This window comes from Microvirga lupini, from assembly GCF_014191055.1.
Classification (GTDB): Bacteria; Pseudomonadota; Alphaproteobacteria; order Rhizobiales; family Beijerinckiaceae; genus Microvirga; species Microvirga lupini_A.
On sequence record NZ_JACHWB010000011.1, the window covers coordinates 1 to 57166 of the forward strand.

The window sequence follows — 57166 nt, forward strand, 5'->3', positions numbered from 1 at the left end:
ATCGAGCTCGCCGACGGCGTGACGGTCGAGGAGATCAAGGCCAAGACGGCGGCGGACTTCAAGGTCGCCTTGAATGGCGGCCAGTCGAACGCGGCTTGATCTGAACTGAGTCTGCCCTTGTTCGACAGTACCAGCATATCCGGGGTCGACAGTGAGCCGCGGCAGACGTCCATACAAGTTGGAAGCGTATGAGGCTCGCTTTTCGACGGAAGTATAGAGTCCAATTTTCATGGCTTTAACGATGAAGAGCATCATAACTAAAATCGGGCTTGGGATACGGTCCTTCGTCCTTGATTTCAGAGCGATCCGCATTGGTGCAGTTGGACTGGCTGAGTTCTGGGTTGATCCGCCTCTCGACAGCCCCGAATCCACTGACGCGCCTATCAAGTACGATCAGTGAAGTTTTTGGGTCTGAAGCAGTCGCCGTTGGTCACACCCAGCACCTATGCGCTGCCCAACTGACGTTTTCCGCGAATAGTGCCCGCCACGACAGATAAAGCGCGGCATGCGAATGGCCGCTTCTGGCACGGGGCTGAAGTAAACCGAATGTCTGCAAGAGCGGAGAGCAGTAGACATTCCCAAGGTACATGCAATTTCCCTGGGTAACCCGTTACGGACCTTCCGCAGCACTTATGGGGTTATCAAGAAGCACGCCAATCACATCCATCGATAGAAGTTCTAACGTCCATCCCCGGCCACGGGAAATCCGGAAGACAGGTGCGTGTCGGGGTACTCGATGATAGCCTGTTCCGAGGACCCGCGGGTGCGATGGCACCCTGATGGCCTCAGGGCATCCGTCGACCTACGGTCCGTCAGCTCGGGAGGAGCGGTGTGGATCGGCCCCGATTTCCCTTCGGCAGCAGCGTGCATGCAGGATCGGCCGCCGGTGTGGCACGCTGGGCTTGGGTCGCGGTCGCGACGGTGATCATCCTGGGGGCTGTCTCCATCGCCAAGGCGGTCGTCGCGCCCGTGGCCTTCGCGCTGTTCCTGATCGCCCAGGTCTGGCCCTTGCAGTCGCGGCTCCAGGTAAGGATTTCGGCCCTGCCTGCCTTGGCGGTCAGCTTTCTGGTTCTCATGGTGGCATTCGGCAGTCTGGCCTCGCTCGTCCTTTGGGCGTCGAGCCGCGTCGGTCGGTGGATCATCGCCAATCTGGGGCGGTTCGAGGCGCTCTATGACCAGGCCGCGGCTTGGCTCGATGGGCACGGGGTCGCGGTCGCGGGGCTGTGGGCCGAGCATCTCAATGCCGGATGGATCGTGGGCGTGGTACGGGGTCTCACAGGACAGGCGAACACGATCCTGAGCTTCTGGCTGCTCGTTCTCGTCTACGTGATCCTCGGCCTCCTCGAGGTCGAGTCAACAGCCCGCAAGGTCCAGGCTCTGCCGAACCGCAATGCCGCACATGTCCTCTACGCTGGCACGGCCCAGGCGGCCGACAAGATCCGGCGCTACATGGTGGTGCGCACTCTCATGAGCGTCCTGACCGGGTTGCTTGTCTGGGCTGTTGCGGTACTCTTTGGCCTGCCGCTGGCGGCGGAGTGGGGCGTCATCGGCTTTACGCTGAACTACATCCCCTTCATCGGGCCCTTCATCGCCACTCTGCTGCCGACCTTGCTCGCCGTCGTGCAGTATGAGACCTGGCAGGCAGTGATCGCCATCTTCGTCTGCCTGAATGTCATCCAGTTCGTGGTCGGGAACTATGTCGAGCCGCGCCTGTCCGGCCGGGCGCTGTCGCTGTCGCCCTTTGCCGTTCTGCTGTCGGTATTCCTCTGGACTTACCTATGGGGCCTGTCGGGAACCTTCATCGGCGTTCCGATCACGGTGACCGCACTCGCCTTCTGCGCCCAGAGCCCGTCCACCCACTGGCTGGCGGTCCTGCTCGGATCGCCCGATGGGACGGTCTCAGGGACTCATGCGGGAGATGCTCCGAAACGGGAGGATTCCGGGCCTAAGCCCTGAGGCGCTTGCCTTGCCCAGCCATTGGGACATCATCGACCCGATGGGGATTCACCGCTTGGCTGTTGGGTGACGGAACGTATCAGCGGGAAGTTGTCGGCAGGGCTGTGCGGATGCGCTCTGAGAAATCGGGGGTGCCATCCGCGGCTTGGGCGGCCTCGTTGATGAGGGAGCGCTGCCGCAACTCCTCGAACGGCAACGTCGTGTCTACGCGGCCCGAGTGATAGAGGTAGCTGTCAATCAGTCCATTGAGGAGATGGCGGATGTCGAACCGTCCCTCCCGACCGGCGGCATTGGCATAACGGACGATGTTGATCGTACAACTGTTGCTCAGCAGGTGGTACCACTCTGGCCGGTCGGCCAGTTCGTTGATTCGGTTGAGATAGATCAGAAGGAGCCGACGAACGTCCTCGGCAGAGGTGTTGAGGCGGTAAAGGTACACCGCCTCACGGCGGTGATTGGTGCGCACGCCAACGATATCACGCTCATCTCCCACCACGTAGATCAACTCGAATTGCTTGAAGAGGGAGGCCAGAGGGGCAAAGCCCTCACCAACCTCCGGACGGGTTTCGATCGATATGCTCAGTGGCGGCACATTGTCGAAAAGGAAACTCAGGAAAGTGTGCCCGACTGGTCCTTCGGCCCAGTACGAAACGTAGAAGTCGAGGCCGCTCAGATGGGACAGAAAAACCTCGCGCTCCTCGTATAGTACCGTGAAATCGTCGCGGCTGCGATAGTCGAAGTTACGCACCCCGGTGAGCCGCACGTGATCGCCGTTGATGAAGGCTCGCGGCATCACCGCAACCTCCGGCCGCCATGGGCGATCATGCGAGGGCTGGATGGTCGCCCACCACGCAACCACCCCGAGAAACAGCCCGACTACGACGGCGGACTTACGTGGCTGACGCGACAACCAGAGCGCCCAGACCGAGAAAGCTGCAAAGGCTGCTGCCAGCCCTAGGCGCAGCCCAGCCCATGGCAGGTTCGAGTAGTAGATGGCCAGAGCACCCCACGCAATCAGCACCATCCAGAACAGGAACATAAATCCCGCCATCAGGAAGCGGAAGGATCTGGACAGAAACGGACCGTGCGATCTCGGCTGGAGCTTCACCCTGGCACCTGCTTGTCAGCTCCCGCTCAGGCCGAAGGTCCCCTTCGGAACGGGACCTCACTTGGGGAGCGCATTCTTGTAGATCCTGCCATCCTTCATGATGATGAGGAAGTTTCGGTCCGGATCGGCAACGAGGTCGATGTCCTCCAACGGATTTCCGTCGACCAGCAGAAGGTCCGCCAACGCTCCCTCTTCAACGATGCCGAGCTTGCCCGGATAGGGATTGCGCAGGCCGGACAGTTGAAGCAATTCGGCATTTGTCGACGTCGCCATGACCAACGCCCCGGCGGGCGTGTACCAGCGGGCGAGGGCGGCGAGCATGGCTCCTTGCCGCTTCGACAGGGCCTCGGAGAACAGGATGTCCGTTCCGAATGCCGTTTTGATCCTGTATTTTTTCGCCAGGGCATAGATGGTGTCGGTGCCGGTGACCACCTGGGCCAACTTGGCCTGCTCCGCCGGCCCTAGTCCGTTGGCGGCGCTCAGGTCGAGGAAGGGTTGCGTGCTCAGCCAGATACCCTTCTCGGCCATCAGTTGCGCCGTGGTCTCATCCATCAGGTGCCCGTGCTCGATGCACTTCACGCCTGCCGCGATCGAGCGCTGAATCGCAGCACTGGTGTAGGCATGGGTGCAGACATAGGTGCCCCAGTTCTCGGCCGCCTCGACGGCGGCGCGCAACTCGGCCTCGGTGAAGGTCGAGACATCGAGCGGAGAGAACGGAGAGGCCACGCCGCCGCCGCCCGTGAGCTTGATCTGCGATGCACCCTGCATGAGCTGCTCGCGCACCCGCAGCCGCACCTCGTCCGGACTGTCAGCGATCATGCTTCCGCCAAGCTGCTCGACACGGGCGAGCATGCCTCCGATGGTTCTTGGCAGGTCGGAGAACTGGCGAAAGTCGCCGTGACCGCTGGTAATCGTGATCACGGCGCCGGACGGATAGATTCGTGGTCCCGGCACCAGGCTCGTGTCGATGGCTCGCTTGAGATCGAAGGAGGGACCTCCCAGGTCACGGACGGTGGTGAAACCCCGCATGAGTGTGGCCATGGCTTCGACCCCGGCCAGCAGGTTGGAATAGCCAATCCCACTGGTCAGGAGCATCATGGGTGTCGGTCTCACCATCATCGTATGCCAGTGCATGTCGATCAGGCCGGGCATCAGCACGCGTTCCTCCGCGGCGATGACCTGGACATCGGGGTCGTTGCGGACATCGATAGGGGCGGTGGAGATGCGCTCGACGACATTGCCCCTGACCAGCACGTGGGAGGAGGGCGACAGCGTCGCGCCCCTGCCGTCGAAGATGCGGACATTCTCGAAGAGCGTTGACGTGTTGCGGATCGGGGCAGGCGATTGGGCCTGCGCCGCCGGGCAGGCGACAATGAAGAACGTGCCGGCTGCTATCGGCAATAGCGACGCCCGGCTCTTGCTACCCTCGGCCGATCCCCTGGCAGGGCTTTTGGGCGACCTGCTTTCGTGTGCCGCACCTGCCGTCCGCTTCTTCGAGTTCCGGAACAGCTCCGAAATCATCCTCGTGAGCATCATGTGAAACCCCGTGTCGGGTTGTCCGCTCAGGTCCGCCCGCCTCGGAGCTTCGCTCCCATCAGTCGGCATGGCTATTGGGGGAAACCCTGGCCGGAGACAGGGAAATACCGGAGCTGGCTGGGAGTGAACGTCGGGACCGGGCCGATGCCCATTCGTAGACGGCCGGTCAAAACCGCCAGATCAGCGGCACCAGGAAGACCGAAACGACGAAGAACCAGAGGAGCAGGGGCAGACCCAGTTTCCAGTAATCGCTGAAGGCATAGCCTCCCGGCCCCATGACCATCAGGTTGGTTGGCGTTGCGATGGGGGTCAGGAAAGCACCCGCCGCGGCGACGGCGGTGCTCATGAGAACCGGGCGGGGCGAGATGCCCATGCTCGCCGCGGCTGCCACGCCGATGGGAATGACGATCAGCGCGGTTGCCGTATTGCTGATCAACTGGCCGAGAAGTGCAGTGAGCGCGAACAGGCCGCCGAGCAGCGCATAGGGGCCTGCATCGCCGACAAGGTCGACCAGGCCCTCGGCCATGAGCTGTGCTGTTCCCGTCTCCACCATCGCGAGTGACAGAGGCATCAGCGCGCCGACGAGGATCACCGTCGTCCACTCGATGGCGTGATAGGATTGCTCGACGGTCAGGATCCGCGACAGGACGATGGCCCCGGCCGCGAAGAGGCCTGCGACGGCGGGTGGCACCAGGCCGGTCGCGAGCAGGATGACCATTCCGACCAGCACCGCAATCGCTTGGTAGGCTCCCGGTCCGAGGGGCACCGCCTGACGCCGCACCAGTTCGGGCGAGTTCACCACCAGCACGTCCGGATCGCTGAGGTGAACATCGAGGGCTTTCCAAGTGCCCTGGAGCAGCAGTGTGTCGCCGGCGCGCAGCGCGACGCCGCGGCCGGATTTCGGCGCGTCCGTGTTGATCTCCGCTCCGGCCCGTTGCACCGCAAGGACGATGAGGTCGCCGCTGTCGGTGACCATGCCCGGGAACATGGTCTGCCCGATGAGCCCGGAGCGCGGCGGGATCACCACCTCGGCCAGGCCGGACTGGCGATTGAAGAGGGTTTCCTCGCTCTGGTCCAAAGTCATGTCCTCGCGGAACGAGAGATGCATCCGCGCGGCGAGGGACGCGGCCGCTTCGGCATTCCCGCGCACGAGGAGATGGTCGCTCTCCGCCACGGGACGGCGAAGCGGAGTGGCGCTCTCGCCTTCTTGGGCGACGACGAGGTGCAAGCCGGGAAACGACGAGAAATCGATGTCAGACGGGGAAAGGCCGACGTAGGGCGAGTCCGCCCGCACGCGCATCTGGAAGATGCCGTCGGCCAGGCCGTACTGCTCCACCAGCGTCCTGGCATGGCGGCTGAGGTCCGCCGGCATCTTGGCGCCGTTGCGCTGGGGCAGAAGCCCTTCGCCGAAGAGGATGATGATGGCCATCGTGCCGGCGAGCAGGGGGATGCCCACGAGGGCAAATTCGAAGAAGCCGAACCCACCGACCCCGGCGTCGAGCCCCGCCTCCGAGACGAGGACGTTCACCGGCGTGCCCGTGAGCGCGAGCATCGATCCGGCATGGGCGGAGAAGACGAGCGGTATCAGGAGCTGCGAGGACTTGCGCCTAAGACGGACCGTCATGACGACCACGACCGGCAGCAGGGCGGCGACCGCGCCGTTGACGCTGATCAGCGCGGTCAAAAGCGACACGAGGCCCATGGTGAGAAGGAGGAGGCGCGTGCGGCTCTTCTCCCCCGCCCATCGGATCAGGAGCTGGCCGGCCCAGGCGGTGACGCCGGTCGCCTCGAGGCCTGTACTCACGACGAAAAGGCAGGCGATGAAGATCACGGCGGAATCGCCAAATCCGCTCAGCGCCTGTTCCAGGGTGAGGATCTGCGTCGCCCACAGCGCCAGTGCGACGCCCATGGCGACGACGACGACAGGCAGCCTGTTCCAGATGAACAGCACGACGGCAGCGGCGATGATGACGGCGATGGAAGTGATCGGACTCAAGCGCTCATCTCCTCGTGCGGCCGTTTGAAAGCGTCTGGACGAATCCAGGTCCGCTCCTTGTCGACACGAACCTTCGGTCCCGCGCGATGTGCTAGTCCTCGATCGTGGACAGCAGCAGCGCGAGGCGGCACCCCATCGCGAATTCGGGCAGGTTCACGTACTCCTTGACCGTGTGGATCTCCGCTTGGCCGGCGCCGATGGTCACGGTGGGGACGCCGTGCTTGTCGAGCCAGTTGGCATCAAGGCCGCCATTCGAGAACACGTAATTGGGTTCGAGGCCGAGCATGGTCATGGCCTTGGTCGCGCGCCGCACGACGGGCGTGGTCTCATCCAAGTTGAACGGTGGGTAGGACGGCTTATGCGTGAAGGTCACGGCGGCAATTTCGCCTTCATGATCCTTCACTTCGTTCCTGGCCTTCTGGAAGGCTTGTTCAAAGCCTTTTGCAATCGCCGTCGCGAAGGCCAATGTCGGGCTTCGCGCCTCGCCTTTGATGTAGACATAGTCCGTCACGACATTGGTGGCGTCTCCGGCAGCCTTGCCGTCCTTGCCGCCGAAGATCCCGACATTGCTCGTGCCGCGGTCACCGGCCTTCACCACCTTGCCGAACCATCCTTCGCGCTGCGCCTCCGCAAGGGCGACCGCACCGACCAGCGTCGCCGAGATACCTTTCTCGGGCGCGACGCCCGAATGCGAAGCCTTGCCGACGATCTCGACCTCCCAGTTCTCTTGGCCGACGGCGCCGACAATCAGGTCGTTCGGATCCTGGCCATCGACATTGATGCACATGAGGGCGCCTCCGAGATCGGCCGGGTCGAGCTCGCGCGCGCCATGAAGGCCGCTTTCCTCGCGGACGGTGAACAGCAATGTGATGGGCGGATGCGGCAGGTCGTGCTTCAGGAGCGTCTCCGCAAGGATAACGAGAACGGCGCATCCGGTCCGATCGTCGCCGCCGAGGGCCGTCGTGCCGTCCCCCACGATCCGGTCGCCATCGCGCCGCGGTTTGGCACCGGCGCAGAGCGGCACCGTGTCGAGATGGGTCGAGAACAGCAAGCGCGGGCCGGGCCGCGTTCCGGGCAGATCGACGATCAGGTTGCCCGTTTCCGTCGGGACGGGAATGCGCTTGTGCGCGTCGTCGAAGCGGATCGCGGACGCCGGCACGCCCGCCTTCCTGAGTGCGTCCGAGACAGCGGCCGCGATTGCCGCCTCCTGTCCGGTGACGCCCTCAACCGACAGGAACCGCATCAGGTGATCTTCCGCGGCGGCGACATCGAGGGAAATTGCAGGGTTGCCCATCAGCTCACTCCTGTACTTGCGTCGTTGCATCGATCTCGGATCACACTCCCCAGGGCAAGCCGAGCATCTTCCAAAGGGCGAAGAGGGCAGTCCAGAGAATGAACATCCACACCACATAGGGAAGCATCAGCGACACGATCGTGCCGACGCCCGCCGTCCGGTCGTATCTCTGCGCAAACCCGACGACGAGGGCGAAGTATGCGTTCAGGGGCGTGATCGCATTCATCGGCGAGTCACCGACGCGATATGCCGCGAGCACCGCCTCCGGCTCGACCCCGAGCTTCATGAGCAGCGGCACGAAGACCGGGGCGAAGATCGCCCATTTCGCGATCGCACCGGTCAGCAGCAGGTCGATGATCGCCACGACGACGATGAAGCCGAGCAGCAGCGGCAGCGCGCCGATGTTGGCCGCTTGCAGAGCACTGGACAGGCTGAGGGCCATCACCGTGCCCATGTTGGTGAAGGTGAAGTAGGCTACGAACTGGCTCAGGACGAAGAACAGGAAGATCGTGCCGCCGAGACTCTTGATCGACTTCTCGATCGCCGCGATGACCTCAGGTAGTGTCCTGAGAGTGCCAGCGCCAATGCCGTAGGCCCAGCCAGTCAGGAGGAACATCAGCATGATCAGCGCGATCAAGCCATTCATGAAGGGCGAGTTGCCGATGAGTTCCCGGGTGTCGGGATTGCGCAACGGTGCAAACGAGGGAAGGGTTAGCAGGCAGAAGACCGCGATCAGTCCAAGCAGCCCAAGACCGGCGTAGCGCAGGCCGCGCGACTCCTGCTCCGACAGTGCGGTGTTCTGCTCCGTCGTGGTTCCTTCCGCGGCCAGCTTCGAGTCGTACGTTCCCAGGCGGGGCGCGATCATACGGTCGGTGATAAAGGCGACGACCATGGTGAGGAACAGCACCGAGACGAACGAGAACCAGACGTTAGAGGCAAGGCCGATGGAACGGTTGGGATCGACGAGATGCGCCGCGTCATTGGTAAATTCGACGAGCACGGCGTCGAGTGGCTTGATCAGCATGTTGACGGTAAAGGCGCTGGCCACGGCGGCGAAACCGAGCGCAAGTCCCGCCAGCGGATGGCGTCCGACTGCCAGATAGGCGATCCCTGCGAGCGGGATCAGGACCAGATAGCCCGCGTCGGCCGCGATGCTGGCGAGGATGCCGACGAAGGACAGGATATAGGTCAGCGCCCAGGCCGGCGAGACGATGACGAGCTTCCGGATCAGCGCGGTGACCAAGCCGGATTCCTCGGCCACACCCGCGCCGATCATCGCGACGATCATGAGACCGACTGCAGTGAAACCCATGAAATTCGGGATCAGCGACTCGTACATGAAGCGGATGCCGTCCATGGTCAGCAGGCTGCGGATCTCCGTGGTCGCCGTCTCGATCTGGTGCGTGTCCGGGTTGATGCGCTCGAAGGAGACGGCCGCCCCGAACAAGCTGAGCACGGCCGAGAGCACGATGACAATGCCGATGAGGATCAGGAAAATGACCACGGGATGGGGAACCATGTTCCCCACGCGCTCGACGCCGTCAAGAAACCGCTGCATCGCGGTTTTCGGCGCGACTTCCGCGCTGCGTTTCATATCTCGCGTGGTGCTTGTCATAGCCTGCCTCGCGCCCGCGCCCATCATACGGGGTTGCGGTCTTCCGTTGCCCTGGAGGCACATCCTTGCGTCGTATGCCGACGAAACGTCTCCCGATGCTGATCTCCGTCGGGCGATCTGCCTATTAGGGCAAACCCTTGGGCGAGGCGGTGAAACACCGGAGGATCCCCGAACGGCAAGGGCTCGCCCATGACCGATCGATCCGCCGGCCGGAGGATCGGAGCCGCCCGTAAGTGCCTCGAACCGATCTACGGATCGACCATCTTGTTCCGGATCGCGTAGCGGACCAAATCAGCAGACGTATGCGCGTTTATCTTGCGCATCGCCGCGGCGCGATGGGTCTCTATGGTCTTCAGATTAATGCCCAGGAGCTGGGCAGCCTCCTTGTTCGTACGTCCCTCCGCGATGAGCTGCACGACGCCGCGCTCCCGGGAAGTCAGGACATCTCCCGTTACATGGCCATTGGCGAGATAGGCACTCAACAGGGTCTCCGAAACGCGTCCGGTGAAGTACGGCTGGTGCCGGGCCAGCGTCTCGACCGCGCTGATCAGGAAGCGCCGGGCGTCAGACTTGAGCAGGTAGCCCCGTGCGCCCGCCTCGAGCAGTTCCCGGATCAGCGGCTCGCTGCCGTGCATCGTGAAGATCAACACCTCGGTCTGAGGTTGGAAGGCCCGGATCTGTCGGGTTGCATCGACGCCGTTGAGGAGCGGGAGCTGGTAGTCGAGGATAGCGACGTTCGGCTGCGTCTCCGCCGCGAGTTCGACCGCCTGCCGGCCGTTCTCGGCCTCGGCGACCACCTCCCAGCCCGGCTGGTCCCCCAGGATCGCGCGGAGCCCGGAACGGACGACGTCATGATCATCGGCGATCAGGATGCGGGTCATAGTCGAGGATCGTGCCATTCGCGGCGATTTCCCTTCATACCCCCGATAGTTTGCCATGACACTCGGGTGAAACCCCGAAATCCGGCGGGATGAGGCCGTAGGCGTGTGGAGCGAAGTGTCGGGCCGGTCCCTGCCTATTGACCATGGCCAGCGCCAGCCAAGTTCTCTGGTTTGCGGGGAACGCGGGCGCGGATCACGGTCCCGGTGCGCCCGGTCCGGATCCGGAGGGTGCCGCCGAACTGGTGCAAGCGGATGCGCATACCCGGGATGCCCACGCCCAGGGTCGGCTTGCCGATCTTAGAGGCGACTGGGTTTGCCTGCATCCCATGGCCGTCGTCCGCAACGCACAGGATGACCTCGTCCGGCGTGTTGCGCAGGTTGACGGTCACACGTGATGCAGCGGCATGGCGGTGAACGTTCGACAAGGCCTCCTGGACGATCCGGAACAGGGCCCGGCGGACCTCGACCCGAAGGCGATCCGCTCCTCCGTCGAACCGGCATGCGACCTCCAGTCCTGTGCGATCGGAGAAGCCGTCGGCGAAGGCCCGGACTGCCTCGCGGAAGCCATTCTCCTCGAGGCTGGCCGGATGCAGCAGGTAGGTGAACAGGCGCAGCTCCTTTAGAGCCTCCTCCAGCAGATGGTCGATCTCGTCGAGCAGCCGTTGCCCGTCCCGCTGCGGCAGCAGCCGCTCGATCTTCATCAGGTTGAGCCCGACGGCGACCAAGTACTGCGTCGTGGAGTCGTGGAGCTCCGCTGCGATGCGCTGGCGCTCCTCGTCCTGGAGCGTCAGCAGTCGCTCCGACAGCTCGTTGACAGAGGCTCTGGCAATCATCAGTTCAGTGACCTCCTCGTGGGACACGATGATGCGGGCCTTGCCCCCGATCCGGAAGCGGCGGGCTCGGATCATGAACCAGCGGTCGCCGTCGGGGGAGGTGGTCTGGTAGAGGCCCTGGAAGCCGGGGCGAATGTCCGCGATCACGTCCTCCATCGCGCTGAAACGCTGTTCGCCGGGCACAGCGACATCGAGGTACCTGGATCCGGTGCCGTGCGCAGGGACGTTCGGTTGCGTAGCATCGATGAAACGGCACCAGGCCTGGTTTACGGCGATGATGCGGCCATGCCCGTCGAGGATGGCGATCTGCTTGGTGAGGGCATCGAGCGAGGCCTGGAGAAGCTCCCGCTCCTCGACTGTGGCGCGGTGGGCGAGGACCCGATCGGTGACATCGCAGAAATAGACGCTGGCGCCCTCGGGTGATGGAAATGCGCGCAGTTCGATGAAGCGGTCGGGGCGCAGGGCGGACGGAACCTCGCCCCGATATTCCCTGCGGTGTTCGACCGCCTGCACCACTGCCTCCGCGCAGGCTGAGTGACGATCGACCAAGTCGAGATAGCGCCGCCCGATGAGCTCGCTGCGAGACTTGCCGCACCACCGCAAGGTCGCTGAATTGGTATTCGTGATGCGGTAGGAGTAGTCGAGAGTGAAATAGCAGTCCGTGATGCTCTCGAGGATGTTGCCCATCCGCGCGTTGGCAGCCACGAGTTCGCTTCTCGTGGCCAATGCGGTGAGCCTGAGGGAGTCGATAGGTCCCACGTTGCGCAGCAGGGCCCGGACGGCGATGCCACCGATCAGGAAGAGGGCGAGGGTGGCGAGCAACGACTGGTAGAGCGCACGGCGGATAGGTGCGTTAGACAGGGTCGTGGGGAGGACAGAAACGGCCGTATACCCGGTCCCGGATGACCGTTCGAAGGTGGTGAGGTAGCCTTCGATGGTTTCAAACTCGCCGCTGCGGCCGGAAAGCAGCGAGGCCGGTCCGGGCAACGGGGCCGCGCCCCATTCGACCGCACCGGTGACGAGCCGCTGGAGCTTGCGGTCTAGGAGGACTGTTCCCCACTCGGTCGGGCGGACGGCATTCCGGACGGCATTGTTGAAGTGCATCTCCGGTACGTGAAGCGACAGCACCCCGTTCATCTTCCCGCCTGCGTCGTCCAGGCGAAGGCTGATCGAAACGATCCAGAGCCCGACGGACGGGGAGTGCATGCGGTCCGACATGATGAGGCTCTTAGTGCGGATCGCCTCGAACTGCTCTCGGATGCCGGAAAGCTCATCAATGCGGGGCAGGGTGGCTCCGAAGGGGTCCCTGGTCCTGAGAAGCACCCTGTCGCGGTCCCAAAGCGTGAACCAGGCCCCATCCGGTCGGGGCGTTGCCCGGAGTTGGCGATGAAACCCTTCGAGATCGCCGGTCTTAAGTAACGGCGACTGGGACAGCCCCTTGAGAAGGTATCCCATGGCCTGCGCCTCACGCTCGATCGTGTGAGTCGCCGAGATGGCTGTCACCAAACCGTGATGGGCGATCTCATGCCGGGCCCCATAGGCGTGCCAGAACACGGCCGTCCACGTGGTCAGGAGGGAGAGGCCGATCGTGGAAGCCGCGATGAGAATGATCGATCGGTGGGTGTCGCCGCGGTCGGCGACACCAAGCGTCGGGAGTCTGAGATCCACAGAGGAGAACATGGAGCCTCCCGCTCAGATCGTATTTCGGGGCACGTTACCGGACTTAACAAGACACATAGGACCGGAGAGCTCCACGGGAGCGGACGCCGCTCTCAGCGAGAAGTCCTCCCTAATGAAAGGATAATGCTCTCAAAACCTGATGGCTATAGGATCGCGCAGGAATTGGATCTTCCCGTCGGAATTGCGAGGCTGGCCAGTCGTCTTGGAGGATAAACCCATGTTAGTATAGGCACAAGCAAGGGCGCATGCATACGCGGGCAACCCTCGACGATCTGCATCCTACCCTGGGACGGGTGAGATCATGCCCATGCAGGAGAGTGCGGCATCGGTAAGGTCCGCCAACTCAATTTGGCTGGAACGGGGGCATTGTCCCGTCCGTTCCAGCCCACGCCTCCCTCAACGGCAGTAGATGTTGCCGAAGCGGTCGCGATAGGTGCCATAGGGGCACGGATTCCTGGGCGCGGTCGCGCTGCCGACAATCGCGCCGCCTGCCGCGCCTATCGCCCCTCCGGCCAAGGCACCGCCGACCCGACCCGTGGCCGCTCCGCCGATCGCGGCTCCCGCAAGGCCGCCAATGGCAGCGCCACTGACGGCCCGATCGCCTGGGTTTCGCACGCCGCGACGGAGAGCGTGAGCGCAGCAGCGGCGATGACTGTCGTGGTCTTCCTCATCGGACTTCCCCTTCGAAGTTGCGGATCGCTGACCCGCGACGTGTCGCAGGTGACGACAGGTTCTTCCCTTGCGGTTGGTTCGGATAGTGGGGAAACCCTGGGATCGTCGGGTGCGGGATCCCAGGCGGGTAGGTTCCAACCAACTCTGGTGGGCAGGTGCGGAAGCCGATGGAGGCCAAGCCGTTCGGCGCAGGCTGCTTTTTTCTACGCGTCTTCAGGGCAATTCCCACTCCCGCTGAGGGTTACACCCGATGGTGTCGCGGCCTGACAGCGGTACTCTCGTGTGGGAGCCATGTCATCGGCGAGAGACCGCATCTCCCTGCTGCGCCGCCAGGCGGGGAAACCGCCGCAAGGGGCAGGTCGATCGCGATGGGAGCGAAGCATGCGCATCCGCATTGGGTTCAACATCTCGGCACTCCTGCTGTATGGCCTGAGTTGGATCCTGCTCGCCGCCGCCGTGCTGATGGTGACCCTCGCGATTGCGACAGCCCTGGGTCTGGCAAACCTCCCGATGAAGGTCTCCCCGGACCTGATCGGCAGTGTGATTTGTGCCCTGCTCGCGCTCCTGTTCCGCATCCTGGCCGCCCGGCTTGGCTAGGCTGCCTGATCGGTGGCCCGGCGCTGGCGCCGCTGCCCGGTCGGTCGCCATCGGTTCTCCGGGGCGGTCCAACGCCCGGATCGAGGAACGGAGCATGGAGAAAGCCATGATGATTCCTGATACCGTTTCCACCCCTTCGAATGATACCCCGATAAGACCTCCCGGTTGGATTCGCCTGATGTTAGGTGCCGTCATGATCCTGACAGGACTGGCCGTCCTGGCCGACGTTGCATTTGCCGTGCTCGTCAGTTCAGCCTTCATCGGGGCCGCTGCCATTGCGGTCGGCGCCTTCGAGATCATCCATGCCGTATGGACGAGAGGCTGGGGCGGTCTCGCCTGGCAGGCGCTCCTTGGCTTCCTGTACGTGGCCGCCGGCATCGTTCTCCTCGACGGGGCCGGCTCGGGTGAGACGGTCGTAGCCTCTGGTGTCGCCCGGTCCACCCGTTCCGGCGAACTGCTGCTCACCTACGGACTCGGCCTGCTGCTCCTGCTGTCAGGCACCGTCAGGATCCTGCTCGGATGGAGGCGGTGGTGGGAGAGCGGCTGGGTGATGCTGCTGTCCGGTGCGTTCGGCGTCATGGCGGGCGTCATTGTCTTGACCGAGTTCCCGAAGATCGGTCTCTGGGTCTTCGGGCTGCTGCTCGGGGTTGATCTGATGGTACACGGTGCCGCATGGCTCGGGTACGCCTTTTCTCGGAGAGCCAGGACGGTGTAGCTCCGGTCGTGGTGGGACATCACCTGAGGGCAATCATGGGGCGACCGTGATGGCTGCGATAGCTTTCCTTATCGTGCTCTCCTGGCCCGAGGCCGTGCTCAGGCTCCTGCGATTCCTGTCCGTGGGAGACCGCTCCCGGCTCTCAAATCGTCGCACCGACAGCGAGCGCACCCATCACGACCGCGACACCGAGTAGGATCCACCGCAAGCTGAACAGCCGCGATAGCAAGGCGTTCCGAAGCAAACGCATGGCGGGCCCCTTCACCGTTCAAGCCTCCGGGGTTCAGGAACGGGCTCAGAGGATCCACGCTCATTGCCCTGCGCACTCCCCGCGGCGAGCGCTCCAGACCCAACGGCCCGGCACCCAGACGAACCCGCGACGGGGCCGTGGCCGACGCTCCCGTCCCCGCGGCGAGGGAGAGCCTCCTGGACGACGGGGGCGTGGCGACGATGTTCGGGACGGGGCTGGGCGTCTGCGTCGGTCGACGCGGACGAGCCGAGCGGGATGGCCACCGCCGCGCCGACCAGCCAGTTCAGGAGGAGCCGTCGTGTGATCACGTCGACCTCCTTTGCCGAACTGCACCGGTCATCCCGTGCCGGGCAATGACGCCACTGCGGCGCCCGCGGCCTCGACGCCGTCACTTGGGCTCGGCGGATGGGCGCGCGCGAGGGCCGCCTGGAGCTTGGCTTCCTGCTCGGGCGACAGCGAGGAGCGGATCACGTGTCCCTTAAACCCCGACAGCTCGGCCAGGATCTTCTCGGGTTGAGATTTGCGGATCAGCAGGAACAGGGCCGAGGTCTCGGGTTTGAGCGTGTCGCCGATCGACCTGATGAAGTCATCGTTGATGCCGTAATCGAGCATGCTTCCGGAGAGGGCGCCAGAGCCGGCGCCGACGGCGCCGCCGATGGCGAACCCGGCGAGCGGGTTGAGGAACAGCAGGCCGATGAGGCTGCCCCACATTGCTCCGCGCAGGCCACCTCCGGCAGCGCCGAGGCTCACGAGATTGACACTCTGCTTGATGCGCACGGACCCATCCTGGCCGCGGATGGCGACGACGGCATCCTCAAGATCGATGAGATATTCTTTTTGCAGCCGCGTCAGTTCGGTCAGGACGCCATCCGCATCGGTCAGGCAGTCGAACCCGACGACCACTAGTTCAGCCATAGCTGTCCTCCTCACGCAACGACCCGGGCGGGCCGCGACAAGCCGCAAGAGTACCGGATCCGAGCGGCGGGAGTATCGGGGCGAACCCCGAGTCGAGGCCGGGAAACGCCTGAACTGACGGGCGGAAATCAGTCCCTCAGGCGACCCAGGGTCCTTCCGCGAACGGCGTGCTCAGGGTGGATTTAGGTGTCTCGGTTGCCGGCTTGACCCATTCGGTGCTTCTGCCGCGTTCCGGATGGCTAGGCGGAGCCACGTCGTTGGGCCGTAATCGGTGATCGGATCATGCAGACCATCTGTTTCGCCGAAGATGAGGTAAAAGCCGCGGCGGCCATTCCATGAAGAACAGGCAGGTCGCGCCCTGTATGCCGCCAAGAGACAGGGGGTGAGATGCCGATGTTGTTCAAGCGGAGCATGGCAGGAAGGTCTGTTCATGGCACCGGAGCGGAAGTACACCGAATGTCCGGATTGGCGCAGTGAGCAGACGTCTGTCTACAAACTAACGCCAAGCATAACCAATTCTAGGACGCAGACAGTGATCCATCAGGTCGCCCTCAGGCCATTACCGACTTAACCGCTAGATGAGGTGAGCCCAGGGACTTTCGGGCATTTAGCAGAGACATGATGGTATAGATGAACATGAGGCAGGAGGCTAATATGGGCGGGATCTAACGCGCTTGAGGTTAGGTTCTTGAGCCCCAACCTTAACATTTGTTAGCATCCTGCAGGACGAGCAGGCCTTGCCTTTCGGCTTCTACAGAACAGGTGCAACGGGTACTGGGGACAGCCCATACACCAGAAATGTGCTTCACACGGTGCTGCTAAGCTCGTCTCTGCAGAGCCACCAAACCACGCATCCACCATTACAACGCTGGGCATGATGGCGGATTGGCTTCGGCCGCTTTCTGGCTTGCGATGTAGATGATTCAGAGACGTTCATAGCAAACCCAAGGGTAGGTGGGGCAGGAAGACGTCGATCTGCGACCTCTTTCTCATTCGCTGCTCCCGTACTTGCGGACCGTCCGAACGAAGTGAGGACGGAACATTGTGCTCCCCCGAGAGATAAGGGTACGTTGATCTCTCGTTGATCCTACCTTGATGTTGCATGTTCGGATAAGACTGCAGAGGGCTCAATCTGGGCGATCACCGCCTCAAAGCGTTCGACAGCGGCCTCGCACTGTTCCTGTAAGTTGGCTAGCCAAGCCTTGGTTGCCTTAGTGTGAGGGCAATGCAGCAGCCGGTAAATGCCGATCGCTTGAACGTCGGCTATATGCCTCTTCACGGGACAGAAGGCTTTAAGCCCCTGTCCAAGGGCCCATTGCACCTGAGCCTCAGTTAACATGAGAGACGTCAGTTCCGTTGCGGCGAGACCGATAGCCTTTTCACACTCCTCCCCATGATACAAGTGAATAGGCCACATCTCCTCGCCATGCTCGCTGTCACTATCGACAAGGTAGACCATTGGGGCGACAAGATGGAGGTCAATAAGGATCTTGAAAGCGTCAAAGAAATTGTTGAAGGGCCTCTTCGACGATTGGTTGAGATGCAGCTCACAGAATGAGGCCGCTGGGTAGACATAGGGGGCAACAGGCTTGAAGCCCCACACGACATACTCGCCACGTTGTCCGATCAGCACTCGCTCATACTTGAACCACAAGCCGTGCGGTGTACGCCAATTGATCTCAAGGCCGTTGATAAGATCATGGGCATGGTACAGGTCGATAAATAGCCGTAGGGCGCGAATATTGTTTGACTGGCGGATCTGCTCGATAGGGGTAAGCGGGACATCCTCTACAACCTCAACCACGCTGCACAGCAACCAGATTAGGTCAGGCTCATTGGATTCAGCCTTCAGGTCAACAATAGTAAAAGTACGATCCCACTCATCCATCAAGTAACCTTTCTGAACAAGGGCGATTGCTGTCTCGTAAAGCCTTCCGGATTGCCATACACTGTTACGCCGTCCGGTCTTGGGCATGGTGTGCTTGCCTATGCGGATGATGTTGTAGATCTGCTGCTCTTCGCTTGTCAGAGCGGCAGGCCTCGCCCTCTCATGAGCGTGCATCATGGAATACTGTGGTCGCGTTCCTTCCTTCTCAACCTTGATCAATCCTGCGTATACCAACGATGCGATGGCTTGTTTGACACGGGGTCGGCCAATCCTCATGTGCCGGGTAATGGCATCCACTGACCACCGCGTTGCGGTCTGATCGCCGCCAGACCCGCAGGCCAGCACGAGATAGGATACAGCGGCAGGCATTCCAAGCTCACACACTCTTGGCCAAGATCGTGCGTCGATGGCAAAGAATCTCTCCTTCGCCGTTTTCTTAGGCTTCTTAGGACTCGCGGACGCCAAATCGTGGTGGTTATCGTTGATCAATCCTGGTTCTCCTGGATGAGAAACTCTCCAAAGGCATAAGGCACGGTGCGCGTTCGGAGAGGCAGAGGGCGCAAGACGCCCTCCGGGTTGCTGAGATCGGTTCTCGACCTCTAGCCTAGGCGAAGCTCGTGCCCTCGATCGGGGCCTGCTTGATGCCGTCGACGACTTCCGGCGCGTTGATCCCGGCAGCTTTGAGGATCGTCGGCACGATGTCGCTCACGTGCACGAACTGCTCGCGAAGGCCCCCTTGTCCTTGATGCGCGCCGGCCAGGAGACGGCCATGTTCTGGTTGACGCCGCCGAGCTGGGAGGCATTCTGCTTAAGCCAGGAGAACGGCGTGTCGAAGGTCCATGACCAGCCGGCGGACATGTGGTTCTAGGTCTGCTCGGTGCCCCAGACGTCGTAGAACCTCATCTGGACGTCGACGGGCAGCTTGTTCCAGCCGTCGTTGAACAGCTTTATCTGGCTGATCTTATCGACCCATTCCTTGGTCGGATGATGAGGCTCGTGCGTGGCGCCGGGCGCGCACTTGACGAGGATCGGCTTGCCCGGCTGGATCTGGTGCATCTGGTTCACGTAGTCGATGGCGTCGTCGGCCATGGCAGTGACCAGGTTCCATCTCCCGGGGGGCTTGCCCTCGAACGGATAAATCTGCGTGGTGTTGCGGAAGAGGTTCGGCTGCCATTGGTTCGCGTCGCCGCCGATGAAGCCGTAGAAATACTCGAAGCCCATGCCTACCGGCCACTGGTCGAACGGCCCGGCTAGCCGCGAAGGCAGGCACGTTGTGGTCCTTGCCGAACCAGGAAGTGGCATAGCCATTATCCTTCAGGATCCGGCCGATAGTGGCCTTGTCCTTGGCGATGATGCTGTTGTAGCCGGGAAAGCCCGTGGACTACTCGGAGATGACGCCGAAGCCAGCCGAGTGGTGGTTGCGTCCGGTGATGAGCGCGGCGCGCGTGGGGGAGCACAGGGCCGTGGAGAACATCCGGTTATAGCGCAGCCCCTGATTGGCGATACGGTCCAGCGCTGGCGTTGGGATGACCCCGCCGAAGGTGCTGGGTACGCCGAAGCCAGCGTCGTCAGTGATGATCAGCAGCATGTTCGGTGCGCCCTTGGGCGGCACGACACGCGGCGCTCATCACGGCGTGGACTGCAAGGCTTCTTCCTTGATCACGCCACCGAACGCCGGGCCGGGGCGGGGAGTTGCCGGCTGTCGATGGTGGTGGCATCCGGCGCGTCGGGTGTGCCGGTTACCTGCTGGGCTTGCACCACGGAGATCGCCAGGAGGCTGGCGGTGGCGAGGGACAGGGCGACTGACGAGGCTTTCTTCATATCGGCGATCCTCCGTGAGCGACGGCAGGCCAGGCTCCCCGGCGGCCAGGGCGAGGGTGATCGTCCCCAATCCAAGGGCGTGCATCTTCCCAAATATGCAATGGATCGCAGTTCGCGGGAGCGTGCTTGACCGAATCGGCCATCGGGTTGGCAGAAACGGACGGATCCCAGCCCTCTAATCCGAAAGAGTTGCCGATCCTGCGGACGTGCCGGGATCGGTCAGGCCTCTGCCCAGTTCGGTCAAGCGGACGTGGCGTAATCGCGCGACACTGGCCGCTCCACTCCGGCCCGGAAGGGACAACGCCTGCCATGACCACTGCCGACATCACGCCCGTTGCCGAGGCTCCCGAAAGGAACCCACCGCAACCCGGCTTGGTCTGGATTCTGGGCGGCACGTTCTGGATGGGTTCGGATCGGCACTATCCGGAGGAGGCCCCAGTCCATCGTGCCACCCGGAAAGCCGAGGAGAGCGGTGGGACAGTAGTCGCTTCGAGGGATGCGTCCCGCTTAGAGAGTCCCGACCATGCAACGTTACTTGCGGCTCGCCGTACTTAGTTCATTGATCACCGCCATCCCGGCCTCGGCTCAGGACCGGGAGGGATCCCGTTTGCCTTCCGGCGAGATCCGGATCCCGTCGGGCGCTGCAATTGACAGGATGCTCGACCGGAATGCGGTGCCGGATCCGGCCAAGGATTTCTCGGGCAACGACGCGACCGCGATCCAGCAGATGGATGAGCAGGACAGGAAGATCAATCGCGAGGTCGAGAAGGGCATCTGCCCGGGATGCTGAGGGCTGGATGCGCTATGCCCGGTCACCACCGGATGCTTAGGCCAATGATCGGTCCGTGCTGGAGCATATCGAATTCGTAGCGCTGCCGACCCTCGCCTTGGGCATAGTCGACATAGAGCGCCCGGTAGCCGATCACGCCCGAGAACGTGATGCCTTGGTAGGTGCCAAGCTCGAACCCATAGGCGCCGATGGCCTGCCAGGAGAAGTCGCTGCCCACCCCGAACCCGCCGATGTCCCCGCGCAGCAGCAATTCGTGGCCCGGCGCCACTGTATAGCGCAGGCGCGCCCCGACGACCGGATCGAGCCAGTCGACGGAACCAGAGCGGGCGAAGGCCCGGGAACCGGCCACCTCAAGGTCGCCGAACTGGACCGCAGCCGTGACATCGAGGGACAGGTCCGCCTCCTGGTACCAGTACCGGGCCCCGCCGACGACATCAAAGGCCAATGCGCCGAAGCGGGCCACCTCATAGGCGGCGCCGACCTCGGCGATAGCCATCTCGATGTCGAGGCCGAGCGATGTGCCGAGGGTTCCAGTGACGCCTGGCGCCAGCGTCCGGCTGCGGACGTTGTCGCGCTTGAGGCCGATTTTGCTCCAGACGACGTTGGTCATCAGGGTAAATGGACCATTGCGGGCCTCAAAGTCGCCCATCAGGGCCACGAGCGTGTCGCTCTCCTTGACGATGTCGACGAAGCTGGCATCGACCTTCACCGAGCGCCCGCGCACGGTCGTCGTGCCATCCAGCGCCGTGAGCCAGCCATACGGCACGAAGCGGAAGCTCCATGACGGCGGCGCAGGCGGTGCCTCGAGGACGGACGGTGCGGCGGCCGGCACGTCGGCCGCACCTACCGCACCTCCCGTTCCGGCGAGGATGCACAGCGACAGGACGATGTGGCGGGACAAGCGCCGCGGGGCCATGCCCGACAGCAGGGTGTGACCGGTTCGTATCACATGGACCTCCTCGCAATCCCTTTTCCAGGCATCTGAGCACACTCATCCTCGGGCTGCCAGAGATCTCTCGCGCTTCACCGTCATGGTCATCAACGGCCTCGATCCTCCTGTCCGGCTGGAAAGACGGTCTTCCAATCCCGCTTCATGTCGATCACGGTCCACCGATCCAGTGCCGCGGCATCGAGCGCTTTATCGAGGCGGCCAACCTTCGACTGGCGATCATAGGCGTATTCCCTTTCCGCATCCGTGTGATGCACGATGACGCCGAGCCGGCGTTTGCCCGCATCGGTCGTCCATTGCAGCATCTCGAGATCCCCGTCAGAGTTGCCGAAGGCGGCGACGGGCCTCAGTCCGATATGCTGGTTGATGCCAACCGGTTTGCCGGGGCCATCGTCCACGAAGTTGACCTTGGGCAGCCGGAAGAGTGTCGGCCTGCCGTCGCGCCGCTCGAATGTCGTAACGATGCTGGAGCCTACAATCTGCGATGGTGGGATGCCGTACCGCTCCGGCGCGAAGGCGCGCATGAACTCGATGCCGCCACCCGAGACGATGAAGGTCTTGAAGCCGCTGGCCCGCATGTAGGCGATCACTTCGAGCATGGGCTGGTACACGAGTTCGTCGTAGCGGCGGCCGAAGCGTGGGTGCTTGGCGGTCGTGAGCCATTCCTTCACTGTCTGTTGAAACTCCGCAGGTGTCATACCCGCATGGGTCATGGCCACGATCTCGACATCTCCTTTCTCGCCTGCGGCAGCGAGCGTCGCCATGTCGCCTTCGAGCACGGCCTTGAAGGGCTGCGTGTTCTTCCATTCGGGATGCTGCGGCGCCAGCGCCTTGACCCGATCGAGCGCGAATGCGAACTGGACATAAATGGGTTGCTCGATCCAAAGCGTGCCATCATTGTCGAAAGTGGCAATCCGCTCAGGTTCCGGTATGAAGTCCGCCGAGCCCTCGCGGGTCACGTCGGTGACGAAGGCGATGATCGCCTGCTTTGCCGAACCGTCGTTCCAGGAGGGCAGCGGATCGGTCTGGGCGGCCGCTGCGGAAATCCACCCGGCCACTAGGGCCATGATGCCAAGCCTGATGTATCGGATATCCATGTAGGCCTCCTTTGCGGCCCTGGATCGTGCGCGCGGTGCGCCTACCCGGGCGATCCGTGATCAGCAATCTGTGCAGATGCCCTTCTCGACCTCACGGTCAATCCGTCGATCCTGCTTCTCCATCTGCTCAGTGGCGATGGTGTCGTTGGTCGAGAATTCATTCCGCGGCGGCGTTACCGCATCGCGTTCGAGCGTCCGCTCCGACGGGATCGCGATCTCGCCATCGGGCAGTACGGGGCCGCCATTCCGATCCTGGGCCCAGCCCGGGGCAGCCGCCGTCAGAATGCCGAGAGCGGCAAGAAGAAACATGCGTGGCATGGCCAGTCCTCCTGTTTGCCAATCCTTGTTGAAGCCAGCCAAGCTGGCTGTCCGATCCTGGGGAGCCGCCGTTGTCGAAACGGCTTCCCCGCTCGCGGGAGAGGCACGGGGAGCACCTCAGACACCGGAACAATCCGCGCGACACCTCGTTGGGAGACCACTCCTGGATCTGTCGCGTCAGCGTCGCCCCGATGTTCCGCAGTTCCAGAAGCGGACAGCGAGGAAATGCATGGGTACGCCATTGCAGGTCCGGGTGAAGCTTTGCGCCATCGGCTTGGCGCTGCTTCCCATGATCTCCAGCCCCGATGGAATTGCCTCGCGAGCCGTGGCCGAAGAAGCCGAAGGCTCTTGCGTCGACCCGTCGGGGTTCGCTCGTTCCGTTGTCAGCATTTCCTGGCGTTTCGGTCAGCCTCGCCGCGATGGGAGACGGGAGATTGTGGGGGAGCGGGCCACAGCCTGGTTCTACCCGTCGCCGCGCTTCCTGGTGACGGCTGCGCACTTCGCGAGCGAACTCCCCGCTGACGGCTGGCAGGAAGCTGAACTGCGGCAGGCTCCCAGGGAAGGAGATCCCGATGTCACGGTCCACGTCCAGCTTCGTGTGGCGGTTCAAGGCACGGTGTCCGAAAACGGTGTGAGGGGAACGAGAAAGGGCGGCGATCTGGCGGAGGATCTCGCGATCCTCGAGTTGCAGGAGTCGTTCCCGGATGCGCAGGTGCTCGATATCCAGCCGGAAGTGCCGTCGAAGGACGCGACTGTCCTGGTCCTCGGCTATCCCCGGGGGCAGATGAAGTCCGCACGTGGCATCGTCCGGGAAGCCGGGAGGGCTGCGGAAAAGTATCCCGGCTTGGCCCTTCTCGAGGTTCAAGGGTCGAACCGCCTCCTGCTCAATGAAGGTGCGTCCGGGGCGCCAGTGATCGATTGCCGGCTCGGCCGCGTGGTCGCAGTGCTGAATGGCCTGTTGACTGGGCCTTCCCTGCCATTTCTGCCCTTGGAGAATTCCGTGATGCCGACGCCCTGGGGAAGCCCGACCAATACGGCCGTTCCGGCCTCCACATTGAGTGTGATCGGCGGCCGAGCGCTCTGAGCGATGCAGGATGCACCCTAGCGAGGCCTCCGACCGTGCAGCATCAGAAGTCATCCGAGCCATCCTTGCACCGGTACCCGATGAAGCATTGCGGGTTGTTGGAGCTCGATACCCATGCCGGCTCGGGAACTGGTCGACTGTGCATTCGGGCCGCTCCTCACGAAGCGTGCGTAAGTGGAGGGGCCGTTGTCGAGCACGACCGCCTCTTCGCGCAGGTCCGCTGCGAGGTGGGAGGCCCGACATGGGCAATTGCAATGGTTGCGCCGAGGCTGAAAGCGATGACCGGCAGCAGGATTTTCGACATGGCTCCCCCCTTCCTGACAGGGACTATTCATCGATCCGTTTCGGAGTCGGGGAGAGCCTGTTGAACGCGGCTCTCCCCGTACTGAGATCAGTTGCCCGTTGGCATCGGCAGGTGGACGCCGTCCTTCGCGAGCATCTCGCGAACCGACTGGACGCGCTCGTAATCCGAGAGCGTGATCGGGCCGGTGTAGCCATAGCTCTGCACCTTGCGCGGCGGATACTCGACGTAGGTCTTCATCACCTTCTTCACTTCCTCCTCCATGACCACACCCATCCAGGTGCGCTCGGTGAAGTTATTCATGAAGATGTCGTAGCGCTCCTGAGGATCCTGCCACAGGTCGAACACCTGCGGGACGGTGGCGACGTATTTTTCCGGGCCCTTCCATCCGAGATTGGTGTCGACGGCGAGTCCGCCGGTGTTGGTGCCGTCGTCGCCACGAAGGTTGAACAGGAACTTGTAATTATTGACGCGGACAGCGCCGGGCGACAGCTCGTTCTCCGTGAAGTAGAACCAGGACTTGCGCTCGGACTTGCCCGTTCCGAACAGCACCGGTGTCATGTCGTAACTGTCGAAGATGATCGGCTGGCCCTCGCGGTCCTTCTCGGGCAATTTCGTGCCCGCCGCGGAGGCGAAGGTCGCCATTAGGTCGAGGCCGCCGAGAATTTCGTGGTTCTTGGTGTCGGCCTTGATCTTTCCGGGCCACCACGCCATGGCCGGCACCCGGTTGCCGCCCTCGCGAAGGGTGCCCTTGGTGCCGCGGAGCGGGGTATAGCCGGCGTCTGGATATACATCCTGCCAAGCACCGTTATCCGTGGTGTAGAAGACGAGCGTGTTGTTGCCGCCGACCTGACGGATCTTGTCCATGATGCGCCCGATCCGGGCATCCAGTTCGACGACCGAGTCGGCATACTTACTCTTGGACAGCGACTTGTGAACGTAGTCCGGGTGCGGCAGGTTGGGCTGGTGCACCTTCATGAAATTGATGCTCATGAAGAACGGTTCGCGCGACTGCGCCGCCCGGTCGAGATAGTCGAGCGAGGCCTTCTCGATATATTCATCGAAGAATGGAATCCCGACGATGCCCTTGTCAGGCGTGTTCACGTATTCGCCATTGATCTTGAACTCCTCGCGAGGCGTCTGGCCCGCGTTTCCGGACAAGGCACCCTTGGTCACACGCTGGAACATCGCCCGCAGGTCGGCAGGCATGTCCGGGAACCAGTTGGGATCGGCATAGGTGTAGGCGTTGAGATGATAGAGGCCGCAGTACTTCATCTCATCGTAGCCCTGGGCATTGGGCAGCGCATAGTCCGCCTCGCCAAGGTGCCACTTGCCGCTGAAGAAGGTGCGGTAGCCCGCTTGCTTGAGGACCGAGCCGAGTGTCCATTCGGCCGCCGGCAGGCCGCCGCCCTGTCCCTGGAATGCCACGGTGGTCATGCCGCTGCGGTTCGGGATGCGCCCCGTCTGCATCGCGGCTCGCCCCGGGGTGCAGCTCGGCTGGGCGTAGAACGAGAAGAAGGTCATGCCCTCCTGGGACAGGCGGTCGATGTTAGGGGTCGGCATGCCGCGTCCCTCGCCGCCGCCATAGGGGCCGAGATCGCCGTATCCCGTGTCGTCGGACACGATCAGCACGATGTTGGGCCTCTGCTGCGGAGCCTGTGCGAAGGTCGGGACGGCCATCGACGCGCTGATCAGGGCCGTGGCCCCGACCAAGGCAGCTTTGGCGCGCATGCGCCGGAAGCGGTGCCTGCCGGCGGCAGGTTGCGAGAACGCACGATCACTGGTCATGGGGTGCTCCTCTCTCTGATCACGCACCGGAAGCCGACATGGCTCGTCGAGGTGTCGACAGGCTGCGGATGACGCGCCGCCGGGCGGTAACGGCGGCAGTAGTTGGGCGCGCACAGATGCGAACCGCCCTTGATGACCCTGCGGGGGATGCGGATCTGCGGCTGGCAGGGATCGTAGCTTAGGTCCTCACGGCCGCCGCGCGGGTTCTCGGGAATGCAGCAAGCCTTCACGGCATCGGCAGGATGCTTCGGCGCGTAGAAGTCGCTCGTCCACTCCCAGACGTTGCCGATCATGTCGCGGAGGCCATAGCCGTTGGGTGGGAAGGCAGTGACTGGCGAGGTGCGCTGGAAGCCGTCCTGAGTGAGGTTCTGGAACGGAAACGCACCCTGCCACGTGTTGGCCATCGGCCACCCGTCCGGCATGAATTCGTCGCCCCAGGCGAACTCGGCCCCGTCGAGGCCGCCACGGGCGGCGAACTCCCACTCCGCCTCGGATGGCAGGTCCTTGCCGGCCCAGCGGGCATAGGCGAGTGCGTCCGTGTAGGTCACGTGCACCACGGGATGGTTGTCGAGGCCGTTGATGGTGCTCTTCGGACCATAGGGATGGCGCCAGTCGGCCCCCTTGAGCAGGGTCCACCACTGGCTCCAGTTCCGGAGATCGACCGGATGATCCGGCGGCGCGAAGACGAGCGAGCCGGCATAGAGCATGTGCGGCAGGGCGTCGGGATAATCCTCCGGATCGGGCTGCCTCTCGGCGAACGTGACGTGCCCTGTGGCTCGCACGAACTCGTGGAACTGGCGGTTGGTGACTGGTGTGCGGTCGATCCAGAACCCATCGACCGTGACTCGATGCGCCGGGGCTTCCTCGGGATAGTGACGATCCGAACCCATCCGGAACGTGCCGCCGGCGATCCAAACCATGTCGGCGCGCGAATGGTTCGTGAGATCATGGTCCCGATGATGCTTGGGGCTGACCTGCAACATGGGGTGGCTCCCGTGCTGGCAATGTCGGCAGTCTCGCCCGGCATGGCATCGCAGGTCTATCGGGGTCTGTCCTGAATCTGACGGAGGCAAACCCTGAATCATGCCTCCGATCCCCAAAGATCCTTCGGGAGCACCGCCAGACGGGGCTTGGTATTTGGGCAGGCCTTGCCTGTACCAGTCGACAGGGGGCAGGCAAAGGGTTTAACCTATGGTGTCTGATCGAGGGTCTGTCGCACCTCCCCATCCCGTTGCGTTGCCCTTGCGGCCGGAGGTTGCCGTCATGAGCGATGGCACCGTCCCAATGATTGCGCGCGCTCTTCCGGGCCTGCCATCGCGCCTGCGGGGGCGTCTCGCCATGACCTTTGCGGCTGTCATCCTGATCACGTGCGCCGTTGCGGCGGCGCTGCTGCTCTCAAAAGCCTGGCGGGAGCGGGAACTCATCCGGGAGCGTACGCTGGGCACGGCGATGGCACTGTCGTTCGGGTTCGACCAGGAGGTGGCGGCCGGCAACGCCCTGCTGAAGGGGCTGTCGTCGTCGCCGGCCCTGAAGGCCGGAGATGCCAGAGGCTTCTACGACCAGCTCAAGGCGACACCGATCCCGGACGGCTCCTGGCTGATCCTCCAGGACCTCGACGGACAGGTCGCCAACACCCTCCGGCCCTACGGGGCACCGCTCCCCCGGCATCGGGACTTCCCAACCTATCCGGAAGCCCTGAACCGCGTCCGCGAGCGTGGTTGGACGGTATCGGGCCGGATGGCGAGCCTTGTGAAGCCAGGATCGACGATCATCGCGCTCAGCCTGCGGATCGACCACGACGATGGCACGATGAAGGGCTTCATCACCACCATCCTCGCACAGGACCGGCTCGGCACCATCCTAAGGGGACAAGACGTTCCCGAGGCATGGACGCTGGGCCTCTACGACCGCAAGCTCCAGCCGATCGTAACGGCGCGGGGCGCCGAGACATCGTCGCGGCTTCCTATGCCGGAAGCCTTAGCGACGCGCCTCGGCGCGGTTACCAGAAGCGAGAACGTGGGTGGCTTGATTGAAGCCGTCGATGAGCAAAAAACGCCAGTCTTGGTCGCGTACCGCAGCTCCGGGGCGACGAACTGGACGACTGTGGTGACGGTCCCGCTTTCCCTCGTGGATGCGCCGGTCGCAGGCGCTCTGCGGCAGATGGCCGGAATGGCGGGCATCCTCCTTGCGGCCAGCGGAATCGCCGCCCTGTTCACAGCCCGTCAGGTGGAGCGGCCCCTCCGAGCGTTGGCAGACCAGATCACTGGGGCGGAGAAGCAGGTCAGCGAGTTGTCCAGCCAGTTGCTGGCGCTCCAAGAGGACGAGAGGCAGCGGATCGCCCGCGAGTTGCACGATTCGACCGCCCAGCACCTCGTGGCGGCAAACCTCGGCCTTGCAGGCCTTGAGGCGGAGGTCCGGCACAGCGCAACCGGCCGCAAAATCTTGGCGGAGATCGAGAACCTTCAGGCTGAGGCGCTGCGGGAACTGCGCATCTTCACCTACCTGCTGCATCCACCAAATCTGGCGAATGACGGCCTCCAGACCACGCTGCGGGACTTTGCCGAAGGCTTTGCTGGCCGGACTGGCCTCTTAGCCCGTATCCGTGTCCCGGAAGAGGTCGATGACCTGCCGTCGGAACTCCAGCGGACGATCCTGCGTGTGGTGCAGGAGGCGCTCACCAACGTGCACCGGCATGCAGGCGCTTCACGCGTATCGGTCGATGCCCGGATCCGGTCTGGACGGCTGGTGGTCCGCATCCGGGACAACGGACACGGAATGGCGAATTCCAATCGGCCCGATGGGCCCATCCGGTTGGGCGTTGGCATCGCCGGCATGCGCGCCCGCCTAGAACAGTTCGGCGGTGATTTGAGGATCAAGACCGGTCCGGGCGGCACCTCTGTTGTTGCCATTGTTCCAATCTCGCTGACGGGACGGGCGCTGACCCAAGCCCGCCGGATGCTGGATCCGTGGCTGCCAGTTCCGGAACGGACTGACGGAGAGACCCTCCATTGAGGTTTCAGGGTCTGCCCCCAGCAGATTCGGGGTTCCGCCTAGGTGAGGCATCCCGCGCCAAGATGTATCCTGCTATCGGTTCGCTCGAATAGCCGCGACTGCCGAAGGACGCTCCATGATGACGCGCATCCTGATTGCCGACGATCACGACGTGGTCCGCTCCGGCGTACGGACCATCCTCGAGGGGCATGAAGGTTGGGAAGTTGTCGGTGAGGCCAAGGACGGCAAGGAGGCTGTCGATCAGGCAATCGCCACACGCCCCGACATCGTCATTCTCGACTATGGCCTCCCGCTGGTGAACGGGGTCGAGGCCACGCGGCAGATCCGAAGTCGAGTGCCAGGCGTGGAGGTCCTGATCTTCACCATGCACGACACCGACAGCCTGGTCCGGGATGTCCTTGAGGCGGGCGCCCGCGGGTTCCTGCTCAAGTCCGATGCCAGGCAATTCTTGGTCTCGGCGGTGGAGAGTCTGACAGCCCACAAGCCGTTCTTCACCGGAAAGGTTTCTCAAACCCTTCTTGAGACCTACCTGTCGAAAGGATCAGCAGACGAGTCGGCCCTGAGCTCGCGTGAGAAGGCCGTGGTGCAACTGATTGCCGAGGGCAAGACCAACAAGCAGATCGCCGACATCCTCAGCATCAGCACCAAGACGGTCGAGACCCATCGCGCCCTTGCCCTGCGTAAGCTCAATCTCGACACAACGGCGGCCCTGATCCGCTACGCCATCCGCAACAAGATCGTGGATGCCTGAACTGGAGAGATAATGAGCGGCTGAAGGAACTCATGAAGGGAGGCTGAAATGATGTTTTCACGACGGCGTTTCTGCTGCGCTGGGGTCCTCGTCGGAACCGCAGCGACGCTCGACAGAGCTCTTGCCGCTGACTCATGCGCGGTGCAGACACGCGAGCGGCAGGTTACCCTGAGTCCGGACGATGCCCTGAAGGAGCTCAAGGCTGGCAACGAGCGTTTCCTGACGCAGACCATGCGCAACTGTGACCTCCTCGGCCAGGTTCGCGCGACCGCGGGCGGACAGTATCCCTTTGCAGTGATCATCGGCTGCATAGACTCGCGCGTGCCGCCGGAACTGGTGTTCGACCAGCGCATCGGCGACATCTTCAGCGCCCGTATTGCAGGCAATGTCGCGGACGACGACGTCGTCGGGAGTGCAGAGTTCGCAACAAAGCTCGCCGGGGCGAAGCTCATTGTCGTGCTGGGCCACAGTGAGTGCGGTGCCGTCAGGGGCGCGATTGATGGCGCAGAACTCGGGATGCTCACCAATCTGTTGAAGCGGATCAAGCCGGCGGTCGAGGCCAGCAAGAACGTTCCAGGGGAGCACACCTCGAGGAACAAGGACTTCGTGCAGCAGGTAGCCACCGCGAACGCCAAGTTGGCAGCCGAGGGCCTCGAGCGCGATAGCCCGGTTCTGCGTGACCTGATTGCCAAGGGTGAGCTCAAGATCGTTGCGGCGATGCATGATGTCTCCACTGGGCGCATTACGTTCCTGGGTTAGCAGCCAGGAACGTGACGTTCTGCGGCAAGCCTGCCCTTCCGGAGCACGTCGCCAAGACTTTGCTGACGATCATCGAGCATGAGTGATTCTGCGAGGGAGCAGCCATGCCCGTGGTGGCCCGTTCCCGGTGGGCTTCTTACCGGATCTGCGCGAGGGAGGTAAGCGCTCGCGAAGGTCCGGGGCGTTGAACGGCTGCTGGCAGTGCCGCTCCTGGTCATGATGAAGATCGTTGCGGACCGTGTTGAGTTATGGAAGCTGGTCGGGCACATCATTGGCGCTTGGATAGGCATTGCATGAAAGCCGTAGCCTGAATCGCGGCCGTGCGAACCTGAATGTCGCGTTTTGGCACTTGCCAGAAGTAGGCGAAACATCCACTTTGGATACGTGCAACGGACGTTCCTGTCAGTGAACGAACTTCACTGCCTGACCCAAAGCGGCCCCTTGCGAGCCTCATGATGGGCTGTGATCATTCTGCAATGGAAAAAGCTCCCTCGTCGGTGGTTGCCGGGGAGGGAGCAGGAGGAAGATGCCTTGCGGCACAGCCCGACGATACTCCGCTCAGGATCGGTGCCCACCACCTGGGTTAAACGTGGCCGCTAAGATCGTCCTTGTTCTTGAGCCTTTGCCCTGTCGTCCATTGCGAACGACAGCCTAGCCTGAAGCACTACGTCACCCGTCTCGTCTCTGACCCTCACGCTGAACTCGCGTGGGTCTCCACATGTGAGACTATTACGGGCCATGTCCCAGAGCGCCCGGCATGCCATCTCTCTGGCAGCCGCAAGATCGGCCACCTCCAGTCCGATCTCGTCAGGGATGAAACGATCGCCATCATCGGTGTCGAAGAAGTAGCGGGGCGGGTGACCAAGCGGAACAGCCCGGTTCGTAGTCGTAGAACGGCTCTCCGGCGACGGCCTCTCCGATCTGGAACCTTGAACAGGAGCGGTCTTCCTGACGTCACCCGCCTCAGGGTCCGCCAGGAGTTCGAACTGCCGAGCCGTCGCAAGGAGCTTGTCGAGGCCGTCTATGATGGAGATCTGTTCCGTCATGAGACTGGCTCCTCCTGAGGAGCAACAAACCCATCAACGACTGTAACGGTCAGGATTTCAGGCTCCGGCCATTGGACATCGCAGATTAACAGGCACATAGTGCTCTCATCACCGGCCGGCCCGAACCCGTAGGCGCTGGTGGCTGAGAGAGACGTGTGCTCCCGCCTGCAAGGCTGGGAGCGCCGTTATGGCCAACACGCCCAAGACACCGATGACCCGTGCCGAGTACGACGCGCAGATCCTCCAGAACTCGCGGAAGGCACTGGTACAGTCATACCGGGTGCTCAGGGAGACGGACGCTCTCCTGACAATCCGAGACCTGCGACCTGCCACGACGGGCTCAGACCCAAGGCCTCGTCGTGACGGTGAATAGCCGTACGAGGTTCCCGATTGCGATTTCAAACCTCGACCGCAACGACCGGGGGGCTCAGGCTTGCCTCATTGTCGGTGGGAGAGTTGGCTGACCGCGTGCAGCAGTTCCTCAACCCGGAACGGTTTCTCCAGGTGCGCTGCACCCTTTAGAGCCTCAGGGATGCTCATGGGGCCATATCCGGTTGAATATACGAACGGCAGATTACGCCGCTGAAGCATTTCAGCCACCCTGAGGCCGCTCTCGCCTCGCAGATTGATGTCGAGCACGGCACAGGTGAGGCTTTCGTTCTCGGCCAGGGGCAAAGCCTTGTCCACGCTGGGAACCGGACCGATCACCTCGGCCCCACAGTCTTCGAGTGCCCGGCAGAGGTCATCGGCGATGTAGTACTCGTCCTCCACCAGGAGGACGCGGCTGCCAGTCAGGTCGGGCTTGTCAGGTTTCTCGTCGCTGGCTGCGGTCATCGTCGTCGCTCTCCGTGCCGGATGGGCCCTGTCCCGGTGTGACATCCGTGGCTGCGCTCCTGTCATTGAGCGGGAGTACGATGATGCAGCGGATGCCACCGGGTGTGAACTGCAACTCCGTCTCGGCATCCAGCTCATAGCGGAGGGTCCGCTCGATCAACTCGGAGCCGAAGCCACGCCGCCGGGGAGCCCTGCTGGCGACGCTGACGCCGCTCTCGCGCCATTCCAGCCTGAGCTTCCGATCCCCGTCGGCGCCCTCGATCCGCCACGTGACATCGATGTGGCCTGTGTCTCCGGACAGAGCACCATACTTGAGGGCATTGGTGGCAAGTTCGTGGATCGCCAGTCCGATGGAATCGGCTGTCTTGGCCCGTAGCCGCACCGGCGGGCCGTCGATGCGGGCCTTCTCCTCGTCCCTGACAGCGAGGGAGAGCAACTCCTCCCGCACGAACTCCTCCAGGTCGACCCCGGCATCAGGAGCCCGGGTGGCCATGGCCTGGGAGCGGGCGAAGGCTTCGATGCGCCCTTCAAGGTGCATGGCATAATCCTCGACCGTCTCGCTCGTGGCCGCCGTGCGCCGGGTGATGGACCGCATCACGGCAAGGGTATTGCGCACGCGATGCTGCAACTCGGCCAAGAGCATCCTGGTATGCCGCTCACTCTCGCCTAGCGCCTGCTCCGCCTGCTTGCGGTCCGAGATGTCGACGCAGGCGACGGAACCACCCACGATGCGTCCGCTTCCATCCCGAATGGGGCTGACGCTGGTCAGCGCCCAGACGACCGATCCATCCGGTTGAACGTAGCGAGTGTCAGCTATGAACGGCTCGCCCGTGGCGTGCAGGCGCTCAAGCAGGGCGGCATTCCGCTCGGCGTCGTCGGGGTGGATGATGTCCCGTAGAGGCTTGCCCATCAGGGTTTCGGCGCTGCGGCTAGCCATCGTGCAGAAGCGGTCATTGATATAGGTGAGGTTGCCGTCACGGGTTTCGGCGATGCCAATGGTGGCCTGGGTGACGATGGCCCGGAACCGCTCCTCGCTTTCCCGCAGTGCCTGCTGTGCTCTTGTGAGCGGCGTCATGTCGGTGAATGTCACCACAGTGCCGCCGATGTAGTTGTCGATGCTGCGGTAGGGCAGCACGCGGACCATGTAGCGGGTGCCCGTGGTCGGGTCGGCAATCTCGCGGTCTATGCTGCCCAGGGTCCGGGCTACGCGCCGGGCATCCTCCTGCAGCTCTTCATAGGTGATACGAGCCTTGATGTGAGCGATTGGGCGGCCGATGTCGGTCTCGACCAGGTGGAAGATCTCGGCCACGGCGGGCGTGTAGTTCATCACCCGCAGCTCGTTGTCGAGGAAGACCGTCGCGATCTGGGTGCTTTCGAGAAGGTTCTTGAGGTCGCTGTTGGCCCGTCCGAGCTCCTGGACGCGATGCGCCAGCTCGCCGTTGACCGTGGTCAGCTCCTCGTTGACCGATTGCAGCTCCTCCTTGGAGGTCTCCAGCTCTTCGTTGGCGGATTGGAGCTCCTCGTTGAGGGATTGGTACTCCTCGTTCGAGGATTTCAGCTCCTCGTTCGTGCTCTCCAGCTCCTCGATGGTCGCCTGAAGCCGTTCGCGGGTGACCCGCAGCTCGGCTTCGAGCCGTTGCACATGTTCATCGTGGAGGGCGGTTCCCGTCGCCTCGCGGCCATCGCCATCAAGGCGGGCGGCGCTATCCTTGAAGATCACGACATAGCCGGCGCCCGCATCGGGCTTCTCGCCGAGAGGTTCGATCACGATGTCGACCATGCGGCGCGTGCCGTTGGTTCCCAGGGTGAGCCCATCGACCTGCACGCTTTGGTGCTCCTCGGCCGCTTTGGTCAGGGCCACACGCAGATCAAGGCGCAGGTCGCTATGAACGAGGTTGAGCAGGTTCAGGCTTGCAGCACCGCCGGCCGGTTCGATGTAGCGGCCGCTTCTGCCCGAGAAGTGCAGCACGTCGAAGTTCTCATCGATCACCACATGGGCCGGAGCATAGCGCTCCGCGATGGTCTCGGCCTGCCTCGCCAAATTGCCCTCGAAGGCGCGGGGGCGCTGCGGCAAGGTGTTCTCAGGCGGCCGACGGTCCACGGCGGTGAACGGGAAGTCAGGCATGACCCGAACCGTCGTTTCAAGGCGCTGGAAGATGCGAAAGCCCCGGTCCACCGGCCCGAACAGCCTCGTGTGCCGCGAGATGTTCTCCGAGTTGCCCAGGAACAGGAAGCCGCCTGGCTTGAGGGCAAAGTGAAAGAGGGGAATGACCCGATCTTGCAGGTCGGCGTTAAGGTAGATCAGCAGGTTGCGGCAGGAGATCAGGTCGAGGCGCGAGAACGGGGCATCTTTGACGACGCTGTGCTGCGAGAAGATGCACATCTCCCGCAGCTCCTTGACCACGCAGTAGGTGTTGCCCTCCTTGACGAACCAGCGCGCCAGGCGCTCCGGGCTCACATCCTTCGTGATGGACTCCGGATAGCGCCCGACCCGCGCCGTGGCGAGGGCCCGACCATCGATGTCGCTGGCAAAAATCTGCACGTGGGGCACGGTGTCGAGCCTGGCCATGTGCTCGCGCAGGAGGATACCGATGGAATAGGCCTCCTCGCCCGTCGAGCAGCCGAGCACCCACACGCGAAGAGTGTCGTTGCGGGTCTTGCCCTCGAAAAGCTTGGGTATGACCTGGGCTTCGAGGAGTTCGAACTCCCGGCGATCCCGGAAGAACTGGGTCACCCCAATCAGGAGATCGTTGAATAGATTCTGTGCCTCGTCCGCGTGGGTCCGCAGGATGTCGACATAGGAGTCGAGGGTGTCGGCCTGCACGACCTGCATGCGGCGTTGCACGCGCCGGAAGAAGGTGCCGGCCTTGTAGCCGTGGAAGTCATGCCCGGTCTTGTTGCGGAGGATGGTGGCAATATTCCCGAGCGCTCCGGAGATCTCCTCCGCCGCATAATCTTCTCCAGCGGTGTCGCGATAGTTCTTCAGGTGCTGGGCATAAAGCCGGATGCGCCCCGGCATCTCTTCGACCGGCAGCACGAAATCGGCCAGCGCCACAGGGCTGCTGCTGGCGGCAAGGCTCTCCGACGACACCTCGCTGGTTGCCTCCGCCAGGGTGAGGCCGCCAGCCTCCTTGATGGCGCCGAAGCCGAGAATGCCGTCACCGCCGGTGCCGGAGAAGATGATGCCGACGACGTCCCTGTTCTGATCGTGCGTGACCGAGACGAAGAAGCTGTCGATGGTCCCGCGCTCACCAGGCTCCTCCTGAGCCACGCGGCTCCGGAAATGCCCGTTTTCGAGCGTCAGGATCGTGTTGGGCGCGTGCCAGTAGATCCTCCCCGCCTCGAGCGGAGCGCCGTCCGTCGCCAGGGACAGCTCACGCTGCCGCTCGGTCAGGACGTGTCTGAAGCGCTCCTCGTCCAAGGCTTCGCGGTGTTGGAAGGTCAGGACGACTGCCATGCCGTTGTCGAGGGTGAGATCGCTCAGGAAGCGCTCCACAGGCTGGCTGTTCGCTCCGGAAGCGCCGATGGCGATGATCAGATCCACGGTCGCATTCACGAAGCCGTCCGTTGGAGGGGCTTCCCGTTGAGCTCTCTGTTTGCTTCGCTTGGCGGCCAACTTGCAATATCCCTGCTTTCTCTAGGATCTGCCATATCAGGGATGAACATGCCACCCCTGGTCAGAGTGAGAGGGCCGCTCTCAAATCTCAGGGTCCTGCCCACCCTCGTCCACCTGGGAGCCCAGCGGCTCCATGGACTGCAGCACAGCCCGGCGGAGGGTGTCCGCATATTGCCGGTATTCGACAGCCCGTTCGGCATACATCTCTGCGACGGCCCTGCGGCCGCTCTTGCGTCCGTCCTCCGCCATGCGGGCAACCAGCTCGGCCCTCTCCTCGATGACGCGCAGAGCCACCCGCAGCGCCTCGTCCACAGCACTTTCCTGCTCCTTGGCCAAAATATCCGACGTATAGGAATGTCCGACCTGGCACCGGAACCGGAGGGGTTTGCTCGCCTTGATCTTCGAGAGCACGCCGCCGCAGCCGGGGCAGGTCAGGGGGGCTGGATCAGCGAGCTTCCGCAAAACCTCGCTATCGATCCGCTCACCTGCGGCGATATCCACCTCCAGGCGAATGTCGGGCGGGATGGGGACCCCGGGGCCCGCCGCCTCCCGGGCAAGGTCCGACAGCACGTCACCGATCCGGGCACTCGGCACCGACAGATCGACGGTGACGGCCTCCATGGCGCTGCGCGGCATGTCATCGGCAATGGCATCAGCCGGGTCCTGCACTACGGCCACGCCGCCGCAGCGCTTGACGGCTTCCAGGCCTGAGGCGCCGTCATTGAGGAGGCCACTCAGGACGACGCCGATCACCCGGGAGCCATAGGCAGCCGCCGCCGACCGGAACAGCGGGTCGATGGCAGGCCGCGCCATGTTCTCGCGAGGACCACGCCCAAGCCTGATGTGACCCTTGGCCAGGATGAGATGATGGTCGGGAACCGCCAGATAGACGTTGCCGGGCTCGATGCGCATGCCATTGGCTGCTTGGTGGACGGGCAGGCGACCGGCGGCGGATGCCACGGTCGCAAGAATGCCGATGCTGCGGGCAGGAATATGCAGCACGATGAAGACGGCGGCCGGCAGATCTGGCGGAAGGGATCCCAGGATCGTCTTGAGCGGAGCGGTTGCTCCGGACGAGCCTCCGATGACGATGATGTCGCGATTGCTCATGAAGGCCCTCGGAGTGACGTAGCAATGAATGAACCCCAGGCACCCGGCACAGTTCCTTCAATGGTGGTAAGTGGCGTGAAATCCTCGCAAAAGAAGGATCTTGCGGGGGGGAACTCAGGCGTGCGGCAAGCGTCAGGTTATTGGGCGCCCGTCGGGTGCTCGATCCGGTGCGAGTGCGGCCATGCCCGACCCTGCTCTTGAACGGGTACACCTTGCGAAGGCTGAGCGCGACATTGCCGAAGGCGAGGAGCGCATTACCCGCCAGATGCTTCTCATCGAGAGAATGAACCAGGAGGGGCACGATACAGCCGAGGCGGAACGGCTGCTGCTGACCCTGCGGGAAGTTCTTGCCGAGTGGCAGGCCCACCGGGAGGAGATCCTGCGGGTTCTGGAGCGCCATCGTGTGCTGCGCTCCAGTTGAGGGAAGGCGCATTCGCCGTTGAGTGGCCCGAATGAATCAATCGGTATCCTGAGTGTCGTCGTACAGTGAGCAGTCAAACCACGAAGGACTGAAGGAACGATGATAAACACCGCGCTGCACGAACAGGCTTGGTCACATCCATTGCTGTGCAAGCTGGGCAGCATCGCCGACCTCTCGGACGAGGAGAAGCAGGCGATCCTGGATCTGCCAGTGTCTGTGAAGGTGGTCGAGGCGGACATCGACATCGTCCAGGATGGAGATCGGCCCTCCGACTGTGTCCTGGTCCTCAGCGGCTTCGTCTGCCGCTACAAGATCCTGCCTGACGGTAAGCGGCAGATCATGGGCTTTTACATCCCGGGCGACATTCCGGACCTGCAAAGTCTCCAGTTGGATGTCATGGACAACAGCGTTGGGGCTCTGGTGAGAAGCAGCGTAGCCCTGATCCCGCACCGGAGCCTGCGGGAGATGCTGCGGCGTTTCCCCAACCTGAACGACATCCTGTGGCGCGATACCCTGATCGATGCAGCCATGTTCCGCGAGTGGATGATCGGGCTGGGACGCCGGTCAGCCTATCAGCGCATTGCCCATCTGCTTTGTGAACTTCAGGTCCGGTTGCAAACGGTAGGTCTCGCCAAGGTGAACGGGTGTGAACTGCCGATCACCCAGAACGAGTTTGGGGATGCCCTAGGGCTCTCGACCGTCCATGTGAACCGCGTCCTCCAGGATCTCAGGAGAGACGGCCTAATCGTGCTGCGGGGCAGCATGCTGGAAATCCCGGACTGGGAGGCTCTGCAAGCCGTGGGCGAGTTCGATCCCACCTATCTTCACTTGAAGAAGTAAGAGCTTCCGGAACAGATCCCTGCTCTGAGCAGCGTAGACTCGAAGCGCCGTGCTAGGACGAGAAAGGCTCCCCTCACGACCTTCGCACTTCGCGCCAAACTTGATCCAAAGCACATCTGCCGGCAGAAGATGCTGGATGCCCGCAGCCCAGGCGCCCGTGCGGGAAAAACTGCGGCAGGCAGGAGATTTGCCGCCTCGCTTGGACTTGTAAGCTCAACCGGCGCATGATGCAGCATCCACCAAGATGCTCTGATCCCGTAGCCGCTGGTGGCTCTGAGATGTGTGCCCCCGCCAGTTTGGTTGAGGAGAGTTATCATGACCGCCGACCTCGACCAAGAACGCGCAGATCTCATCCTGGCAGATCGGCATCTCGCCGCGGGCGAGCAGCGGATTGCCGAGCAACGCGCCCTGATCCGGCGGATGACTGAGCACGGCTTCAATACCGCCACGGCCAGGGATCTGCTGCGCTTGCTGGAGGAAACCATGATCCTCTGGCAGGAACACCGCCAACTCATCCTGGACGCCATCGCCCGGCATGAACGGGCTCTCACCCCTCCGCCTCAAGCGGATTCCAGATCACAATCCTGAGCTGCCTGTCGAACACGGCTTTTCGCGCTTCTGCCCCTTCATGTGCGGCAGGGCGGCGCCGATACCGTAGAAAACGCTCTTGATGTTGACGTCGATGGTGCGGTCCCAGTCCTCGACCTTCAGGCGCTCGATGGTCGCCTGCATTCTGCCATTCGAAGCGCCCGACATCCGCCAGCATCAGCCGCGGTACTGCTTATCGGTGACGTGCTCCATCCAGTCCACGGCCTTGCCGTCAAGGGACTCCTGAATGGCGATGTGGGTCATGGCTGTGGCGGGCGACGCGCCGTGCCAGTGCTTCTCGTCGGGATCGAACCAGACCACGTCGCCGGGCCGGATTTCCTCGATGGGGCCCCCCTCGCGCTGCACGAGGCCGAGTCCCGTCATGACGATGAGGGTCTGGCCGAGCGGATGTGTGTGCCAGGCCGTGCGCGCGCCGGGCTCGAAGGTCACGAGGGCGCCTGCAACGCGAGCCGGATCGGGCGGGCTGAACAACGGATCGATCCGCACCGTCCCGGTGAACCAGTTCGCCGGTCCTGTGGCCGAGGCTTGAGAGCCTGCTCTCTTGATGTCCATGGTTCTTAATCCCTGTGAAGATGCGCAGAGCGAGTCTGCTGTCGAAGACAAAATTAGTACCGAAGGCCGATCCGATTAGGGGCCAGATCCGCATAGACCTATTAGCCGCGGTCATGAATGTGGCTGTCGCTTCATCAGCCGCATGGCGATGAACGCGGCGGTGAGAACCACCAGCGTGCGGACGAGGAACACCGAGCCCAAGCCGGCCACGCCACGAGCGATGATCCCGCGGCCATCGTCAGTGGCGGCTCTTGGTTGTCACTGCAAGTGGCAGACCCCAGCCTCACAGATGATCGACCCTGCATTCCATGGCGAGCTTATGGCCAAGCTCGCCGATCTGACTGGTATATCGCTGTAATGAAGCGAGGCGAAGGTTGACTCAGGGTGTCGGAGCCGGTGTGCTCTCGACTTTGTGACGCAACCACACCATGCCCCCTCCGGCGACTCGCAGCCGGTCACACTCAACGCCTGTCTTGCTCCTCGACGCTGGTCCTCGAGCGTGTGCATCGCTATAAAGTTAGTAGCATTGCCATCCTATAGTGATTAGTCGGTTCTCACTCTACCAAACAGAATTTTTCTCTTTTCCCGTGCCTGCGAGACGGGGATTCTCCCAAGCCCATACTGTTTGAAAGAGAATTCTATTGATTTGCGCCAGGGACAACGAGACGCTTAAGGTGTTCAACCAGCAGGATCCAATGCCAGAGATTGTCGCCATTGTCGGGAGTCCGGCGCTCCATTCCCGCACACGGAATCTTGTCATGGAGATTCAGGGGCGGATTGCCAGTGAGGCCAGCGCTGCGGCGCGGCTGATCGATATCGCTGAACTTATGCCGCATCTGGTGGTGAGGAGTCGTGAGGAGACATCTGCCATTCTCGAGGGGGCGCTGCAGGCCGTAGAGCGCGCAGATCTCCTTCTCATCGGAACGCCGGTCTACAAAGGGTCCTACACAGGCCTCTTCAAGCATTTCATCGATCTCGTCGACTACAAGTCGCTCGCGGGTGTACCCGTGGCGCTCCTTGCCATGGGCGGGTCCGACCGACATGCCCTCGTGATTGATCACCAGCTCCGCCCGCTGTTCGGGTTCTTCAACGCACAGACCTTGCCGACAGGCGTCTTCGTGTCCGAGCACTCCTATTCCGATGGACGCATCAACGATCCTGTGCTTCAGAACCGGATCTCGACATTCGTGCGCGAGAGTGTCGATGCCGTAAAAATACGTGCAGCGATGCGCAGGCTAGAGGCGGCTTGATCTTTGATTTACCGGGGCGGCCGGAGTCAGAGAATAGGCAGTTGTGAACTTGACCCGCTGCATGGCGAAGCGTGAAGTCACGTTCTTGAGCGGGATTGCATTGATGAGGCGCTTGTAGAAGGCGTCATAGGCGTTCATGTCAGGCACGACCACGCGCAGCATGTAGTCCACATCTCCGGCCATCCGGTAGAATTCCATTACCTCAGGCATGGCTAACACCAAGTCGGCAAAATGCTGCAGGCCTTGGCCCGAATGATCGGCGATTTCGATGGATGTAAATACAGTCAATCCGAGGCCTATCTTGTCTGGATCAACCAGAGCGACACGCTTTTGAATGACACCGGTTGCTTCCAGGCGCTGAACCCGCTTCCAACATGGAGTTTGTGAGAGATTTACCCTCTGGGCGAGTTCGGCGATCGAGATGTCGGCGTCTTCCTGCAGCAGCATCAGGATCTTGGTATCCGTCGCATCCATGTCAGACCTCGGTGGGCGTAGAATAATAATCTCCGCGAGGCTCAACGGAGAAAGTCTCATACCAGCCCTGCATGGTTCTTTATAAAGAACATTATCTGACATACAAGTCCATTTTTAGTGGTATGGCACCGACGCGATTCCCCGACTTTTTGAGCTTGAAAAGATTATCCTTCTAGAGAATGAACAAGATCGGAGAAGATTATCGCTGGCTCTGTCGTTCTAAAAAAAGAACATTCCCGTTGCATTTGGTGCCTTCTCACCTTGATAATTCAAGGGTCATTCGGCCCATGATGCAGGGGAAAAACGTGTTCATCACTCATCTTTTCAGGAAAAGAGCCGGTCTTGCCGCTTTGCTCGGAGCCACGCTCCTGGCTGGAGCGAACGGGTGGGGAGCGGCACAAGCCGCAGGTCCCGACGATAAGCAGAAGCCTGCTCGGGGTGGAGCGCTGGTCTATCTTGAGCAGCAGGCGCACACGAACCTCTACCCGCCTGCAGGAGGCTTCTACCCCAACGGCGGGATCCTCAACCAGATCACCGATAAGCTGACCTATCAGAACCCCAACACTCTCGAGATCGAACCCTGGATCGCCGAGTCGTGGGCGGTGAACGCCGATGCGACGGAGTACACGTTCAAGATCCGAAAAGGCGTGACGTTCTCCGACGGCACACCGTTGGATGCGGCCGCCGTGGCCAAGAACTACGACACCTTCGGGCGCGGCAATAAGGAACTGAAACTGCCGATTTCAGAGGTCATCAATAACTACGACAGAAGCGAGATCATCGATCCGCAGACGGTGAAGTTCTATTTCAAGAAGCCGTCGCCTGGATTCCTGCAGGGCACGTCCGTGATCGGTTCAGGACTCGTGTCCCTGAAGACTCTTGCGCTGCCCTACGAAGCGTTGGGCGATGCCACGAAGATCATCGGCTCCGGCCCGTTCGTGGTCGCCAGCGAGACCCTCGGACGCGAACTCACGCTCAAAGTACGCCCTGACTACAACTGGAGTCCGGCCAAACTTGAGCACCAGGGTCGCGCCTATCTAGACGAAATCAAATACATCGTCACCCCAGAAGACAGCGTACGCATCGGCGCCCTCCTGGCCGGGCAGGCCGATGTCATCCGCCAGATCCAGGCCTATGACGAGAAGCAGGTCGAGGACGAGGGCTACCTGATCTACGCGCCCTCGACCCGAGGCGTAAACAACAGCGTCGTATTCCGTCCCGACAACCCGCTCGTCGCCGACGTTCGGGTCCGTCGCGCGCTGCTGCATGCCACCAATACGGACGAGATCGTCTCGACCCTCTTCTCCGCCAACTACCCGAAGGCGAGTTCGATCATCGCCAAGACGGCACTGGGCTATGTCGATCTTTCGGCGAAGCTGTCTTATGACATCGAGAAGGCCAGGGCGCTGCTCGACGAGACCGGCTGGAAGTTCGGCGCGAACGGACGGCGTCAGAAGGATGGGCAGACGCTTGAACTGTCAGCCTACGAGTCCCTGCCGCAGCCGCAGAACAAGGAGACGCTGCAACTCGTCGCTCAGCAATGGGAAAAGATCGGGGTGAAGCTGAACGTGCTGACCGCCGACTCCGGCAGCGCGGTCATGAACAATCTCGATCCCGCCAAGGCGCCTGTCTCGCCCGCCATGGTCGGCCGCGCCGATCCCGACGTGATCAAGAGCCAATACTATCCCACGAATCGCAACGTCCTGCTGCAAAAGGGCGGCAACAGCGATAAAGTGCAGGCCTTCGTCGACGAGAAGCTCAACGCGCTGCTTGATCAGCTTGCATCCGAGCCCGATCGCACCAAGCGCCTCACGGTGGCCGGCGAGGTCCAGAACTACGTAGTCGATCAGGCCTACGCCATTCCGATTTTCGAGGAGCCGCAGGCCTTCGCGGCCGCGCCTTACGTGAAGGGCGTGTCCTTCGAAGCGGTGGGGCGTCCCAGCTTCTACAGCACCTGGCTCGCGCCGCGCCGCTGAGGAAACGTTAGGTCGGCCCGGTGTCGCAACGAGCGATGTCTGGCCGACCTGCAATCGATTATCCCGATTTCAGACAGGATCTCCCATGTCGCGATATGTGATCGGAAGGATAGGGCAGGCGGGTCTTGTGCTCTGGGCGGCCTTTACCGTCTCGTTCATCCTGCTGCAGGCCCTGCCGGGTGATGCGATCCTCATCAAGTTTCTCAATCCCGAACTCGGCCTGGGGCCGGAGCAGATCGCTGACATCCGCGCGTCCTATGGGGCGGACAATCCGCTGCTCGTGCAGTATGTTCACACCGTTGCGAACTTCCTCACGGGGAATTTCGGCTATTCCACACATGCGGGCGTTCCCGTTGGAGATCTGATCCTCGCCAACCTGCCGCCGACCCTGTGGCTCTCGACGCTCGGGTTTCTGCTGTCACTGATACTCGCGGTCATGCTAGCGGCGCTCTCGGCCTTGTCTCCGTTCTCGTGGCTGCGCTCCTGCATCCAATCGATTCCCGCGCTCTTTATCTCCACACCCGTATTCTGGCTCGGGATCCTGCTGATCCAGATCTTCTCGTTTCAACTCAGGCTCATTCCGATCATCAATCCTGGACCATGGCAGGCGCTGATCCTGCCCGTAGTGACGTTGGCCGTACCGATCTCCGCGCCGCTCGCCCAGATCCTGATGCGAAACATCGACCACGTGCTGACCGAGCCTTTCGTGGCGGTAGCCCGTGCCAAGGGCGCTTCCCACCGATGGGTTCTATGGAAGCATGTGGCGAAGAACGCCGTCCTGCCGACGCTCACTATCGGGGGCATCTTGTTCGGGGAGCTTCTCGCCGGTGCGGTGGTGACGGAAGCGGTGTTCGGCCTCAACGGCCTCGGAGGGCTGACGCAGCGCTCCGTCAATGATCAGGACATCGCGGTCCTCCAAGCCATCGTCGTGTTCTCGGCCGCAGCCTTCGTCCTCATCAATCTCACGGTAGACCTGCTCTATCCCGTCTTCGATCCGCGCCTCAGAGTGAGACAAGGAGCTGTCGCATGACCAGCCTGAACACGATCGGGCGCAGTTTGCTGCGTGACGATACGGACATCCCTGCAAGTCCCTCTCAGGTGTTGAGGCGAGCTTCATCGGGTGGGCGCTGGCTGAAGGTTATTAGAGACATCCAGCCCGGCCTTGTGCTGTCCTGGTTCATCATGGCCGTCGTCATGCTCTGGGCATTGTTCCCACAATGGTTCACGAGCTACAGCGCAACGGTCGGCGTCGCGCGCCAGCAGCTTCGTGCACCGAGCGCCGAGCATTGGCTCGGCACCGATGCTCTGGGGCGCGATCTTCTCGCCCGCATCATCTATGGTGCTGGCAATTCGCTCACTGGCGCCTTTGTGGCCGTCGGTGTCGGCCTTCTGGTAGGCACCACACTCGGCATTATCGCGGGATCGGCCCGCGGCAGGATTGACGGCGCCATCATGCGTAGCGTCGACGTGCTTCTGTCGATCCCGCAACTTCTCCTGTCGCTCAGCATCGTCATCCTGCTCGGGTTCGGCATCGTGAATGCCGCCATCGCGGTCGGCATCACGTCGATCGCCAGCTTCGCGCGGCTTGCCCGCTCAGAGGTGGTGCGAGTTCGCGCCAGCGACTATGTCGAAGCCGCCTTCGGCAGCGGCGGAACGTTCAGCCGTGTGCTGCTGCGACACATCCTGCCGAACTCCCTGACCTCCGTGATTGCCTTCGCAGCCCTGCAGCTCGGCTGGGCCATCCTGACGATCTCTACCCTCGGCTTTCTCGGCTACGGTGCGCCGCCGCCCACGCCGGAATGGGGCCTGCTGATCGCCGAGGGGCGCAACTACCTCGCGCGGGCCTGGTGGCTGACGACTGTTCCCGGAATCGTCGTGATCCTCGTCGTCCTGTCGGCAAACCGCATCAGCCAGTCCTTCGGAAGGGCCAGGGCATGACCACGGCGATCACCATCAAGTCCACATCGACAGACGTCTCGAACCTGCCAGTTCTCGAAATCAGCAATCTCGCCGTCGGCTATCGCGGCAACGAGGGGTTTCAGCGGGTCGTCCATGAGGTTTCTCTCCTGGTGCGTCCGGGCGAAGTCGTGGCCCTTGTGGGTGAATCAGGGTCTGGTAAGACCACCACGGCGCAAGCGGTGATCGGGCTTCTGGCCGAGAACGGTCGGCTGGAGGCCGGCGCGGTGCGTCTCAACGGCACCGACATTGCGGGCTGGTCGCAGAAGCGGCTCGATGCCATCCGCGGCAGCAAGATAAGCCTGATCCCACAGGATCCGACGAGTTCGCTCAACCCAGTCAAGACCATCGGCGCCCAGGTGGCCGAAGTGCTCCAGATCCACCGGCAGGGCAGCCGAGCGGAGATCGACGCGCGAGTGATCGATCTTCTGACGCGCGTTGGCCTCTCGCAGCCCGTACTGCGCGCGAAGCAATATCCACATGAGTTGTCAGGCGGCATGCGCCAGCGTGTCCTCATCGCCATCGCGGTCGCTTTGCGACCGGCCCTGATCATCGCCGACGAGCCGACCAGCGCCCTCGACGCGACGGTGCAGAAACGCATCCTCGACCTGATCGACGAGCTGCGGCACGAATACGGCACGGCGGTTCTTCTGGTAACGCACGATCTGGGCGTTGCAGCCGACCGAGCGAACCATCTCGTCGTGCTCAAAGAGGGACGGGTTCAGGAGCAGGGGCCGACCGCCGAGGTGCTCGCTTCGCCGCGCAGCGACTACACGCGCAAGCTCCTGGCGGATGCGCCCTCGCTCGGCAAGACCCGGTCCGTTTCCCGCTCCATATCCCCACGCATTCACGGGCGCGATGATGCCATCGTGGTCGAGAACCTCGTGCAGGACTTCACTATCGGCGGAAGACGGGATGTGTTTCGCGCGGTGGACGGCGTGTCCTTCACAGTCCAGCGGGGAACGACACACGCGATCGTCGGCGAGTCCGGCTCAGGAAAGACGACGACCGTACGCAGCATCGTGGGCTTTCAGAAGCCCACTTCCGGTCGCATCCGCGTCGACGGGATCGACGTGATGAGCCTGCACGGCGACACCCTCCGCCGGTTCCGCAAGACGATTCAGCTCGTCTACCAGAACCCATTCGCCTCCCTCGATCCGCGACAGACGATCTTCCAGATCGTCGAGGAGCCGCTTCTGAACTTCGACTGCCCGCCCAGGGAGGAGCGCGCGAGGAAGGTCCAGGCCATTCTCGATCGCGTCGGCCTCCCTCAATCGGCTCTGACCCGCAGGCCTCATGGGCTCTCGGGCGGGCAGCGGCAGCGTGTCGCCATAGCCCGCGCGCTCGTGCTCGACCCGCAGGTGCTGGTGCTCGACGAGGCGGTCTCGGCCCTCGACGTCACCGTGCAGGCGCAGATTCTGGCGCTGCTCGACGAGCTTCAGCAGGCCCTGGGACTGACATACCTGTTCATCTCTCACGATCTCGCGGTTGTCCGCCAAATCTCGGATACGGTTTCGGTCCTGCACAACGGCCGGCAAGTCGATAGCGGCTTTGTCGAGGACGTGTTCCTGCGTCCGGAAAGCGCCTACACGCGCGAACTCATCGGCGCGATTCCCGGCCAGCGCAAGCCGACCGGCACTGATATCACACGATCCATGGGAGCAGAGCGATGACATTTTCCTCACGTCGCAAGAGGCTCGGGTTCTTCACCCGCCTTCTGGACCAAGCCAGCGCGGGCGAGCGTTATCGCCTCGCGGCCGAGCAGATCATCCATGCGGAGCGAAGCGGCTTTGATTCCGCCTGGGTGGCGCAGCACCACTTCCACGAGGCTGAGGGCGGGCTTCCGTCGCCCCTTGTGTTCCTGTCTCATGTGGCGACGCGCACCTCGACTATCCGGCTCGGTACGGGCATCATCACCCTGCCGCTCGAGAACCCCGTGCGGGTGGCGGAGGACGCGGTGGTGCTGGATCTTCTGTCCGGCGGCCGCCTCGAAGTCGGCGTCGGGAGCGGCGGCACGCCTTCCTCCTTCACGGCCTTCGGCCTCGACAGTGCCAGCCGCCCGGAAGTCTTCGACCGCAACCTCGCGGTGGTGCGCAACGCCTGGAGTGGCGGACCGTTCGAGGGTGGCGATGCCTTGTATCCGACTGCTCCTGATCTCAACAATCGGGTCTGGCAGGCAACCTTCTCGGTTGGAGGCGGCATACGTGCCGGTAAGGCTGGCGACGGCCTCATGCTCTCGCGCACGCAGCCCCGGCCGAAGGACGCGCCACACGCCTCTCTGCCGGACCTTCAGCATCCGATCATTGATGCCTATCTCGAGGCGCTGCCGGAAGGCGGCGAACCGCGCATCGTCGCATCGCGCTCGCTGTTCGTCGCCGACAATCGAGAGGACGCGCTCCGCCTCGCGGAGAAAGGATTGCGCCGGGTCGTGGCGGATTTCGCCGCCAAGGGGCACATGATCCCCGGCGACAGCCTGGCAGACATCATCGCGGCGCTCGACACCCATGTGGGCACGCCCGAGGACGTGCTCGAGAGCTTGAGCCGGGACACCACCCTGCCGCGGGTGACGGACCTCGTGTTCCAGGTCCACTCGGTTGACCCGCCGCACGAATACATCCTGCGCTCGATCGAGCTGATCGCCAATGAGGTGGCCCCGGCCCTCGGCTGGCAGGCGCCCACGGCCATACCCGAAAAGCGCGTCGCCCTTGTGCGCTGAACCCACCACGCCAACACATGGAATGTGAGGAGACCATGAGCATCATCATATCGGACATCATCGATCATCTTGCCGGCATCCAGCCGGGCTCCAGCCTCGACCGGCTGCGTGATCAGCGGCCGCAGGCGCGGGAGAACGCGCAGAAGAGCTATCTGGCCCTGTTCGAGCCTGAGTTCCCTGGCGACGTCACCGCGCTTGAACGCTACGCCGTCGCGACTTTCGTGGCCGGTCTCCATCGCCAGCCGCATGTGACTGACTTCTACGCGGCAAACCTGCAAACGCTCGGCTCACCGGAGATCGCTGCGGCAATCGAAGCAGAGATCGCCCAGGGCGTAACGGAAGGCCCCTATGGTCGCTACCCGCCGGGTCCGCTCACCGTTGAGGACGTGGTGGGACCGGACTATCAGGTTTCCGCCGATCACAAGGAATCTCTCGGAGCGCGGCTCGCTGCGGGACTCGAGCATGCACACCTACTCGTTTTCCGTCCGCGCGACGCAAGTCCGGCCGCCTTGCAGAAACTCCTTGATGCAGGCTGGTCGACAACGGACATCGTGACCCTGTCGCAACTGGTGTCCTTCCTGTCATTCCAGATCCGCGTTGTCGCGGGCTTGCGAACCCTTGCAGGCGCGTCCTCAGTTCAGACCACTGATGCGGAGTTCACGCAGATCTTCACCGGCGTCCTGGCGTCGGGCGCCGTTTGAGAAGGAACCCTTCCATGACCGAGACAACACTGTCACACCCCGGTAACCGCGAGCCCACCGTCTTCACGCAGGAGCAGCTGGGCTGGGTGCCGTGGCTGGAGCCGTTTCCCGCCGATCAGCTGACTGAGAGGCATTGGGCCGGTCTCGTCGACGCCTCGCGCGCCAAGTCGCCTTATTTCCTGCTGCTCGCGCGCGACCCGGATGTCCTGCAGGCCAGAACGAAGACGGACAAAGACATCTTCTACAACACGAGCAACGGCTTGCTACGTGCCGAGCGGGAACTTGCCGCAACAGCCACCTCACGCTCCAACGGCTGCATCTTCTGCGCCTCTGTCCACTCCCGGTTCGCAACGCAATATTCCAAGCGCGGTACCGACGTTCAGCGGCTTCTCGACGAGGGAGTCGAGGTGGATATCGACAGCCGTTGGAATGCGATCATCGAAGCGTCGGTCACGCTGACGGCTACACCTCTCGCGTTCGGCGACGAGCAGATCAAGGCCTTGCGCACGGCCGGGCTCGATGATCTGGAGATTGTGGATGTGATCAACGGCGCGGCCTTCTTCAACTGGGCCAACCGGTTGATGCTCTCCCTCGGGGAGCCCTCGCCACCAAGCGAGACTTAAAGCAGGTCGGGCGGCCTCAGACCAAGGAATATTGCGGTGGCGGGAGATTGCAGTCTGGGTGCGGTCTCTCCAATCACATGTAATAGACCGAGATTTTCCGACCACGGATCTCCTGGACCTCCACGTTCATGCCGTAGACTTCCTGGATCACGGCGCTCGTCATGATTGCATCGGGGGTGCCATGACGCACGATGGTGCCATCGCGCATGGCCACGATATAGTCGGAATAGCAGGAGGCGAAGTTGATGTCGTGCAGGACGAGGACAATTGTTTTGTCCAGCGCATCAGCAGCCTGCCGCAAAAGCTTCATCATGCCGACCGCGTGCTTCATGTCGAGGTTGTTCAGCGGTTCGTCGAAGAGCACGTAGTCCGTGTCCTGACAGAGCACCATGGCCACATAGGCGCGCTGGCGCTGCCCGCCCGACAGTTCATCGAGAAACCGGTCGGCGAGGAGCTCCAGGCCGAGAAAGCTGATAGCCCTGGAGGCATGATCCCGATCTTCGACCGTGAGACGGCCCTTGGAATAGGGATAGCGGCCGAACTCCACCAGATCCCGCACCGTGAGCCGGGAAGCAATCCGGTTGTCCTGCCTCAGGATCGACAGGCGCTTCGCCAGAACGTCGGACGGTGTGCTGGTAACGTCGAGCCCTTCAACGGTCACCGTTCCGGCACTCATGGGCATGAGACGGCTGATCATCGACAGAAGGGTAGATTTGCCCGCCCCGTTGGGTCCGATGATGGACGTGATGCCACGACGGGGAATCGTAAGCGACACGTCGCGCACGACGATGGTGTCGCCATAGGTCTTGGTGGCGTTCGCAACCTCGATCATCGGGCTGCTCCTCTGATCAGGAGGGCGAGGAAGACAATCCCGCCCACGAATTCGATGACGATGCTGAGTGCCGTGTCGAAGGCAAAAACCCGCTCAAGGACAAGCTGGCCGCCGACGAGGCAGATGACGGCGATCAGGGCTGCCACAGGAAGCACATAGCGATGCTTGTGGGAGCCAGTGATCTGGTGGGCGAGGCTAGCGACCAGGAGTCCAAAGAAGGTGATCGGACCCACCAAGGCCGTGGAAACCGACACGAGGATTGCCACCAGGATCAGCACGATGGTGACCACCCGGCTATGATCGATCCCTAGGCTGATCGATGTCTCCCGCCCGAGGGACAAGACGTCATAGGTGTTGATGAAGCGCAATCCGACGATGGAAACGGCCAGCACCGTGGCGGTGGAAATGGCCAGAAGATCGCTGTTCACATTGTTGAAGCTGGCGAAGAGGCGGTCCTGCAGAAGCACGAATTCGTTAGGGTCGATGATGCGCTGCATGAAACCCGACAGGCTGCGAAACAACACGCCGAACACGATGCCCACGAGGACGAGCAGGTGAATGCTTCGGCTGTTGCCTGAGAAGAGCCATCGGTAGAGCGCAGTCGAGAAAGCCACCATGGCGGCGACATTGAAGACGAACAGCAGGCGCGGATCCAGAGCCGCCACGCCGGCGGATCCGATCGTGAAGATCAGGCTCGTCTGAATAAGGATGTAGAGCGAGTCGAAGCCCATAATCGAGGGCGTCAGGATTCTGTTGTGGCTCACCGTCTGGAACAGCACGGTCGAGACGGCGATGGCATAGCCAACCAGGACCATGGACAGGACCTTCATGCCCCGGAAAGGCAGGATGAAGTCCCAGCGCCCCCTGGCATTCAGGGTCATGAACAGCGCCATCCCGCACACCGCGATCGCGGCGAGGATCAGGAGCACCTGGACCGGCTGTTTTTCCTTCCATTCACGCAAGGCGTTCGCGCCCCTTGAGCAGAAGAATCAGAAACAGGCCGCTGCCGACAATGCCCATGATTGTCCCGATGGGAACCTCGTACGGGTAGTAAACGACACGTCCGATGATGTCGCAGGCAAGCACGAGGCCAGCACCCAGTGCCGCGATCCAGGGAAGGGAGCGGCGCATATTGTCACCGATCATCAGGCTGACCACGTTCGGCACGATCAGCCCGAGGAAAGGCAGCATGCCAATCGTTACGACAATGGTGGCCGTCACCATTGCCACGATGACGAGCCCCAACGAAACGACGCTGCGGTAACGAAGTCCAAGATTGGTGGTGAAGTCACGTCCCATTCCGGCCAAGGTGAGGCGGTCGGCGGCAAAATAGGCCAGAACCATCAGAGCGAAGGCCACCCACAACAGCTCGTAGCGGCCGCGCAGCACCCCTGAGAAGTCGCCTGTTGTCCAGGCATTGAGGGATTGCAGCAGATCGAAGCGATAGGCGAAGAACGTGGTGATTGCGCTGATAACCCCACCCAGCATGATACCGACAAGCGGCACGGTCAGCACCGAGCGCAGGGGTATGAGCCGGAGGATGCGCAGGAACAGGGCGGTCCCGGCCAGGGCGCAAGCCGCGGCGGCCACCATCTTCACGACAACCGGAGACTCAGGCGCAAGGAGCGTCACGATGAGCAGACCGAGGCTCGCGGATTCCACGGTTCCTGCAGTGGAGGGCTCGACGAAGCGGTTCTGGGTCAGCATCTGCATGATCGTCCCGGCGACCGCCATGGCCATCCCGGCCAGAATGAGGGACAGCGTGCGAGGAATGCGGGACACCAGCAGAATCTGGGTCGCCTGTTGCCCCTCGTCGCCCGAAACCAACCCAGCCAGCGATAGGTCACTGGCGCCGATCAGAAGGCTGATCAGCGAAAGCACAATCAGGGCGGTCGTGGTGAGGAGAAGGCGCATCACAATCGGTCAGGAGCGGGCTCAACAAGGGACATAAGGCAAAGCGGATCGCACTGGGCGATCCGCGGGTAAGGCAATGCCTCGAAGAATGGGCTCGTTCAAGCCTATTTCTTGGCGAGCGCCTTCGCGATCTGGTCAACGCTGGCCTGCATGGCCGTCAGTCCGCCGCCGATGAGATACCAATTGGTTGGATCGAGATAGACCACCTGATTGGTCTTCCAGGCCTTGGTCTGGGCAATGAGGTCATTGTCCAACACCTTTTTGGCCGCGCCGCCGTTCTGACCTGTCGCAGCGTCACGGTCGATCACGAAGAACCAGTCGGGATTGGTCTTGAGGATGAACTCGGCGCTGACGGCCTGGCCGTGGTTCGTGGTGGCGAGCCCTTCGACGGCCGGCACGATTCCGAACCCGGTGTGCAGATGCCCGAACCGGGAGCCCGGCCCATAGGCGCTCATCTTGCCTCCGGTGGTAAGAACGAGAAGGCCCTTGCCGGCCGTCGAGGCCTCCCGCCGGAGGTCGGCCATGGATTTTTCGAGCTTGGCGAGATGCCTCTCGGCTTCGGCCCTCTTATCGAAGATCTGGGCCAGAAGCTGAACGTTGCGCTGGACGCTGCCGACATAATCCTTTGGATCGACAGTCATGTCGATCGTAGGAGCGATCTTCGCCAGATCAGCATATTTTACGCTGGAGCGGCCGCCGACAATGATCAGGTCCGGGCCAGCGGCATTAACCGCCTCGTAGTCCGGCTCGAACAGCGTTCCGACCTTTTCGTATTTGTCTGAGCCATACTTTGCGAGATATTCGGGGAAGCGCGCCGTCGGAACACCCGCGACCTCCACACCAAGCGTGTTCAGCGTGTCGAGCGAAGCAAGATCGAAGGCAAGGATCTTCTTGGGCCTCATGGGCACCGTTGTCTCGCCCTTCGCATGCTGAACCTTGAGGTCCTGCGCGATGGCGGTAGGGGAACCAAGCGCGAAGGTGCCGCCAAAGAAGGCGGCAACGATACCTGTGAGACGGGCGGAAATATCCATCATGATACTGCTCTCCATGAAATGATTGCAAAAGGAGGGAAGGGGACTCCCTCTCCGTGGCTAGAAGGTTGCGGACAATCCAGCCCAGAGACGGCGGCCCTCGACGACAGTGTTGTAGTCGGTCGGCTCGATCTCCTTGTCGAACACGTTGTAGACTGCAGCATTCAATGTCAGATTGTCTGTGAAATCGTAGGATAGACCCATGTCCATCGTGGCATAGGCGCCGTACTTGCGCCCGGCCATGCCGTTGATGATCACCGACGTTCCGTTGGTTCCGATGCGTGCGCCGCCAATGATCTCGGAGCCGTGATAGTTTATCGAGGTCCATGTCGTGAGACCGGCGACGGGTGTGACCCAGTCCAGACGGGCATTGGCCATGTGCTTCGGCGTGCGGGCGAGGGGGAAACCTTCGTACTCGCCGGTTCTCTGCTCGGAATCCGTGAAGGTATAGCTGCCGCGAAGCGAGATCGTATCGGTCGCCCGCCAAGTGGCTGCCAACTCGACACCCTGGATGACCGCATCGTCGATATTGTAGTTGTACCAGAGGCGATAATTCGGATCTTCCGACCAGCGCACCGGGTTTCCGGCATCGTCCAGCACCAAGGCGTTGCTGATCTTGTCCTTGAAATCGGTATAGAAGTAGGTCGCGCTGGCGGTGAAGCCGTCGAGATTATCCCATAGGGCGGCAACCTCGTAGCTCGTGCTCGTCTCAGCCTGCAGGTCGGGATTGGCCAGGATCACGCCGCACGTGCTGTTCGGACCGTAGGTACAGCCCTGACCGCCGGTCGTGTAGGCATAGCCCGGTGCGATCTGACGGATCTCGGGGGCACGGAAGCCTGTCGAAACACCACCTTTCAGCGTAAGGTTCTCGGTGGCGTGCCACACCGCATAACTGCGCGGGCTGAAATGGGCGCCATAGATCTCGTGATGATCCATGCGCAGGCCGCTCGTGATCGAGAATGCATCGCTCAGGCGCCATTCGTCCTCGGCAAAGAGCGCCCATTGGTTGATGCTGAACGTCTCGTCGCGACCGGTGCGACGTCCGGGATTCTGGTCTGTCAGAGTGGCGTTGAACCATTGCCCCCCGGTCACAAGGGTATGATTTCCAAACAGGTCGAACGGCGTTGTGAACTTGCCGTCGATAACCGTGTTCCTGATCTCGGGCGAGCGTGGGTTCTTGGCGAAGGCGGACGTGAGCGGATTCTCCGTGTAACTGCGGCGCTCCGCCCATTCCTGCAGGATGGAGAAGTTGGAAGTCGTGGGGCCCCAACGGCCTTCATGGGTCAGCGACCAGTACTTGCGGTCGCTATCGTTGTACGTGTCGTTGGCGGTCTCCTCCAGGGTGCCCCATTTGGAAGCATTACGCCGAATGCGGGTAAAGCCGCTCTCCAGCATGAGGTCGTGGTCCTCATTGGGAGTGAGGGTCAGGCGCCCGCCGATATTACCCTCGTGCGCCCCGGTGATGCCGCTCAGGATGTCATCCTCGCCGCGACCGAAACCGCGACCCCAGAACTGAAGTCCCAGCATGCGATGGATCAGCGGGCCGCTGGTGTAGAAGGACCCTTGAGCCGAATTGCCGAAATGTCTGTGCTGCTGGAGCGTGCCTTCCGTCGTTACCGTGCTCACCCAGTCATCAGAGACTTTGCGTGTGATGATGTTGATCACGCCTCCCATAGCGTCCGAGCCGTAGAGGGACGACATCGGACCGCGCACGACCTCGATTCGGTCGATAGCCGCGACAGGCGGAATAAAGCTCTGTTCGAAACCCGAATTGCCATTGGTGCGGGCATCGCGGGTGCTCTGACGCTTTCCGTCGACGAGGATCAGCGTATAGGATCCCGGCAGGCCCCGGATGAAGATGTCTTTTTCATTGGCGACGCCCGTGACCGTGACACCCTGGACTTCCTTCAGCGCGTCCGTGAGATCACGGAATGCACCTTTTTCAAGCTCCTCGCGTGTGATCACCGAAATGCTCGCCGGGGCGTCCTTGACGCTCTGCTCGAAGCCCGCGGCGGTCACGACCACCTGATCCAGAGTGATCACATCTTCGTTAGAGACGGGTACAGTGACCCCGGCTTCTTGCGCGAATGCTTCGAAAGAGATGGACGAAAGGGCAACGGAGAGGCAGGTGCATGCCAGGAGCATGAGCATTGGGCTTGGTCTGCCCTTCACAGTCATTCGCCTGCTGTCGTCATGCTGAATCGAAACGCCACTTCCCATTGTCCGCCCCAGATCTGTCAGAAAACCGATGGATGACAGCTACTAGGTTCCACGAAAGTTTGGGGTCAACGGCTATGTTTGAGAGCTATTCTGATTTCAGGAAAGTGCAACTTACAAGAATTCTAAAGTTACCTCCTGCGACTTGAAAGACATTGGAGAATGAGGAATAGGCAAACCACATCGAATATAATCAAGCGGCTGTCCGGCGCTTGCGTTCTGACTTTGAAGACAGAGTGATAGTGGATTCTGCATTACAAGAAGCGCCCCTGAAGCTCGGGCGTCTGCGTCTTCTTCTGGCGCTCGATGCTTTGCTCATGGAAGGAAGCGTCAGCCGCGCGGCCGAGCGCTTGGGCATGAGCACGCCGGCAATGAGCAGGCTCCTGGGCCAGATCCGTGAAGCCTACGGTAATCCTATCTTCATCCGCTCGTCCCGGCGTCTCATCCCGACGCCCTTCGCTGAATCCCTGCGCCTAAGACTTCGCGCCCTTGCGGCTGAGGCCGAGGCGCTCTTTCAGCCGGAGTTGGCTGCATCCGATGCGATGAGCATGGATGCCGCGATAGGGCCGGGTACTCCTGTCGTCGACTCGGCACCTCTGGCAGCGCGACGGAGCATCCTGCTCGAAGGCGAGCCTCTTCCGGATGTTTTCGCGCGCAAGCTCACAATCCTAGGGCGGGCGGAAGATGAGCGGAAGCGCCTTGCCAAGCACATTGCGACGTTAGGCGCAGGGATCGGGCAGAGTCGTCCGCTCACCATGGACGAGGCAGAGGATGCGTTCTCCATTATCTTGAAAGGTGCCGCTGATCCCGTGCAGATAGGGGCTCTGCTGTCCGTGATGAATTTCAGAGGCGAGACCGCAGCCGAACTGGCCGGCTTCGTGCAGGCCGCCCGCGCGCATATCGGTGCTGCTGATCCAAACTCATCTCCCGTGGCTCTGGACTGGCCGGCCTACATCTTCCCGAAATCCAGAAAGATGCCTTGGTTTCTCCAGGCGGCCTTGCTGGTAGCCGCAGCAGGCTACAAAGTCCTCCTCCATGGAAATGACAGTGGGGGCAGTACAAGAGGTACGCTCGTGTCCGCGGCGAGCGCTCTTGGCATCCCCATATGCACCAGTCCGGCCACTGCCTCCGATGCCATTGCAGAACATGGCATCGCCTATTTGCCGGTCGCAGCCATGTCCTCACAGCTTCATCGCCTGCTGTCTCTTTACGGGATGTTTGAAACGCGCTCGCCCGTCAATTCGGTCATGCCGTTGCTCAATCCCATGAGCGCTCCTGCGAGCATGATGGGCGTCGTGCGGCCGGCGTATCGCGACCTCCACCGCGATGCGGGCATGCTGCTCGGATATGGCGAATTGACCATTCTGGGTGCCCGTCGAGACGCTGCTGAAGCAACACCATTCCGCTTGAGCACGCTTCTTCGTCTCATCGATGGAAAGGCGGAGGATATCCTCGTGCCGGCCGAACCGGAACCCAGGGCCTATCCACTGACAGGCATGACAAGCCTCGAATACGGGCAGGCCGTGTGGGCAGGGACGGTGCGGGATGACCACGCCGCTGCCATAATCATCGAAACGGTTGCGATCGCACTTCTCACCTCAAGTGGAAAAGCCGGGCCGGTGGAGGATTATCGTGCGACGGCACGGGAGCTTTGGGAAGGTCGCAGAAGAGTCGCCAAGGAGAAGGCTCGGAAGCGGGCTGCGTCGTAATCTCTTATTGGTGACGTTGAACGTTCATTCAGGAAGAGCAACCAATGAGATCGATCTTCTTATCCTGGCAGTTTTGGGCGCTGCTCTCGGCAGCCTTTGCGGCGCTGACGGCGATCTTCGCGAAAATCGGAAT

General features: G+C 62.3%; 49 protein-coding genes and 3 pseudogenes (1 of these 52 cut by a window edge). 23 read left to right on the top strand and 29 right to left on the bottom strand.

Annotation, left to right across the window (positions count from 1 at the left end):
* Positions 1–888 precede the first annotated feature (888 nt).
* Positions 889–1956 carry an AI-2E family transporter gene (locus tag FHR70_RS22440; protein WP_183454587.1) on the top strand — a complete coding sequence of 356 codons (1068 nt, stop codon included), beginning with the start codon at positions 889–891 and terminating at the stop codon, positions 1954–1956.
* Between the two features lie 79 nt (positions 1957–2035).
* Here FHR70_RS22440 and FHR70_RS22445 read toward each other — a convergent pair whose 3' ends face one another.
* From FHR70_RS22445 to FHR70_RS22480, 8 genes and pseudogenes are all read right to left on the bottom strand, one after another.
* Complete coding sequence (locus FHR70_RS22445; protein WP_246408451.1) at positions 2036–2995, bottom strand: Lnb N-terminal periplasmic domain-containing protein; 960 nt, start codon at positions 2993–2995, stop codon at positions 2036–2038.
* Positions 2996–3121: 126 nt separating this feature from the next.
* The gene (locus FHR70_RS22450; RefSeq protein WP_210277751.1) at positions 3122–4465 is read right to left on the bottom strand and encodes a metal-dependent hydrolase family protein; all 1344 of its coding nucleotides are present in this window, start codon (positions 4463–4465) and stop codon (positions 3122–3124) included.
* A gap of 301 nt (positions 4466–4766) precedes the next feature.
* Positions 4767–6596, bottom strand: coding sequence for an SLC13 family permease (locus tag FHR70_RS22455; protein WP_183454438.1), 1830 nt, complete (start codon positions 6594–6596; stop codon positions 4767–4769).
* A gap of 91 nt (positions 6597–6687) precedes the next feature.
* Positions 6688–7890, bottom strand: a complete 1203-nt coding sequence (locus FHR70_RS22460) for a M20/M25/M40 family metallo-hydrolase (protein WP_183454441.1) — start codon at positions 7888–7890, stop codon at positions 6688–6690.
* 40 nt (positions 7891–7930) lie between these two features.
* On the bottom strand, positions 7931–9448 hold the full coding sequence (locus tag FHR70_RS22465; protein WP_246408453.1) for an AbgT family transporter: 1518 nt from the start codon (positions 9446–9448) through the stop codon (positions 7931–7933).
* Positions 9449–9753: 305 nt separating this feature from the next.
* Positions 9754–10386: a response regulator gene (locus FHR70_RS22470; RefSeq protein ID WP_183454593.1), complete on the bottom strand. Its 633-nt coding sequence runs from the start codon at positions 10384–10386 to the stop codon at positions 9754–9756.
* A 134-nt stretch (positions 10387–10520) separates the two neighbouring features.
* Positions 10521–12899 (bottom strand): sensor histidine kinase, encoded by a 2379-nt coding sequence (locus tag FHR70_RS22475; RefSeq protein ID WP_183454445.1) that lies wholly within the window; start codon positions 12897–12899, stop codon positions 10521–10523.
* Between the two features lie 396 nt (positions 12900–13295).
* Positions 13296–13570 (bottom strand): annotated as a pseudogene (locus FHR70_RS22480) (glycine zipper domain-containing protein).
* Positions 13571–13952: 382 nt separating this feature from the next.
* On the opposite strand from FHR70_RS22480, the gene FHR70_RS22485 reads away from it, so the two are divergent.
* The 3 genes from FHR70_RS22485 to FHR70_RS22495 all read left to right on the top strand — a co-directional run bounded on the left by FHR70_RS22485 (position 13953) and on the right by FHR70_RS22495 (position 15079).
* On the top strand, positions 13953–14168 hold the full coding sequence (locus FHR70_RS22485) for a hypothetical protein (protein ID WP_183454447.1): 216 nt from the start codon (positions 13953–13955) through the stop codon (positions 14166–14168).
* 178 nt (positions 14169–14346) lie between these two features.
* Positions 14347–14883: a DUF308 domain-containing protein gene (locus FHR70_RS22490; protein WP_246408455.1), complete on the top strand. Its 537-nt coding sequence runs from the start codon at positions 14347–14349 to the stop codon at positions 14881–14883.
* A 49-nt stretch (positions 14884–14932) separates the two neighbouring features.
* Positions 14933–15079 (top strand): hypothetical protein, encoded by a 147-nt coding sequence (locus FHR70_RS22495; protein ID WP_183454451.1) that lies wholly within the window; start codon positions 14933–14935, stop codon positions 15077–15079.
* 114 nt (positions 15080–15193) lie between these two features.
* On the opposite strand, the gene FHR70_RS24625 is transcribed toward FHR70_RS22495, so the two are convergent.
* From FHR70_RS24625 to FHR70_RS22510, 4 genes and pseudogenes are all read right to left on the bottom strand, one after another.
* Entirely contained in the window at positions 15194–15466 is a 273-nt protein-coding gene (locus FHR70_RS24625; protein WP_425487893.1) for a hypothetical protein, read from the bottom strand.
* Positions 15467–15469: 3 nt separating this feature from the next.
* Entirely contained in the window at positions 15470–16048 is a 579-nt protein-coding gene (locus FHR70_RS22500; RefSeq protein ID WP_183454452.1) for a DUF1269 domain-containing protein, read from the bottom strand.
* A gap of 1087 nt (positions 16049–17135) precedes the next feature.
* Complete coding sequence (locus FHR70_RS22505) at positions 17136–18425, bottom strand: hypothetical protein (RefSeq protein ID WP_183454454.1); 1290 nt, start codon at positions 18423–18425, stop codon at positions 17136–17138.
* A gap of 118 nt (positions 18426–18543) precedes the next feature.
* A pseudogene (locus FHR70_RS22510) lies at positions 18544–19757 on the bottom strand (sulfatase-like hydrolase/transferase); the annotation flags it as partial.
* Positions 19758–20066: 309 nt separating this feature from the next.
* On the opposite strand from FHR70_RS22510, the pseudogene FHR70_RS24240 reads away from it, so the two are divergent.
* Positions 20067–20210 (top strand): annotated as a pseudogene (locus FHR70_RS24240) (formylglycine-generating enzyme family protein); the annotation flags it as partial.
* 70 nt (positions 20211–20280) lie between these two features.
* The gene (locus FHR70_RS22515) at positions 20281–20547 is read left to right on the top strand and encodes a hypothetical protein (protein ID WP_183454456.1); all 267 of its coding nucleotides are present in this window, start codon (positions 20281–20283) and stop codon (positions 20545–20547) included.
* A 22-nt stretch (positions 20548–20569) separates the two neighbouring features.
* Here FHR70_RS22515 and FHR70_RS22520 read toward each other — a convergent pair whose 3' ends face one another.
* The 3 genes from FHR70_RS22520 to FHR70_RS22530 all read right to left on the bottom strand — a co-directional run bounded on the left by FHR70_RS22520 (position 20570) and on the right by FHR70_RS22530 (position 22911).
* The gene (locus FHR70_RS22520; protein ID WP_343058871.1) at positions 20570–21496 is read right to left on the bottom strand and encodes a hypothetical protein; all 927 of its coding nucleotides are present in this window, start codon (positions 21494–21496) and stop codon (positions 20570–20572) included.
* A gap of 89 nt (positions 21497–21585) precedes the next feature.
* Positions 21586–22593, bottom strand: a complete 1008-nt coding sequence (locus FHR70_RS22525; RefSeq protein ID WP_183454458.1) for an HAD family hydrolase — start codon at positions 22591–22593, stop codon at positions 21586–21588.
* Between the two features lie 60 nt (positions 22594–22653).
* Positions 22654–22911, bottom strand: coding sequence for a hypothetical protein (locus tag FHR70_RS22530; protein ID WP_183454460.1), 258 nt, complete (start codon positions 22909–22911; stop codon positions 22654–22656).
* A 229-nt stretch (positions 22912–23140) separates the two neighbouring features.
* Here FHR70_RS22530 and FHR70_RS22535 point away from each other — a divergent pair, with 229 nt between their 5' ends.
* Entirely contained in the window at positions 23141–23995 is an 855-nt protein-coding gene (locus tag FHR70_RS22535) for a S1 family peptidase (RefSeq protein ID WP_183454462.1), read from the top strand.
* A gap of 391 nt (positions 23996–24386) precedes the next feature.
* Here FHR70_RS22535 and FHR70_RS22540 read toward each other — a convergent pair whose 3' ends face one another.
* A complete protein-coding gene (locus FHR70_RS22540) occupies positions 24387–26084 on the bottom strand; it encodes an arylsulfatase (protein WP_183454464.1) in 1698 nt (565 codons plus the stop codon).
* Positions 26081–27004, bottom strand: a complete 924-nt coding sequence (locus tag FHR70_RS22545; protein ID WP_183454597.1) for a formylglycine-generating enzyme family protein — start codon at positions 27002–27004, stop codon at positions 26081–26083. The genes FHR70_RS22540 and FHR70_RS22545 overlap by 4 nt, the downstream gene beginning before the upstream one ends.
* A 343-nt stretch (positions 27005–27347) precedes the next feature.
* Between FHR70_RS22545 and FHR70_RS22550 the strand changes: the two genes are divergently transcribed.
* From FHR70_RS22550 to FHR70_RS22560, 3 genes are all read left to right on the top strand, one after another.
* Positions 27348–29096 carry a sensor histidine kinase gene (locus FHR70_RS22550; RefSeq protein WP_183454466.1) on the top strand — a complete coding sequence of 583 codons (1749 nt, stop codon included), beginning with the start codon at positions 27348–27350 and terminating at the stop codon, positions 29094–29096.
* Between the two features lie 118 nt (positions 29097–29214).
* Positions 29215–29847: a response regulator gene (locus tag FHR70_RS22555; RefSeq protein ID WP_183454599.1), complete on the top strand. Its 633-nt coding sequence runs from the start codon at positions 29215–29217 to the stop codon at positions 29845–29847.
* A 48-nt stretch (positions 29848–29895) separates the two neighbouring features.
* On the top strand, positions 29896–30606 hold the full coding sequence (locus tag FHR70_RS22560) for a carbonic anhydrase family protein (RefSeq protein WP_246408457.1): 711 nt from the start codon (positions 29896–29898) through the stop codon (positions 30604–30606).
* Positions 30607–31202: 596 nt separating this feature from the next.
* Here the strand turns inward: FHR70_RS22560 and FHR70_RS24245 are convergent.
* From FHR70_RS24245 to FHR70_RS22580, 4 genes are all read right to left on the bottom strand, one after another.
* Positions 31203–31652 carry a DUF6894 family protein gene (locus tag FHR70_RS24245; protein ID WP_246408459.1) on the bottom strand — a complete coding sequence of 150 codons (450 nt, stop codon included), beginning with the start codon at positions 31650–31652 and terminating at the stop codon, positions 31203–31205.
* Between the two features lie 438 nt (positions 31653–32090).
* Positions 32091–32486 (bottom strand): response regulator, encoded by a 396-nt coding sequence (locus tag FHR70_RS22570; protein ID WP_183454468.1) that lies wholly within the window; start codon positions 32484–32486, stop codon positions 32091–32093.
* Positions 32458–36042: a CheR family methyltransferase gene (locus tag FHR70_RS22575; protein ID WP_343058874.1), complete on the bottom strand. Its 3585-nt coding sequence runs from the start codon at positions 36040–36042 to the stop codon at positions 32458–32460. Before FHR70_RS22575 ends, FHR70_RS22570 begins: the two co-directional genes overlap by 29 nt.
* 141 nt (positions 36043–36183) lie before the next feature.
* The gene (locus tag FHR70_RS22580; RefSeq protein WP_183454470.1) at positions 36184–37212 is read right to left on the bottom strand and encodes a chemotaxis protein CheB; all 1029 of its coding nucleotides are present in this window, start codon (positions 37210–37212) and stop codon (positions 36184–36186) included.
* A gap of 181 nt (positions 37213–37393) precedes the next feature.
* Here FHR70_RS22580 and FHR70_RS22585 point away from each other — a divergent pair, with 181 nt between their 5' ends.
* The 3 genes from FHR70_RS22585 to FHR70_RS22595 all read left to right on the top strand — a co-directional run bounded on the left by FHR70_RS22585 (position 37394) and on the right by FHR70_RS22595 (position 39061).
* Complete coding sequence (locus FHR70_RS22585; RefSeq protein ID WP_183454472.1) at positions 37394–37633, top strand: hypothetical protein; 240 nt, start codon at positions 37394–37396, stop codon at positions 37631–37633.
* A 99-nt stretch (positions 37634–37732) separates the two neighbouring features.
* Positions 37733–38473, top strand: coding sequence for a Crp/Fnr family transcriptional regulator (locus tag FHR70_RS22590; RefSeq protein WP_183454474.1), 741 nt, complete (start codon positions 37733–37735; stop codon positions 38471–38473).
* A gap of 315 nt (positions 38474–38788) precedes the next feature.
* The gene (locus FHR70_RS22595; RefSeq protein WP_183454476.1) at positions 38789–39061 is read left to right on the top strand and encodes a hypothetical protein; all 273 of its coding nucleotides are present in this window, start codon (positions 38789–38791) and stop codon (positions 39059–39061) included.
* On the opposite strand, the gene FHR70_RS24250 is transcribed toward FHR70_RS22595, so the two are convergent.
* Complete coding sequence (locus FHR70_RS24250) at positions 39050–39205, bottom strand: SDR family NAD(P)-dependent oxidoreductase (RefSeq protein WP_425487894.1); 156 nt, start codon at positions 39203–39205, stop codon at positions 39050–39052. The two genes, FHR70_RS22595 and FHR70_RS24250, sit on opposite strands and share 12 nt — an antisense overlap.
* Positions 39206–39238: 33 nt before the next feature.
* A complete protein-coding gene (locus FHR70_RS22605; protein ID WP_183454480.1) occupies positions 39239–39634 on the bottom strand; it encodes a (R)-mandelonitrile lyase in 396 nt (131 codons plus the stop codon).
* A 695-nt stretch (positions 39635–40329) separates the two neighbouring features.
* Between FHR70_RS22605 and FHR70_RS22610 the strand changes: the two genes are divergently transcribed.
* Positions 40330–40884 (top strand): NAD(P)H-dependent oxidoreductase, encoded by a 555-nt coding sequence (locus FHR70_RS22610; RefSeq protein ID WP_183454482.1) that lies wholly within the window; start codon positions 40330–40332, stop codon positions 40882–40884.
* On the opposite strand, the gene FHR70_RS22615 is transcribed toward FHR70_RS22610, so the two are convergent.
* Positions 40870–41358 carry an Lrp/AsnC family transcriptional regulator gene (locus tag FHR70_RS22615; protein WP_183454484.1) on the bottom strand — a complete coding sequence of 163 codons (489 nt, stop codon included), beginning with the start codon at positions 41356–41358 and terminating at the stop codon, positions 40870–40872. The two genes, FHR70_RS22610 and FHR70_RS22615, sit on opposite strands and share 15 nt — an antisense overlap.
* A 305-nt stretch (positions 41359–41663) precedes the next feature.
* Here FHR70_RS22615 and FHR70_RS22620 point away from each other — a divergent pair, with 305 nt between their 5' ends.
* The 7 genes from FHR70_RS22620 to FHR70_RS22650 all read left to right on the top strand — a co-directional run bounded on the left by FHR70_RS22620 (position 41664) and on the right by FHR70_RS22650 (position 49330).
* Complete coding sequence (locus FHR70_RS22620; RefSeq protein WP_425487895.1) at positions 41664–43334, top strand: TIGR04028 family ABC transporter substrate-binding protein; 1671 nt, start codon at positions 41664–41666, stop codon at positions 43332–43334.
* A gap of 85 nt (positions 43335–43419) precedes the next feature.
* Entirely contained in the window at positions 43420–44364 is a 945-nt protein-coding gene (locus tag FHR70_RS22625; RefSeq protein WP_183454486.1) for an ABC transporter permease, read from the top strand.
* Complete coding sequence (locus tag FHR70_RS22630) at positions 44361–45272, top strand: ABC transporter permease (RefSeq protein WP_183454488.1); 912 nt, start codon at positions 44361–44363, stop codon at positions 45270–45272. Before FHR70_RS22625 ends, FHR70_RS22630 begins: the two co-directional genes overlap by 4 nt.
* Positions 45269–46963, top strand: a complete 1695-nt coding sequence (locus FHR70_RS22635) for a dipeptide ABC transporter ATP-binding protein (RefSeq protein WP_183454490.1) — start codon at positions 45269–45271, stop codon at positions 46961–46963. The genes FHR70_RS22630 and FHR70_RS22635 overlap by 4 nt, the downstream gene beginning before the upstream one ends.
* Positions 46960–48006: a putative FMN-dependent luciferase-like monooxygenase gene (locus FHR70_RS22640; protein WP_183454492.1), complete on the top strand. Its 1047-nt coding sequence runs from the start codon at positions 46960–46962 to the stop codon at positions 48004–48006. The genes FHR70_RS22635 and FHR70_RS22640 overlap by 4 nt, the downstream gene beginning before the upstream one ends.
* Before the next feature lie 35 nt (positions 48007–48041).
* A complete protein-coding gene (locus FHR70_RS22645) occupies positions 48042–48707 on the top strand; it encodes a CMD domain protein (protein WP_183454494.1) in 666 nt (221 codons plus the stop codon).
* A gap of 14 nt (positions 48708–48721) precedes the next feature.
* Positions 48722–49330: an alkylhydroperoxidase domain protein gene (locus FHR70_RS22650; RefSeq protein WP_183454496.1), complete on the top strand. Its 609-nt coding sequence runs from the start codon at positions 48722–48724 to the stop codon at positions 49328–49330.
* 73 nt (positions 49331–49403) lie between these two features.
* On the opposite strand, the gene FHR70_RS22655 is transcribed toward FHR70_RS22650, so the two are convergent.
* The 5 genes from FHR70_RS22655 to FHR70_RS22675 form a co-directional block, all read right to left on the bottom strand.
* Positions 49404–50162 (bottom strand): iron ABC transporter ATP-binding protein, encoded by a 759-nt coding sequence (locus tag FHR70_RS22655; protein WP_183454498.1) that lies wholly within the window; start codon positions 50160–50162, stop codon positions 49404–49406.
* Positions 50159–51055 carry an iron chelate uptake ABC transporter family permease subunit gene (locus FHR70_RS22660; RefSeq protein ID WP_183454607.1) on the bottom strand — a complete coding sequence of 299 codons (897 nt, stop codon included), beginning with the start codon at positions 51053–51055 and terminating at the stop codon, positions 50159–50161. The genes FHR70_RS22655 and FHR70_RS22660 overlap by 4 nt, the downstream gene beginning before the upstream one ends.
* Positions 51056–51116: 61 nt before the next feature.
* Positions 51117–52076 carry an ABC transporter permease gene (locus FHR70_RS22665; RefSeq protein WP_183454500.1) on the bottom strand — a complete coding sequence of 320 codons (960 nt, stop codon included), beginning with the start codon at positions 52074–52076 and terminating at the stop codon, positions 51117–51119.
* A 104-nt stretch (positions 52077–52180) separates the two neighbouring features.
* Entirely contained in the window at positions 52181–53110 is a 930-nt protein-coding gene (locus tag FHR70_RS22670; RefSeq protein WP_183454503.1) for a siderophore ABC transporter substrate-binding protein, read from the bottom strand.
* Positions 53111–53167: 57 nt separating this feature from the next.
* Positions 53168–55258 carry a TonB-dependent receptor domain-containing protein gene (locus tag FHR70_RS22675; protein ID WP_183454504.1) on the bottom strand — a complete coding sequence of 697 codons (2091 nt, stop codon included), beginning with the start codon at positions 55256–55258 and terminating at the stop codon, positions 53168–53170.
* A gap of 308 nt (positions 55259–55566) precedes the next feature.
* On the opposite strand from FHR70_RS22675, the gene FHR70_RS22680 reads away from it, so the two are divergent.
* Together FHR70_RS22680 and FHR70_RS22685 are read left to right on the top strand one after the other, a co-directional pair.
* On the top strand, positions 55567–57033 hold the full coding sequence (locus FHR70_RS22680; RefSeq protein ID WP_343058875.1) for a glycosyl transferase family protein: 1467 nt from the start codon (positions 55567–55569) through the stop codon (positions 57031–57033).
* Between the two features lie 44 nt (positions 57034–57077).
* Positions 57078–57166 carry the 5' portion of an EamA family transporter gene (locus FHR70_RS22685; RefSeq protein WP_183454505.1) on the top strand. Its footprint extends 349 nt past the window's final position, so only the first 89 of its 438 coding nucleotides appear in the window; the start codon lies at positions 57078–57080; the stop codon falls past the right edge of the window.

What these genes read in the sequence shown, in the direction of transcription:
- FHR70_RS22445 (WP_246408451.1), bottom strand. Translation starts at nt 2,995, where the DNA reads ATGTTCCTGTTCTGGATGGTGCTGATTGCGTGGGGTGCTCTGGCCATC.
- FHR70_RS22460 (WP_183454441.1), bottom strand. Translation starts at nt 7,890, where the DNA reads ATGGGCAACCCTGCAATTTCCCTCGATGTCGCCGCCGCGGAAGATCAC.
- FHR70_RS22465 (WP_246408453.1), bottom strand. Translation starts at nt 9,448, where the DNA reads ATGCAGCGGTTTCTTGACGGCGTCGAGCGCGTGGGGAACATGGTTCCC.
- FHR70_RS22470 (WP_183454593.1), bottom strand. Translation starts at nt 10,386, where the DNA reads ATGACCCGCATCCTGATCGCCGATGATCATGACGTCGTCCGTTCCGGG.
- FHR70_RS22475 (WP_183454445.1), bottom strand. Translation starts at nt 12,899, where the DNA reads ATGTTCTCCTCTGTGGATCTCAGACTCCCGACGCTTGGTGTCGCCGAC.
- FHR70_RS22485 (WP_183454447.1), top strand. Translation starts at nt 13,953, where the DNA reads ATGCGCATCCGCATTGGGTTCAACATCTCGGCACTCCTGCTGTATGGC.
- FHR70_RS22490 (WP_246408455.1), top strand. Translation starts at nt 14,347, where the DNA reads ATGTTAGGTGCCGTCATGATCCTGACAGGACTGGCCGTCCTGGCCGAC.
- FHR70_RS22495 (WP_183454451.1), top strand. Translation starts at nt 14,933, where the DNA reads ATGGCTGCGATAGCTTTCCTTATCGTGCTCTCCTGGCCCGAGGCCGTG.
- FHR70_RS22500 (WP_183454452.1), bottom strand. Translation starts at nt 16,048, where the DNA reads ATGGCTGAACTAGTGGTCGTCGGGTTCGACTGCCTGACCGATGCGGAT.
- FHR70_RS22515 (WP_183454456.1), top strand. Translation starts at nt 20,281, where the DNA reads ATGCAACGTTACTTGCGGCTCGCCGTACTTAGTTCATTGATCACCGCC.
- FHR70_RS22525 (WP_183454458.1), bottom strand. Translation starts at nt 22,593, where the DNA reads ATGGATATCCGATACATCAGGCTTGGCATCATGGCCCTAGTGGCCGGG.
- FHR70_RS22530 (WP_183454460.1), bottom strand. Translation starts at nt 22,911, where the DNA reads ATGCCACGCATGTTTCTTCTTGCCGCTCTCGGCATTCTGACGGCGGCT.
- FHR70_RS22535 (WP_183454462.1), top strand. Translation starts at nt 23,141, where the DNA reads ATGGGTACGCCATTGCAGGTCCGGGTGAAGCTTTGCGCCATCGGCTTG.
- FHR70_RS22540 (WP_183454464.1), bottom strand. Translation starts at nt 26,084, where the DNA reads ATGACCAGTGATCGTGCGTTCTCGCAACCTGCCGCCGGCAGGCACCGC.
- FHR70_RS22545 (WP_183454597.1), bottom strand. Translation starts at nt 27,004, where the DNA reads ATGGTTTGGATCGCCGGCGGCACGTTCCGGATGGGTTCGGATCGTCAC.
- FHR70_RS22550 (WP_183454466.1), top strand. Translation starts at nt 27,348, where the DNA reads ATGAGCGATGGCACCGTCCCAATGATTGCGCGCGCTCTTCCGGGCCTG.
- FHR70_RS22555 (WP_183454599.1), top strand. Translation starts at nt 29,215, where the DNA reads ATGACGCGCATCCTGATTGCCGACGATCACGACGTGGTCCGCTCCGGC.
- FHR70_RS22560 (WP_246408457.1), top strand. Translation starts at nt 29,896, where the DNA reads ATGATGTTTTCACGACGGCGTTTCTGCTGCGCTGGGGTCCTCGTCGGA.
- FHR70_RS24245 (WP_246408459.1), bottom strand. Translation starts at nt 31,652, where the DNA reads ATGACGGAACAGATCTCCATCATAGACGGCCTCGACAAGCTCCTTGCG.
- FHR70_RS22570 (WP_183454468.1), bottom strand. Translation starts at nt 32,486, where the DNA reads ATGACCGCAGCCAGCGACGAGAAACCTGACAAGCCCGACCTGACTGGC.
- FHR70_RS22580 (WP_183454470.1), bottom strand. Translation starts at nt 37,212, where the DNA reads ATGAGCAATCGCGACATCATCGTCATCGGAGGCTCGTCCGGAGCAACC.
- FHR70_RS22585 (WP_183454472.1), top strand. Translation starts at nt 37,394, where the DNA reads ATGCCCGACCCTGCTCTTGAACGGGTACACCTTGCGAAGGCTGAGCGC.
- FHR70_RS22590 (WP_183454474.1), top strand. Translation starts at nt 37,733, where the DNA reads ATGATAAACACCGCGCTGCACGAACAGGCTTGGTCACATCCATTGCTG.
- FHR70_RS22595 (WP_183454476.1), top strand. Translation starts at nt 38,789, where the DNA reads ATGACCGCCGACCTCGACCAAGAACGCGCAGATCTCATCCTGGCAGAT.
- FHR70_RS24250 (WP_425487894.1), bottom strand. Translation starts at nt 39,205, where the DNA reads ATGCAGGCGACCATCGAGCGCCTGAAGGTCGAGGACTGGGACCGCACC.
- FHR70_RS22605 (WP_183454480.1), bottom strand. Translation starts at nt 39,634, where the DNA reads ATGGACATCAAGAGAGCAGGCTCTCAAGCCTCGGCCACAGGACCGGCG.
- FHR70_RS22610 (WP_183454482.1), top strand. Translation starts at nt 40,330, where the DNA reads ATGCCAGAGATTGTCGCCATTGTCGGGAGTCCGGCGCTCCATTCCCGC.
- FHR70_RS22615 (WP_183454484.1), bottom strand. Translation starts at nt 41,358, where the DNA reads ATGGATGCGACGGATACCAAGATCCTGATGCTGCTGCAGGAAGACGCC.
- FHR70_RS22625 (WP_183454486.1), top strand. Translation starts at nt 43,420, where the DNA reads ATGTCGCGATATGTGATCGGAAGGATAGGGCAGGCGGGTCTTGTGCTC.
- FHR70_RS22630 (WP_183454488.1), top strand. Translation starts at nt 44,361, where the DNA reads ATGACCAGCCTGAACACGATCGGGCGCAGTTTGCTGCGTGACGATACG.
- FHR70_RS22635 (WP_183454490.1), top strand. Translation starts at nt 45,269, where the DNA reads ATGACCACGGCGATCACCATCAAGTCCACATCGACAGACGTCTCGAAC.
- FHR70_RS22640 (WP_183454492.1), top strand. Translation starts at nt 46,960, where the DNA reads ATGACATTTTCCTCACGTCGCAAGAGGCTCGGGTTCTTCACCCGCCTT.
- FHR70_RS22645 (WP_183454494.1), top strand. Translation starts at nt 48,042, where the DNA reads ATGAGCATCATCATATCGGACATCATCGATCATCTTGCCGGCATCCAG.
- FHR70_RS22650 (WP_183454496.1), top strand. Translation starts at nt 48,722, where the DNA reads ATGACCGAGACAACACTGTCACACCCCGGTAACCGCGAGCCCACCGTC.
- FHR70_RS22655 (WP_183454498.1), bottom strand. Translation starts at nt 50,162, where the DNA reads ATGATCGAGGTTGCGAACGCCACCAAGACCTATGGCGACACCATCGTC.
- FHR70_RS22660 (WP_183454607.1), bottom strand. Translation starts at nt 51,055, where the DNA reads ATGGCGCTGTTCATGACCCTGAATGCCAGGGGGCGCTGGGACTTCATC.
- FHR70_RS22665 (WP_183454500.1), bottom strand. Translation starts at nt 52,076, where the DNA reads ATGCGCCTTCTCCTCACCACGACCGCCCTGATTGTGCTTTCGCTGATC.
- FHR70_RS22670 (WP_183454503.1), bottom strand. Translation starts at nt 53,110, where the DNA reads ATGATGGATATTTCCGCCCGTCTCACAGGTATCGTTGCCGCCTTCTTT.
- FHR70_RS22675 (WP_183454504.1), bottom strand. Translation starts at nt 55,258, where the DNA reads ATGCTCATGCTCCTGGCATGCACCTGCCTCTCCGTTGCCCTTTCGTCC.